The sequence below is a fragment of the Mammaliicoccus sp. D-M19 genome, from assembly GCF_022386695.1.
In the GTDB taxonomy this organism is placed as follows: Bacteria; Bacillota; Bacilli; order Staphylococcales; family Staphylococcaceae; genus Mammaliicoccus; species Mammaliicoccus sciuri.
Genome location: NZ_JAJNHW010000005.1, coordinates 57,672 through 115,342 on the forward strand (window position 1 = coordinate 57,672; position 57,671 = coordinate 115,342).

Genomic DNA, 57,671 nt, shown 5'->3' on the forward strand with positions numbered 1-57,671 from the left:
CAAACTTGTTCGTAACGGGGGCGTTATTTACAAAACTCTGCTGAACTGTTACTAAGGATACCCATAGTTACAAAAGTCGGTCGAAGTGTTACTATGGACTGCTTTAGTTACAAAACTCGGTCGAAATGTTACTAAGGATACCCATAGTATCAAAACTTGGCTGAAGTGTTACTAAGGATACCCATAGTATCAAAACTTGGCTGAAGTGTTACTAAGGATACCCATAGTTACAAAACTTGGACGAAGTGTTACTAAGGACCACTATAGTTACAAAACTTGGCTGAAGTGTTACTATGGATAGCCATATTTACAAAACTCAGCCGAAGTGTTACTAACACACTCGTTATTTGCACTTCTTATCAAAAATGCTAATAACGACTGAGATATTTCTATATATCCCAGTCGTCTTTTCTTTCTTTATTTAAAATATACAGGTGTCGTGATTGCATAGAGTGCTTCGTTAATAATACTTTGTTGATCTGCGCTTAAATCTGAGTTCTTTAATGTTCCTTCTCGCTCATATCCACATCTTTCAATAGTGTTAATGCTTCTTGTATTCTTAACATCTATGTATGCTTCTATTCTTACAAAGCCATGGTTTTCTATAACATGTTGTGTAATATATTGAATTGCTTCGGTTATATAACCTTTGCCTAAACCTGAATTGACTGCCCAATAGCCAATTTCACATGATGGTAATCTTAAATCGATATCTTGAAGGACAACTGATCCTACAAATTGCATCGTATCTTTTTCAAAGATAAAATATCTAAAATATTCTTTGTTATACTGTGGGTCAGTTGATTTATTAAGAAAATCAGTCACTTTATATTCATCGAATTGATAATTGAAGAATGCTACCCAATCTTTCAATGTATTTACTGAGTTCAGCATTTCGTCCTTTATTGTCTCTTTATATGAAAAAACTTGTTCTCCAGCTAGTAGTATTAAACGAGATGTGTCTAATTTTAATTCAAGTTGTATCTCTTTATTCATTATAAAACTCCTGACTTACGTGATATTCTATATGTATTATAACATGTACGAAATTGACTTTATTTATTTTTTTGATTATATTGTTGACTCTAACGTAACGTAAGACTTTATAGTAAGGTTATGAGGAGGTTAAGTAAATGGAAATGACTGTTAAAGAAATTGCTCAATTAGTCGGTATAAGTGTGCGCACGCTTCACCATTATGATGAAATTAATTTACTAAATCCGTCTAATGTATCATCATCTGGTTATCGATTGTATTCAGACGAGAATGTAGACAGATTACAGCAAATTTTATTTTTTAAAGAGCTTGATTTTCCTCTCAAAAAGATAAAAGAAATTCTTGATGATCCTTCGTTTGATAAAGAAGAAGCATTAAATATGCATAAAAAGATGCTCATCAATAAAAGAACAAGAATTGATCAAATGATTCAAACGATAGATCAAACGACTAAACATATGAAAGGAGAAATTAACATGACGAATGAAGATAAATTTATAGGATTTGAGTTTAATCAGAATGAATATGAAGCTGAGGCACGTGAAAAGTGGGGGAATAAAACTGTAGATAAAGCGAACAATCGTATTAATAGTTGGTCTAAAGAAGAAAAAGCTTCAAAAGAAGAAGAAATGAATGATATTTTTAGAGCATTTGCAGCAAAGAGAAATGAATCTCCAGACTCAGAAATTGCTCAATCAATTGTACAAAGATGGTACACATATTTAAATTCTAATATTGATTGCGAGTATAGTTTAGAAGCATTTGGTAGTATCGGTGATATGTATGTAAGTGATGAAAGATTTACTAAAAATATCAATAAATTTGGTGACGGTACCGCACAATTTGCTAGTAAAGCAATTGCAAGTTATGTCAAAATGAATCAATAGAATGAACTACTATAAATCGTATTTATTTCGATTTATAGTAGTTTTTATTTATAATGATGTATGATATGCTTTCCTAAAATCTATTTGGAGTGATTTAATGATTTATGTATTAAGACATTGCAAAGCTACTGGACAAGACTTTGATGCAGCTTTAACGATAGATGGTATTAAGGTAGCACAACAATTAGTACCTGTACTAGCTAAACTCAATATTGACCATATATATGTCAGTGAAATGAATCGTACATATGAATCAATTAAACCATATTTAACGAAATACCAAACACCATTAACTTATGATAGTCGATTAAATGAGCGCATTTTAAGTGACTTACCAATAGATAATTGGCTAACTGAGCTTAAAATGACTTTCAGTGACTTTAATTATCGGATACATAATGGCGAAACAAGTTTAGAAGCTCAACAGCGAATTTTAGAAGTATTTAAGTCGATACCAGTAAATGAACATGCATTAATCGTTACACATGGAAACATCATGTCATTATTACTAAATCATTTTGATAAACAATTTGGCTTTGATGAATGGAAAGCTTTAAAGAATCCAGATCTATATGCAATTGATGAATCGTCACAAATAAAACATGTAACAATAAATAGTTAGATATATATGTAGAATAGGCGTCCCCTAAGACAACATACTTAACTTCCTATAATATATATTATGTAAACTAATTAATCGAATAAATATGATATATGCCACTAACCCTATATTTAACACTAAAAAAGCTGAAAAATGAATTTCAGCTTTTTTTGATTACTTTTTAATTTTAGATCGTACTTTTTGAATTACATTGTGTAAGAAATATTTTTTCTTATTGATTGGTTTATAGAAATCTCCGATTAATTCTTCGATTTGAACGTTAAATCCTCGTTTAAATCGGTATACACCGTAATCTTCGCTATCTTCAGTGAAATCTCCTGATAATCCGTAGAAATTATATCTATCGAATCCATTTTCGAAACAATAGTTAATCATATGCCAGTGCATCATATATGGTCCCATAAAGTGATTATATTTTTCACTTGAGCCACCTGAGAAATAATTGATTTCATATGCATTTTCAAAGAATACACCTGAAGCTAAGTTTAAGATTTCACCATCTGTTTTGATGAGTTCGCTAGTTTCTAATAATTCTTTCTGTGCGTGGTCAATTAAACGATCTGTTTCAGCAATTTTCTTTAATTGTTTTTCAGATTTGTTTTCTTTTGCCATCATTTGGTCACGTTTTGTTTCTAAGTCATTTAAACTCTCTTGTGTTGATTGAATATATTCATTTAAATTGATATATGCTAATGGTACTAATGCTTTAGAACCATATGTATCAATAAAGTTTAAGAAATATTCATCTGTCTTAGAAATAAAGCCAGCTCTTTCTTCTGTTTCTCTATATAATTTAAAGAATATATCTAATTCATCGCGTTCTAAGAAACGTACTTTAACACCGTAATTATGCGCTTTATTGACGTTACGTTTTCTTTGGCTGTCGAATCCTTTTTTAACTTCTGCTAATGTTTTATCTTTTAAGTTCAAGACACCCATCCATCTTACTTGGCTTGATGGATCATATTTAGTCGTAAAGCCGTGATGGTCATAGCCTAGTGATTTAATTAGATCAACGATTTGGTCATTAGCGCCATCTTCTTTAATTTGTTTAATATCTTTGTCGTATATATTGTAAATCCAGTATGGGTCGACTTTAACATATAGACATTGATGTTGTTTTAAGTACTTTTCAAGTGCTTTGAAGTAATATGTCACTAAATCTAGATTGCTATAATCCATTACCGGACCACGATTTGAATAATACACATAACTACCTAATGTTGGTATTTTAGAGAATAGACTTGCTGCAACTACCTGATTATTCTCATCTTTAACACCTAATAATACAACTTGAAAACCATCATTTTCCCTCGTCTTGATGTTTTCTTTTACTTGAAAGTAGTGACTTTCGTATCGACTATCAGATACGAACTCATCATATTCAGTAACCGTTAATTCTGTAAATTTCATATTATCTAAATTCCTCTCTTACTGAAAATCATTTATTTTTTTAATACTTTTTTTAGTGTTGTATATGCTTTGTACGCTGGTTTATTAATTGGTTTAACGAAATCACCAATATATTCATAAACATCTGCATTGTAACCTTTTTTAAATTTAATAACGCCAACATCAGGTGCATCTTCTGAGAAGTCTCCGCTGATACCATAGAAGTTATAACGGTCAATATTGTGATCTAACGCGTATTTAATCATTTCCCACTGAATTGCATAACTACCTGCAAAGTGACGATATTCATTCGATGAACCACCTGCATAATATACAACTTCAAATGGATTAATAATAAAGAAACCAGCTGCTATTGGTAATGTATCACCATGTTCTTGTTGTAGTTGAAGTGCTTCTTCTAATTTAGCTTCATTTGCTTCTCTTTGTTGTTTTAAGTTGTCTATTTTATTAATCGTTTTTTGATTATCTGGTTTCTTTTCTAAATCTTTTTCAGCTTTTGCAATATCTTTGTTGTATTGTTCATGTTCTTTTTCTAATTGTGGAATGTAAGTTTCAAAGTCTATATATGCTAAAGGAATCTTTACATTTTCAAAGTATTTTAATCTATTGTAATAGAAGTCATCGCCACGATCGTTGAAATCTTTCTTCTCTGTAGTATCTTCCATAAATTGACGGAATATCGGCATTTCATCTTTAGATAGAAAACGAACTTTAACACCATTTTTTTGAACTTTTTTAGTATTTCTTTTTCTTAAACTGTCCATGTTCTTGATGAGCGTCTTTTCGTCCATACCTTCTAAATCAAGTACAGAATGCCATCTAATTTGATGTATTGGGTGGAAACCAGTTGTGAAGCCTTGGTGTTCATAACCTAATGATTCAAATTGTTTAATTAAACCATCACGGTTGAATGATTTTTTAATATTGCCATCATGATCTCTTAGTTGATATGGCAAGTAAGGATCGATTCTAAAGAATAATCCTTTATAACTTTTTAAATAGCTCACGATTTCTTTAAAGAAAAAGTCAACAAGTTCTTTGTTGTCATAATCCATTACTGGTCCTCTATTTGAGTAAAAGTAATTAAATTTCTTCATAACTGGTACACTTGTTAACAGACACGCAGCTAATACTTCACCTTGATTATCTTTGACCCCTACTAAATGTGTTGAAGTACCTTCAGATGTTTTTAATTCATAATTACCTACTGCTTGTGTAAAATGCGCGTACGGCATTTTATTTGTAAAAGCTTCAAATTCACCAGTTGTTAAATTTGTAAATTTCATTTATACAATACTCCCAATCTCATTTTTATGTATTTGTTACAATTATACAATATTTTGTCTTTATTCTAAAATAATACTCATTACTATACCATTATTTCATAAATAAAAACCTACCATATGGCAGGTTTTTATTTATATTGCTTAACTATTTTAATACATTCACAAATTTTTCGGCAACCTCTTCACTCGAATTTGGATTTTGTCCTGTGACAAATTTACCGTCTGCAACTGTATGCGATTCAAAATCAGCACCTTTAACGAATCGAGCACCTTGCTTTTCAAGTTGTGTTTGTAGTAAAAATGGTACATCATTTTCTAAATTCATTGCTTTTTCTTCACTATCTGTAAAAGCAGTTAATTTAACACCATCCACTAAATAGTTCCCATTAGGAAGCTTAGCGCCTACAAATGCACTTGGACCATGGCATACTGCACCAATCACCTTATCGTTATTTCTATAATATGCTAGCATATCTTCCAAGTCTTCATTATTTGGGAAGTCAAATACTGTTCCATGACCACCAGGTAAGAATATGCCATCATAACTCTCAAACACGATGTCTCTAATACTATATGTTTGTTGTAACTTTTCTAATACGTCATGATATTCTTTAGCTTCGTCATTTTGAGTTGAATTTGGATCTATCGGAACACTGCCACCTTTTACAGATGCAATATCCACTTCTAATCCATTTTTAATAAATACTTTATAAGGAATTGCTGCTTCTTCTAGCCATAACCCAGTTGGTTTACCATCTTTAAATTGAGATGCATTTGTAACAACTATGAGAACTTTTTTGCTCATTAGAAACACTCCTTTTCATTTGTTAATGTCGATTATACATGAAGTGTGTTTCTTTTTCTTCTATTAAGGGTTATGCATTTTTAATCTTCATCTAATGCTTTTCTAATACTTTGCAAATATGCTTGAGTTTGTTCTATTGAATCATTTTTTAATCTTTTAACAATTTCGCTACCAATCACAATGCCGTCACTAAATGACTTTATTTCTTTAGCGTGTTCTTCAGTTCTAATACCAAATCCACAAACGACAGGTACACTAGCGTGTTGTTGTATAAATTTAATTTTATCTTTTAAAGATTCATGGAAGCCTCTGCCATCACCAGTCGTCGCATTCATTGTCACTGTGTAAATAAAGCCTTCCGCATGTTCGGCTATTTGTTTAATTCTTTCATCACTAGAAGTCATCGCAATTAAAGAAATTAATTTAATGTTTTTAGGTTGTAAATGCTTTTTAAATCTTTGTCCAAGTTCAAATGGTAAATCTGGAATGATTAAACCGTAAACATTCGCTTCAGCAATTCGTTCTATAAAAGCGTCAACACCATAAGCATCAATTAAATTATAATAAGTCATAAATAAATATGGCGTATTGATTTCATCTTTATGTTCGATCAGTTGATCAATGATTTTATTAACAGACATACCTTGTTTAATCGCTTCTTGTCCAGCCGCCATAATCGTTGGGCCATCAGCTACAGGATCCGAGAAAGGTAAACCAATTTCTATATAATCTGCACCATTTTCGTCCATAAGCTTGACTGAATCTATAAAATCTTTGTTTCCCATGACATATGGTATAAATAATTTACGCATGATGATCCCCCTTCTCTTGCATATACTTTCTAATCGTTTCCATATCTTTATCTCCTCTACCAGAAACTGTCACAACAATAATTTCATCTTTATCCATTGTTGGTGCTAGTTTCTCAACGTAACTCAACGCGTGTGCACTTTCTATAGCTGGAATAATACCTTCTAATTGTGTAAATTTAATAAGCGCATCCATCGCTTCAGTATCACTTGCATTCGGATATTGAACACGACCAATATTGTTATAATAACTATGTTCCGGACCTACACCTGGATAATCTAATCCCGCTGAAATAGAGTGCGCAAGTTCGACTTGTCCATTTTCATCTTGAATTAAATACATTCTAGAACCATGTAATACACCTGGTTTCCCTTTTTCAATAGCTAAAGCATGTTTAGTAGTATCTATACCTTCACCAGCAGCTTCAACGCCGAATAATTTAACAGATTCATCATTTACAAACGGATAAAATGTACCAATTGCATTTGAACCGCCACCAATACATGCAACAACTGCATCTGGTAATCGAGATTCTTTCTCTAATATTTGTTTCTTAATTTCTTTACCAATCACACTTTGTAAATCTCTTACGATAGTTGGGAATGGATGAGGACCTAACGCCGATCCAAGTAAATAATGTGTATCTTCAACATGTGAAACCCAATATTGTAAAGCTTTATTTACTGCATCTGATAACGTACCTTGTCCGTCTGTTACAGGTACAACTTTAGCACCTAATAATTCCATTCTGAAAACATTTAATGCTTGTCTTTCAATATCTTCTTCACCCATAAATACAATAAGTTCCATATCAAACAACGCTGCAATTGTTGCACTCGCTACACCATGTTGACCAGCACCAGTTTCAGCAACGAGCTTTCTTTTACCCATTTTCTTTGCAATAAGCGCTTGTCCTAATGCGTTATTGATTTTGTGAGCGCCAGTATGATTTAAATCTTCTCTTTTTAAGTATATTTTTGCGCCGCCAAGTGCTTCTGTATAACGCTCAGCATATGTTAAAGGTGTTTCTCTACCTACATAATCCTTTAAATAATCATTTAATGTTTCATGAAATTCCGGATCATTTTTTAATTGTTGATACGTATCGTTTAATTCTTGTATAGCTGGCATTAATGTTTCTGGTACATATTGTCCACCAAATTCACCGAAAAATCCTAATTCATCTGCTTCTAATTGTATATTTTTATTCAATTCAATCATCCCTTTACATATGTTAGTAATGCTTTAATTTTCTCTTTATCTTTTTGACCATTCTTTTCAATTCCACTTGATATATCATAACCATTATGGTTAAAGTTTAATGATTCAATTTGTTTAATTTTATCTATATTAATACCACCAGCAATTAAATACGGAATATTGTTTAATGCATTTAATATAGACCAGTCATAAGATACTCCTGTACCACCATAATCTTTTGAAGGCGTATCAATTAAAAATAAATCTACTTCATTTTTAAAAGCTTCTATATTAGTAACTAATTGATCATTAGCGGGTAAAGCTTTATAAATCTTAATATGCGGATACTTTTCTTTCACCTCATGTATAAATGATACAGATTCATCACCATGAAATTGAAGTGTATTAATAGAAGTTTCTCGAATAAGTTCATCAATTTCTACCATCGTTAAATTCACAACAACAGCTACGATATCAATCGTTTGGGGAATATCTTTACTTAATGACTTTATATCTTTAACAGATACATATCGTTTACTTTTTGGATACGTGATAAATCCAATTGCATCGACATGATTTAAGACAGCTGTTTCGATAGCATCTTTATCTTGAAAGCCACAACATTTAATAAACATGTTGCTCACCTTGTTTTTCTAGTCGTAAACTTGGTAGAAATTCATCTAAGTGTGGATGTTTCATTAGCGACTCCCCAATTAATGCGCCATCAATACCACTGCCGATAATACTTTTTACATCATCTAAAGTACGAATACCACTTTCAGAAATGTATGTTACACCTGGTTTAATTTGTGTTAAGATTTCATTCGTATGTTTAACGTCTGTGACAAATCTTTTTAAGTCACGATTATTAACGCCAATTAATTGTGCACCAATTTCATGTGCAATATTGAGTTCTTCTTTATCATGCACTTCGACAAGTACTTCTAAACCTTTTTCTGTTGCATATGCGTATAAAGTTTTGAGTTCTTCTTTTGATAAAATATTCACGATTAATAATACGATAGAGGCACCAACATGATGTGCTAAATCAATTTGTCTTTTATCAATGATAAAATCTTTACATAAAACAGGTAATGTCGTCTTAGTTGTTAAATTTTGTAATCTCTCATAACTACCATCGAAATATTTTTCATCCGTTAATATAGATATAGCAGAAGCACCGTATTGTTCATATAATTTTATTTGAGTAGCCATATCTCGTTTCGGAATATCTGATACTGTAGGACTTTTTGCTTTTAATTCAGCAATGATATTCAACTTATTATCATGCTGTGTACGACTTAAGAAAGATGTTTTGTGTTGTACATCCACTTTCTCCAATGTGTTTAATTTTTGTTCATAATATTGATTATTTAGTAATGTTTTTTTATATTCTACAATTTCATCCAATATTGTCATAAACTTTGCCTCCTACAGCTTCTAATATATATAATGCATGTTTATTATCTATTAAAGACTCTGCTAAAGTAATACCCTCTTTTATAGAGTCTACTTTTTGACCGGCATATAACGCTAAAGCAGCATTTAATACAACGACATCTCTTTTAGGACCATGATCTTGTCCTGTTAATATGTCTAAAGTAATGACTTTATTTTCTTCAGGTGTTCCACCTTTTAATGATTCATTAGGTGCTGATTGTAATCCGTAGTCTTCAGCATTTACAGTATAATGTTTAATACCTTCTTCTTGAGATACTTCATATATAATGTTGTCACCAGATAAAGTAGCTTCGTCCATGCCACCTGCCCCATGCACGATAATGGCACGTTTTCTTCCTAATTTATAAATTGCTTCAGCAATAATTTTAAGTTTCGTTTCATCATAAACGCCCATCACTTGATAATCTAAATGATACGGATGAATCATTGGTCCAAGTAAATTAAATGTTGTTGGTGTTGGTATTGATTTACGAACAGGTTGAACAGTCTTCATAATCGGATACGTTTCAGTTGCACTTAAAAATGCTAAATTTGTTTCGTTTACTTTTTCTGTCGCATCTTTAATAGGTGTTGTTTGAATATTTAAAGCAGATAAGATATCAATGCTACCTGTTTTAGATGTAATACTTTTATTACCATGTTTCAAAACTTTCAAGCCAGCTGCCGCAACAACAAATGAAGCGGTTGTTGAAATATTAAAGCTGCCAGAATGGTCTCCACCCGTGCCACAAACACAAATACTATCTTCTAAATAAGGTCTTTCTTTATATGTTGTTTCGATTAAACTTTGACTTAAGTTCGATAATTCATCTGATGTTTCACCTTTCATACTTAATGCTACTAAATGTGCAACCTTCAATGATACATCTGCTTGTTCATCCATCATTAAATCTACAAATGATTTCATTTCTTGTTGCGATAAATCATGATACTGAATGAGTTGTTTTAACGTGTTCATAATTTGCACCTTCCCTTGTTATATCGATAAAAGCTTTTATAATTTCATTTCCATGATCTGAAGCAAATGATTCAGGATGAAATTGTATTCCGAAATGTGGTTCTAATTTATGTTCAAATGATTGTATGGAATCTCTCGTTCTTCCTGTAATTTTCAAAGTGCTTGGAAATGTTTTTTCATCACTAATTAATGAGTGATATCTCATAATATTAAAATGCTGTTCGCATTCTTGATACAATTTAGAAGTTTCAATAATATCAATTTGATCAACTTTACCGTGCTTAACTTCTTTCCCAACGACAACTTCTCCACCGTAATAAGTCGTTAATGCTTGAGCGCCTAAACAAATACCTAATATCGGTTTATCTTTATATGCTTCTATTAAATTTTTTAAGTCTTCTGTATCATCAGGATGACCAGGTCCTGGAGATATAACCAATCCATCAATATTTAAATTGAACGGTGCCTCATCCGGATGATAGATTAAGACGTCATCATGTTGCTTAATTAAATCTACTAAGTTATATGTGAATGAATCGTAATTATCAATTACTAATATCATGGTGTAACCTCCAATAAACTTTTTGCTTTGATCATCGTTTCTTTTAATTCTTTTTGTGGGTTTGAATCATATACAACACCACAGCCAGCTTCTACATTTACATATTCGTTATCAACAACCATCGTTCTAATTGTTAAAGCAAAATCTAAATCATGGTTGCAATTAATATAGCCAACACCACCAGCGTAAATACCGCGTTTTCTTTTTCTGCTTTCATAAATTCTTGTGATTGCTCTCGTCTTAGGTGCACCAGATACTGTTCCTGCTGGTAATAAAGCTGTAATCATTTGAAGCGGTGTAATTTCTGGTCTAATTTTACCTTCGACGATTGAGACGATATGCATAACATGTTCAAATCTTTCAACAGTCATTAACTTAGGCATATATACTGAACCTGTTTGAGCAATCATATTTAAATCATTTCTTCCAAGATCGACAAGCATACGGTGTTCAGCTAATTCTTTTTCATCTGTAATCAGTGCAACCTCATTTTGTTTATCTTCTTCTTCTGTTTGACCCCTCTTATTAGTACCTGCTATTGGGTTTGTTGTAATGATATCACCTTGTTTCTTAATGAAACTTTCTGGTGAAGATCCAATGATGCTTCTTTCTTCATCGTCAATGTAATACATATATGGACTTGGGTTTTGTCTTTTTAAATTTTTATAAATTTGAAGTTTCAAAGTATCTTTATTTTGTTCATTAAAGTAATGTTTATATTTATAAATTCTTGAAGGTACGACTTGGAACATATCACCTTGACTAATAAGCGATTTATAATATTCGACTTCTTTCATAAAATCTTCTTCACTAATATTAGTTTCAAGTTCACCTCTTGATGTATATTCAATTTTATTTTGAAATAGTGAAATATCTTTTAATGTTTCAACCATTTTATTGAGCTCATGCTCAACTTGTGCTTCCGTATTCTGACTAAATAAGTTAGATGCGATAACAAACAATTCTTCTTTAAAATGATCAAATACGTATACAGATTCAACAAGATTAAATGAAGCGTCTGGAATATCTGATTGCAATTCAATTTGCTTAAGTAATTTATTTTGATATCTAATTAAATCGAAGCTACAATACCCGATCATGCCAGATACAAATGGTAAATGTGTTAAAATATCTGGAACTTCGTCAACTTTTATATCATTGATGAAATCCTCTAGTGATTCATATGGACGTTCATTTACAAGTTGTTCTTCTTCATTTATGAATATTTGTAAATAATCATCATATAAATTCACTTTTCCAACAGCTTCGAACGCTACAATTGAAAATCTACCTTTCATTTGGTCTGTGCTTGCACTTTCTAAAATCATTTTCTTACGATTTATTTGTCCTAAAGTTTCTGGGGTAATATCAGCATTTAACTTTTTAAATTTAATAATCATCTTAATCCTCCTTAATAAAAAAACCGCGCATAAACATCCTAATCAAACAGGACGCTTATGCGCGGTACCACCTTCATTAATAAGTCTAGAACTTATTCACTCATTAAATATTTAATTATGTCTACATGGTCCCCATTTCTAAATTAAACTGTGTTAGTTTACATCAACCACTAACTTTCTGTTTGCTACAGGCTTTAATTTATACTTATGACCACTGATTTAGGTATACAAAAAGACACCACAGTATACGCTATCTGTAAGGACGCGTTACCGTGGTGCCACCTTAGTTAACATTGAATTTCATGTTCACTCTAAATTTCATTTAATTGATGATTTGAAAGCCCAATTCTCTCTTTGTGTGTAGTGCTAATTTACATCAACCATTAGCTTTCTATTGGCTACTATCAACACGAGATACTTATCTTTCAAATTCCGAATGATTTCTTCGGATTAATTAAATATCACTATACGAGAATAAATTTTAAATGTCAACCCTTAAATTCTGATTAGTTTTTAATTTCTGATAAACAATAAGCTCTTAATAACTTTTCACTTTCAAGAATAGAATCTTCATGTGTGCGTTCTAAAGCATGCGAAGATTCAATGCCTGCACCGAATAATCCATGTCTAATATCAGCACCAGCATGTATAGCAGCAGAAGCATCAGAACCATAATAAGGATATATATCTAATTTATATTGAATATCATTTTCTTTGCATAAATTGACTAAATGATTTCTTAAACCTACATGATATGGCCCTGAAGCATCTTTCACACAAATAGATACTGTGTATTCATCAGAAGCTTGTCCATCTCCTAATGCACCCATATCAAAAGCGATAAATTCTACAACTTTATCTGAAATACTTGAATTTGCACCATAACCAATTTCCTCATTGTTCGAAATATAAAATTGTGTCGTATGTGGTATTTCAACATTTTCTTCTTTAAGATATTTCAAAAATTGTAAAATCATCGCAACACTCGCTTTATCATCAAGGTGACGAGATTTAACAAATCCTGATTCTGTATGTACAAATCTTGGGTCGAAACTCACTGCATCTCCAATTTCAATGCCTAGTGCTCTTGTATCTTCTGAATTAAATGTTTTTTCATCTAATCTTACTTCCATATGTTCGGCATTTCGTGGAATTTCAGTATTATTTTTATATACATGAACACTTGTTTCATGTAAACAAATGGTACCTGTTATTTCTTTTCCACTTTGCGTAGTGATAGTACAATATTCCCCTTCAATTGCATTCCAACTAAATCCCCCAATTAAATCTAGTTGTAATCTGCCATCTTCTTTAATATCTTTAACAATTGCACCTAATGTATCTACATGTGCTGTAATCAGACGTTGTGCATCATCATTTTTTCCTGGAACGTTGATAAATAATCCGCCTTTGTGTGTTACACTCGTATCATAATTTAAAGACTCAGCAACTTTTCTACAATATTCAACTGCTGGATCAGCAAATCCAGACGGACTATTAATGTAAACAAGTTCTTTAATTGTATCGATTGTTTCTTTTACGTTAATTGTCATATTACCACTCCTTATACATTTATTATCATTCTATACTTTTAAAAAAATAAATCAATAACACTTGCTTTCTCACACTAACTTACTTTAAACTATTAAAGTATTGGAGGGATTTTATGCAACGCGTATTTATAGTTGGACTAGGATTAATTGGTGGGAGTTTAATACAAAATATTAAATTTTATCATCCCAATTTACATATAACAGGTTACGATTATTTTGAAAAACATTCAGAAATCGCATTATCTATGAAAATTATAGATGAAATTGCAACGGACTTTGATTCTAGTGCTCGTCAAGCAGATTTAATTATATTAGCCACACCCGTACAGCAATCTATTGAGTACGGTAAGCGATTATTAGAAATTGATACTAAACCAGGATTAATCGTTACCGATACAGGTAGTACGAAATTAGGATTAAGTTCACTAGAATCACAATTATTAGAACAAGATATTCATTTAATCGGTGGACATCCAATGGCAGGTAGCCATAAGTCAGGTGTCACGAATTCAAAAAAGCACTTATTCGAGAATGCTTATTATGTATTGATATATGATCAAGCAGACAATGAAGCGGCTTATAGTGAAGTTAAACATTTGTTAGAACCTACTAAAGCAAAATTCATCAAAATGTCGGCAAAAGAACATGACTATGTAACTGGCGTCGTCAGTCATTTTCCACATGTCATCGCATCAAGTTTAATTCATATGAATGAAGAAAACACACAAATATCTGAATATGTCAGAACACTAGCAGCAGGCGGTTTCCGTGACATCACACGTATCGCGAGTAGTAATGCTGATATGTGGCGTGACATCACATTAGAAAATAAAGAACATCTTGTCACACTTATGGAAAATTGGATCGAACAAATGACACATACGAAAGAAATGATAGAAGAAGGAAATCCTGCATTAATTCATGATTTTTATCAATCAGCCAAAACATATAGAGACCAGCTCCCTATTAAAGAGCAAGGTGCCCTAACTTCAACATTTGATTTATATGTCGATATCCCAGATAAACCAGGTATGATCAGTGAAGTAACAAGAATACTCGGACAAAATCACATCTCTATAACAAATATTCGAATATTAGAAGTTAGAGAAGATATTATGGGTGCATTAAGATTAAGCTTCAAATCAAGCACAGACAGAGATCGCGCAATAGAAGCCTTACAATCATTTGATACGTATACATTGTAATATCGAATATCGAGATTAGGAACAAAGCCAAGAGAATGAATGTCTCTTGGCTTTGTTTTGATTAGTGGAATAGATTGTGGATGATCTCTTGGATTAAATAGGTCGTTAAACCATGACTTGGGCGATCTCTTGGATTAAGTTAGACATTAAGCCATGACTTAGGCTTTCTCTTGGATTAAGTTAGACATTAAGCCATGACTTGGGCTTTCTCTTGGATTAAGTTAGACATTAAGCCATGACTTAGGTGATCTCTTGACTTAAATAGGTCGTTAAGCCATGACTTGGGCGATCTCTTGGCTTAAATAGGTCGTTAAGGCATGACTTGGGTGATCTCTTGGCTTAAGTTAGACATTAAGCCATGACTTGGGCTTTCTCTTGGCTTAAGTTAGACATTAAGCCATGACTTGGGCAATCTCTTGGTTTAAGTTGTTCGTTAAGCCATGACTTGGGCAATCTCTTGGTTTAAGTTGTTCGTTAAGCCATGACTTGGGTCATCTCTTGGCTTAAGTTAGACATTAAGCCATGACTTAGGCTATCTCTTGGCTTAAGTTAGACATTAAGCCATGACTTAAGTCATCTCTTGGCTTAAGTTAGGCGTTAAGCCATGACTTAGGTGATCTCTTGGATTAAGTTAGGCGTTAAGCCATGACTTGGGCGATCTCTTGGCTTAAGTTAGGCGTTAAGCCATGACTTGGGCTTTCTCTTGGCTTAAATAGGTCGTTAAGCTAAGACTTGGGTCACTTCAATTGTACATCCTCATTCATTCAAACAAAAAACTGCCCATAAAAGGCAGTTTTTTATATTGTTTCTGATACTTTTTTAGAGTAATACATTGTGTTGACTAAATATAAAATAATCAATAATGACACACTAAAGAATTGATTATTGTTTGATGAGATTGAGAATATTGATGATAATGCTATACATCCGATTATTAATTGTTGGTTCAGTGTATAAGTTTTTTGTAGTGCAATTAATGTAATATATTGTTCTCCACTATCCATCATATCTATTATTTTTTCATTTAATTTTTTATCTCCTGCTTTAGGATAGTTTCGCTCTGGGTATAATTTTCTCAATTTAGATAAATGCATATATGATATTGGTGCTGTTGCTATTAATGAAATCATCGCAATTAATAAAGACAGCATACTTGGTTCTTTTGTTAAGTTAATGACGATATTTAGTATTGTTAAAGCTATTGTCATAATGATACCAAGCAATATGGGTGGATAAATTAATGTTTTTTCTAACTGTATTTCTATTTCATCTTCATTTTCAGGATTTGTTTCAAATTTTCTATATTTTTCAGCTTTTTTATAAACGTTCAATAAAATGATAACTAAAATAACTAATACAATTGCTAGAATAATGGCTGTAATATCAGTTTGCACTGTCGTAAGTTCAATTTCTAAAAAGTCATGTCCTTTTTTAAAAATACTTGTAAGTAAGCCACCTACTAAACCACCGATCAGCATATATAATATTAAGTTACCAATTAACATAATTTTATTCTTTTTCATAATTCATCCTCCTCGAATATGAAAACATCTTCAACATTTTCTTTGAGTATTCTTGCTATTCTAACAGCAGTCAATACTGATGGCATAAAGTTATTCCGCTCTATCAAAGAAACTGTTTGTCTTGAAATTCCTGCTCTTTTAGCCAATTCAGTTTGATTAAATCCTTCCCGAGCTCTTAACTCTTTTACCCTATTTCTCATTTGACCACCACCTACATTTATCAATATACACGATTTTAGTCATATTGACAAATATAGTTGTCAATTTGTTATATATAATTGTCACTGTTCTATGTATAAGAATGCATATCATTGTTAATTTATTAAAATCATATTTACTTATTTATAATTATATGTGAAGATTAAATAATTACATATTTCAGAATATTTTGAAGGGGGTATTTTTATGGATCATTTTGGCTTTTGGTCGATTATTCCTCCAATTATAGCCATTATTATGGTATTACTTACGAGAAGTGTTATTGTTTCATTATTTTTAGGATTATTTTCAGGCATACTCTTGTTAACAAGCTTTCATCCAATATCTTCTTTAAAAAAATTACTTGGAGATTATTTGTACAGCACGGTTGCTGATGAATATAATGCGGGCATACTTATCTTATTAGTGTTTATCGGAGGATTTGTGGCGTTGCTTGAGAACTCAGGTGGTGCAAAAGCATTTGCGAATCGATTTATATCAGGTGCAAAAAGTCGTATCAAAATCCAACTTGCTGCTTGGTTTAGTGGTATTATAATATTCTTTTCTGAAATGGGCACACCTTTAATTGTTGGTCCAATTTATGAAAGTTTATTTGATAAAGCGAAGATATCACGAGAAAAATTAGCTTGGATTATTGATTCAACAGCATCGCCAGTTTCTGTAATGGTACCGTTTATAGGTTGGGGCGTTTATATTATGGGTTTAATTGATACAGAATTTAAACGATTAAGTATAGATATGTCCTCATGGGATGCCTTTATGGTTTCATTACCCTACTTTATTTATCCAGTCCTTGCGGTATTAATCGTCCCTCTTATTATTTTATTAAAATTAGATTTCGGACCTATGAAAGCAGCTGAGGATCGTATAATGAATACTGGTCAAATTTATTGGGACAATGCGAAGCCATTAAGAGAAAGTGTAGAAGTTGATAAAGATGTAGAAAATAAAAGTAAACCCATTCTAATTTGGTTACCTATCGTCATTTTAATTGTTTCATTGTTTACTTTATTAGCACCTAAAGGATTCCCGTTCCAAAGTGTAGAGGGTAAAGATTTCAGAATAGCTTTAAGTTTATCTTATTTCTTTGCTGCTATTTCTATTATCCTATTAATGTTATTTTATAAAGTTAAGACAATTAGCCAATCATTAAATATTTATACTACCGGTATGAAAAATATGACAGATATTTTAGTTATTTTAGTATTAGCATGGTCTTTAGGAAGTGTATTGGACAAATTAGGAACGGCTAACTATATCGTTCAAGTTATCGATGGCACGATACCACCTGCTATAGTACCTGCTTTAATTTTCCTTGTTGGTGCATGTATGTCCTTCGCAAACGGAACTTCTTGGGGAACATTTGCTATTATGTTACCTCTCGCAATTCCATTAGGATATCATTTAGACATTTCGTTAGCAGTTTGTATAGGAGCCGTTATTTCTGGAGGTATCTTTGGGGATCATAGTTCTCCAATATCAGATACAACCATATTATCATCAACAGGTGCTGGTGCTGATCATAAAGATCACAACAAGACCCAAGTACCGATTGCAATATTTAACGGTATTGTAACAACGATTGCTTTACTTATTACAAGTATAATTGATTTTAAATTCACACTTATTTTAGCTATCTTATCCATGATATGTGGTGTCTTTATTATAAATCAAGTTCAGAAATATCGGTATAATCATTAAAAAGAGATGGGATAATTTCCCACCTCTTTTTATTATTTCAATTTAAGCGCTCTAAAAATTTGTTCAGTTTGTTGTTCAATGAGTTTATCACCATTATTCATAGCATCTTCTAAAGTCATTGGACCATTTGCAATACTAAATGCTGCAGTTAAGCCTTGTTCGTGAAGTGCTGATAATGGCATCTCTACCGTACCACCAATTGCGATAACAGGTATGTCATAAGATTTTGCAATTTGTGCAATTCCTGATATGACTTTTCCACCTGAAGTTTGACCATCAATTTTACCTTCACCAGTGATAATTAGGTCTATTTCATTTTCTTTAATAATATCTTTAAAATTCACAAAATCCACTACTAGTTCTATACCTCTTTTTAACTCTGCATTTAAGAACGCTAACATGCCACCTGCTGTTCCACCCGCAGCGCCAGCACCTTCTATATTGCTTATTTCTTGATCTTTAAATGACTTAATAACATCTGCAAAATGAATAAATGATTGATCTAGCCTCTCTACGATTTCTGGAGTTGCTCCCTTTTGTGGCCCAAATATATAACTTGCACCTTGTTTACCAACGAATGGATTCGTCACATCGCATGCAATTTCAAATTTCACATCATGTATTTGTGGCATCACATCTGATTGATCTATCGCTTCAATATTATGAATATGTTCTGCACCTAATGGTATTTCTACTCCATTTTTATCTAGAAATTGATAGCCTAATGCTTGTAATAAACCAATTCCTGCATCATTTGTAGCACTTCCACCTAAGCATACAATAAAATGTTTAATGCCTTTTTCAATGGCATCTTTAATAAGTAAGCCTGTTCCATAAGTGGTCGTATGTAATGGATTAAGTTCCTCTTGTTTAAGTAAATCAATCCCTGAACTTGTAGCTAGTTCTATAATAGCTGTCTTTCCATCACCAGTTATACCATAACTTGATTGAATTGGTCTTGATAACGGATCAATACTCTTAACTCCCATTACTGTTCCTTTAGTTGCTTGCACTAAATTAATCATCGTACCCTCTCCACCATCTGCCATTGGAAGAATAAACGTTTTAGATTCAGGATCTACTGTTAAAATGCCACGTTCTATCGCTTGTGCAGCACTGAGTGCATCAATACTACCTTTAAAGGAATCTGGTGCAATTAAAACTTTCATGAATAACGCCACCTTCTTATGATTTCGTTCTAATTATATGTTACAGAAAAAATATAAAATTAACAGATTTAATTAATAAAATGGGAAGAATATTGGTAACAGAATCATTGAAACAATGATAGATAAAATAATAAGTGGAATACCCGCAATAGCATAGTCTTTAAATTTAAATCCTCCAAGACCGTAAACCATTGTATTAGCAGGCATTCCAATTGGTGTCGCAAATGCTAATGATCCACCGATTACAGTCGCCATTAATACAGCGCTAGGATCTGCCCCCATACCATTTGCAATAGAAATACTAATTGGAACTAATAATGCAGTTGTTGCCGTATTAGACATAAAATTCGTCATCGTAGCAGATAACACGAGTATAACAAATAATAATACATACGGAGATGGATCTTTACCTAATGTACTCATTAACGAACTGGCAATTAGCTTACCTGCACCAGATACTTGAATAGCATTTGCTAAAGCAAGTGACCCTACAAATAATAATATTGTATTCATATCAATTGATCTCATCGCTTTTTTCTCTGGAATAACTCTTGTTGCCATTAACACTAAAGCACCAATCCATGCAGAAACATGTAACGCAATACCTATTTGCTGTTCAAAAATCATTGCGATAACGGTTAAAATCAATACGCCTAAAGACATAACTTGTTTCCATTTTGGAACCTTTGAATAATCAACTTCTTGAGCATATATTGAATCTTCTTCAAGATCGACTTCTTCTCTTTTTGGTAATAATTTATGTCCAATTAAAGTGAAATATAATATACCGATAATAAGAATTGGTAACCCTACTTTTGCATATTCAAAAAATCCAAATCCATCACCTATTTGTTTAAGCGCTGACTGTGCAATCATGTTACCAGGTGCGCCAATTAAACTTAAGTTACCACCCATTGCAGCTGCAAAAACTAATGGTAATAGTAAAGTAGATCTTGAAAAACCGGATTTTGCTGCGATACCAATTACAACTGGTATTAAAACTGCTGCAGTACCTGTATTAGAAAGTACCCCTGACATTAAACCAGTTATTAACATAACAGAAATAATTAATTGTCTTTCAGTTTTAGCAAATTTTGTGACGATTCCCCCTATTTTTTGAGCCATTCCTGTCTCGAAAAACGCGCCACCAACAATAAACATAGCCATAAATAATAGTACGTTACTATCAACGAATCCTGCAAAAGCTTCTTCAGGTTTAAGTACGCCTGTAATGACTAATCCAATTGCGACGATCATCGCAGTTACTGCTAACGGTATTTTTTCCCAAGCGAACATAACTATTGCAAATACTAAAAATATTAAAGTAATTATTGAACTATCCATACTAAACACCCCTTATTCCAAAATTTGATAGCGTTTTCATTTCAATCATCGTACATTAACGTATACATTAAGTCAATAATTTAGTGAAATATTTTTCTTATTAAGTTATATATTGACATTAACGTATACATTATTTAATAATGGATGTATCACAAAGAAACAGGAGGTTATTTATCATGTCAGAAGAAAAAACATTTAAAATTGCTGTCATTCCAGGTGATGGTATTGGTAAAGAAGTTGTTAACGAAGGGGTTCGTGTATTAAATCATTTAGCAGAGCAATCCAATCATCAATTTTCATTTGATTTTGATTACTTCCCTTGGGGATGTGAGTACTATTTAGAAAATGGTCGTATGATGGCAGAAGATGGATTAGATACTTTAAAAGACTATGATGCTATATACTTTGGTGCTGTAGGGTTCCCAAATGTTCCCGACCATATTAGCTTATGGGGATTGAGAATCGCAATATGTCAAGGATTTGACCAATGGGCAAATATTCGTCCAGTTGAATTTTTACCAGGTGTTGAAAGTAAATTAAATCATCCTGATGTTGAATCTTTAAATTGGGTACTCATTCGTGAAAATTCTGAAGGTGAATATTCTGGCGTTGGTGGTCGTAACTTTACTGGTAGAGGTGAAGGAAATGAAGTAGCCGTACAATCATCTTTATTTACAGAAAAAGGCTGTGAACGTGTTATTAGATATGCTTTTGAAACTGCAAGAAAGCGTAAACGTAAAAAAGTAACAAGTGTTACTAAAAGTAATGCGCAACAATATGGGATGGTATTATGGGATGATGTATTTAAACGTGTGAGCAAAGAATATCCTGATGTTGAAACAGATCAATGGTTAGTTGATGCTATGGCGGCACACTTTGTGTTACATCCAGAAGATTTAGAAGTCGTAGTTGCATCTAACTTATTAGCAGATATTTTATCTGACTTAGGTAGTGCATTAGCAGGTAGTTTAGGTATTGCAGCAAGTGCAAACTTAAATCCAGATCGTCGTTATCCAAGCATGTTTGAATCAGTTCATGGTTCTGCACCAGATATTGCTGGTAAAGGTATCGCAAACCCTATTGGAGCTATTGGTAGTGCAGCATTAATGTTAGATCATTTAGGATTAAAAGAAGAAGCAAATCAAGTCAATGAAGCTATTAAGAAAGCGACAGGTTCTGGCGCACTTACAATAGACATCGGTGGTAATACAACAACTAAAAAAATGGCAGATTCAATTATTGAGAACTTACATTCAAATGTGAAGCAATAATTTTATTCGTAATCATTTTATATAACCGCACGTCTTTCTGTTATAATGAGAGAAACTCATTTTAAGAAAGACGTGTATTTTTTATTATTTGAATGAGGAGGATACGACATGTCAGAAGAGCATCAAATTGAATATGATTCTTTAAAAGGAAAACTTCTAGACATCGCTAAACAGTTAGATGAACAGCGATTACCTATTCGTGCTTATCATATATTACGTATTGCGATTAAAAATTTAATATTAGAGCCGGGGCAAACAATTTTAGAAAGAGAAATTGCTGAAGCTTTAGAAATGAGTCGTACGCCTGTTAGAGAAGCATTAGTAAGATTACAAACTGAAGGATTACTGACTTTAATTCCAAGGCGTGGTTTTAATATCAATCCGATAAAAAAGCATGATTTAAAGGAAATCTATGAAATCACTGAAACATTAGATGGTTTGGCAGTAGAATTAGCGACAACAAAAGTGACAGAAGAAAATATAGCACATTTAAAGCATTTAATAGAATTACAACAAGAACAACTTGAACAGAATAATTTATACGAATGGTCTATATTAGATGATCAATTCCATGCAGATTTAATTAGTTTTGCAAATAATACACGCTTAAGTAGCGTAATTAATATACATGCAGACCAATTATTTAGAGCTAGACTATTTACGATAAATGACCGACCTGCTCCATATCAATCTATCATTGAACATAAAGCGATTATTGCATGTATAGAAGCTAAAGATAAGCATGCCGCACGATTAGCTATGCAATCTCACAGAAAAAGATCGTGGGGAGAAATTGTTAATTCATTAAATGACTAGATTAAAAAACCATAAACTTTACTCAAAAATTGTTTATGGTTTTTCTTTATACTTTATTTTATTGATGAGTATAAGTTAAATCCCAACCTATACCAAATTGATCGATTACTTTCGCATATGTCTGACCCCAGAAAGTTTGTCCAAGTTCCATTTGAACTTGTCCACCTTCTTTAAAAATATTATAAACTTCATTAATTTGTTCTTCTGTTTCAAATTCTAAAACAATATATATATTGTGATTCTTATGAAGTGAATCATCATCATTTGGGGTATCAGAAAACATAAATAAATGACCATTAACTTCTAATTGTGCATGTATAATTCTATTTGGATCTTCGGAGGCATCTACACCTGCATCACCATAAGTTTGTGATTCTCTTACACTTCCATCTAATGCTTCACTATAAAATGCTAATGCTTCCTCGCAAGTTCCGTTAAAGTAAAGATAAGGTGTAACTTGTTTAATCACCATGCACCACTCCCCATATTTGATTGTTAATCAAAATAAGTATATAAATGTGCAAAGAGTTTGTCAAATGTTAATAAAATTTACATTTTCAACACATAGTGATTATTTTCTGTATTTCATCTATGATCGACTAGATTCTGTCTACTTTCATCTTGTCTTCTATACGTGTTATTGTCACTTTGTTCATTTGCAAGCAATGCTAATGCTTCATCACGTTCTCGCTCAAATGTATCTATAAATAAATTCAGTTCACGAGCTCGTTCTGGCACGAGTTGCGTAAGTGAAATATTTAATGCTGAATACTGCTCATGTTTATCACATAACTGTTCTGTAAAACTCCAGATTACTCTAAATATATCCATCGTAATATTCGTGCCGTCTTTTAAAGTATAAGATTTAGAGATTGTATTGGCATTACTTTTCAGTGAAAAAGCAATTGTCTTAACTAATAAATTTCTAGATCTTAATTGTTTCGTTAAACGTTCCACTTGTTGAAGTATAATTTCTTTCATTTCATAATATTGATATTGTTTTTCAAACGCTACTTCACATTTAATGTCCGGATTATAAATACTATGAGTTTCCCTAAAGATATTAGTATCTATACCATTGCTGATTAGATTCAATTCCTTACCCATAGTGCCATATAATTGTGTTAATTTATTAACTGGATAACGTGCTAAATCTCCAACAGTATATAAACCAAGCTCATTTAATTCCTTTTCTAATCGATTATTTATGCCCCATACTTTATGCAACGGATGTATCGGCCACACTTTATCCATTATATCGCTATAATTTAATAATCCAATTGATTGATCATGTTGATAAGATTCTGTATCTAAAGCCAACTTGCTCAGCAACATGTTCGGTCCAATACCTATATGGCAATTCAATTGCGTTTCTTGTTCAATTTCGGCTCGAATTCTAGCAGCAAATTCACTTGGTTTATCACAATATTGTTTATAATAATCTGTCACATCAATGAAAATTTCATTTACACGATGTTGTTGGATATCATCTGCGTGTACATAATTAAGCAATACTTTATAAATAGTATTTGCATAGTTTATATATTGTTTCATATTTGGATTGATGATAAAGATATCATTTCTATGTGGTATTTCAAATAGTCTTGAACCAGTCTTGATTCCTAATTCTTGCAATGGCTCAGTAGCAGAAATAACAATGGCGCCTTGCCTTTTCGTATCGGAAATAACAGCTAATTTATTTTCATTTGGGTTAATACCTTTAGAAACACATGACACATTCGCAAAAAAGTTATGAAGACTTAAACATAAAATATATCTCTCTTGGAAATCACTGTAATTGTACATCACATCACCTCCTAGAACATTTGTTTGTATCATCATTATATACGAACATACGTTCTATTTCAAGAGATTTATTTGTCTAAATAAAAAAGCCCTACAAAGCATTAACCTCTTATAGGTCAGCTTTGTAAGACTTGATTATTAATTATCGTACTATACTTAATTTTTCTTCATCATCAGCGCCAATTGACTGATCGATATGAACATGTGTCTTTAAATATATTTCATCTGGTTCACCTTTGAATTCAATTTGTTCTAATTTAAATTCAAATTCATATTCTTGATGGTCTTTCTTCTTAATCAAGAAGGATTGATTAACTTTATGCTTATGCAATTCATAATCAAATTCCGAAAAATCACTATCCTCATTTTGATTATTGACACGTTCAATAAGGGACAATTCGATATATTTAACTTCTAAATCACATGACCCACCTTTAAATATTACTTTACCTTTAATGGGTTCTTCTTCATTAAAAGTCATCTTTTCTAAACGCGTATCGATTGTTAGATTACCGACACCTATAGAGGTAAGTAATTTTTCAAACATAATACAAATCCCCCTTAATCTTCATTAAAGATAGTTTAACCCGATTAAACTAAAATTTAAAGTGATTAAAGAGAATTTTTTAATTATAGTAGATAATTTTTTAACAATCGTCAATATTCAACTAAATCTTACTTATATAAACCTAATGCTTTCGAAGTTGATGAATTAATTTCATTAAATAAATCAGGATTATCAGATAAGTTTGTTCTAAATGAAGGTATCATTTGTTTAATCTTATCTTCCCAGTTTACAAATTCATTAGGGAAACAGTTTTCAAGTAACTGCAACATAACATGTACAGCAGTAGAAGCACCTGGAGAGGCACCTAATAACGCAGAAATAGAGCCATCTTCACTTGTTACAAGTTCAGTACCAAATTGTAATGTACCCTTTCCGCCTTCTTGAGTATCTTTAATGACTTGTACACGTTGACCAGCGATTACGATATCCCAATCTTCTAACTTCGCAGTCGGTATAAATTCTTTTAGTTCTTCTAAACGCTTTTCATCTGACAATAAGACTTGTTCTACTAAATATTTCGTTAATCCCATTTCTTTTAAACCAGCTGATAACATCGTAAAGATATTATTCGGTTTCACTGAACCAAATAAATCTAAGTTAGAGCCAGTCTTCAAGAATTTAGGCGAGAATCCAGCAAATGGTCCAAATAATAATGAACGTTTACCTTCAATGTATCTAGTATCTAAATGTGGTACTGACATTGGCGGCGCTCCGACTTTTGCTTTACCGTATACTTTAGCGTCATGTTTAGCAATAATTTCTTCATTATTACATACCATAAATAAACCACTAACTGGGAAACCTCCAATATTAGAAGCTTCTTTAATACCTGTCTTTTGTAAAAGTGGCAAACTACCGCCACCAGCACCGATAAATACAAATTGAGTATTATGGTATTCAGCCTTTTTAGTTTCGGCATTATAAATCTTTAATTGCCATGAATTGTCTTCATTTCTTCGAATATTCTGAACAGAATGATTATAATTTAACTCAACACCTTGGTCTTTTAAGTCACTTAATAATGAGCGCGTTAAATTCCCAAAGTTTACATCCGTACCAGATTCAATTTTAGTTGCGGCAATTCTTTCATCTTGAGAACGCCCTTCCATCATAAGCGGCATCCAATGCTTTAACGTTTCAAAATTATCTGTAAACGTCATACCAGTGAATAATGGATTTTTTGATAATGCATCACATCTATTTTTCAAAAATTGTACATTTTTGTCTCCATACACAAAACTCATATGTGGTACAGGACGAATAAATGATTGTGGATCTGTTAAACTACCTTTATTTACTAAATATGTCCAAAATTGCTTTGATAATTGAAATTGTTCATTTATTTGAATTGCTTTATCAATATTAACTGAACCATCCGCCTCTTCTTTAGTATAATTCAATTCACATAATGCTGAATGACCAGTTCCCGCGTTATTCCATTCGTTAGAACTTTCTTCAGCAGGTTTTGATAATTTTTCAAATAATTTAATTTCTAAGTTTGGTGATAATTCTTTAAGCATTGTACCTAAAGTAGCACTCATAATGCCTCCACCAATTAATATTACATCTGTTTTCTTATGTAAAGCATTCATAATTAACTACAGAGCCCCTTTCAATATTAACCATTTCGACTATATATATGTCCATAAAAAATATACAAATGAATAATTTGTATGAATTAATCTATGTATTACTACTATTATAAACCTTATACTTTCATTTAAAAAGTGACAACAAGTGCACAATGTGTAATAAGTTAACTTTATTATTAAGTTACATTAAAATAGTCGAGTATTAGTATAACTTAATTAATATATCTATATAAATAGTATAACACATTCCCTAAATGATGGTTTAAAAAATTTCAATTGACCTTTATAGTTTACATAATATTATTATGATATTTACATAAAAATACTTATATTATAATAAAATTGGGTATTATAGTGGTATAATCAAAACAAAAATATTTTAAAGGAGTTTTTTATGAAAGCTTTCATTAATTTACTTAAAAAAGGAAGCAAGTCTTCGCTTTCTGCTGCAGTTGTTAACTTTATTTTAGGTTGTTTAAAGTTATTCGCTTTTATCTTTACAGGAAACATCGCTATGTTTGCTGAAATGATGCACTCTTTTGGTGATGCAGCAAACCAACTTTTTGTATTTTTAGGATCAGCATTTTCTAAAAGAAGTCCGAATGAAAAATTCCCTCTTGGATATGGAAGATTAATTAACCTCGTTTGTTTAATAGCTGTTATTATTGTAGGTATTTTATCTTATGAGACAGTTAAAGAAGGTTTCCACCATATTGTCCATCCAAATGAAACTGGTGGACCAATATTATTTTTCTGGATTAATATTGCTGTTTTAGCTATCGGTATTATTTTAGAAGGTAGTGTTTTAAGAAAAGCTGGTAAAGAAATCTTAGAGGAAGCTGGTGAAAGCAGTAAAGGATTACTGACACCATTTACTAAAAGTTATTTACTGATTGGTAAAGCTAAACCTGCAACAAAATTAGTATTCATGGAAGATACTGTCGCAACTGGCGGTGGTATTATTGCCGTTCTCTCAATCATTATTGCAAGATTAACAGGTTTAGGTATGTTAGAAGGTATTGCTTCAGTCATCATTGGTGTGATGATGTTTATAGTTGTGGGTATTATCTTTATTGAAAATGCACAAGGCGTTCTTGGTATTGCAGATCATGAATCTGAAATACATGCTTCACGTGTCATATTAGACGACAAAGCAATTAGTGATATTAAAAGACTTGCTGTTATTAAAGAAGGAGAAGCACTTCATATAGAATGTTTATTAGAAGTTAATCACAATTATACACTTAAAGAGTTGTCAGATATCAGAAAACGGATTATATTAAAATTGTTAGACTTATCTCATGTTGAAGATGTGAACATAGAATTCATAGAAGATGACGGTCAAACAGACTGGAATGGAGATAGTGGTCCTTCAGCAAATATTCAATATAATAAGGAGCGTTTATAATGCCAATCGTAAACATTAAATTAATTGAAGGTAGATCAGATGAACAATTGAAAGGTCTTGTAAAAGATGTTACAGAAGCTGTTCATCAAAATGCAAAAGCACCAAAAGAAAATATTCATGTCATTATTGAAGAAATGAAACCTGAACACTACGGTGTTGCTGGTACACGTAAATCTGATTCATAAGAACTATATAATTATATAAAAAGCAATAAATGGTCAAAGTGACCATTTATTGCTTTTTTAGTTTCCTTAATGATTAATCGTTAAGAAATTTCTTAATTGCTTCTTTATTTTTTTCTTTGTCGATTTTTAATACTGCCCCATTTTCAATATCATTCTCATTTGTATAAGAACCTTTAACAGGGACTGTTAACGTCTTAATATCTTTATCGCCTCTAGCTAAGAAGCTAGCTCCCGTTTTGTAAATTGTTTGATCATCTAAATTGGTATTAACATAACCTCTAGCAATACCAGCTAATTTCGGTGCTTTAACAACTGAATCTACACTCATCATTTCTGATTTTAGTGCAGTCATGACTTGTTGTTGTCTTCTAACACGACCAAAGTCACCTTCTTCATCGTGTCTAAAGCGCGCATAACCTAATAATTCTTTCCCGTTTAAATTATGTTGCCCTTGTTTTAAAGAAACACCAATTTTGGCAGACATATCTTTTTCAACATCGATTGGAACACCTTTAGGTGCAATTTCATCGACCATTTCTTCAAATCCATCAAAATCGATAATTGCATAGTATTCCGGATCAATATCAAGGTTCTTCTTCAATGTCTTACGTAATAATTCAGGTCCGCCTAATGAATATGCAGTATTAATCTTATAATTACGATAGCCACCTGGGATTTCTGAATAAATATCTCTCATGACAGATACAATTTTGAGATCTTTTTTCAAGTAATCGTATTGAACAATCATAATTGAGTCTGTTCTAGGTTGTGAATTATCTACTTTGCGGTCCTCACCTAATACGAGCACATTTACTTTACCATCATTCCGCGTTGTACTATTGAATTTATGTAATTGCTGCTTTTTACCATTATCTGATGAAACTTTCAAACCAGATTTATAAGAAGCATTAATGTAAAATCCAAGTCCAATTAAAAGTAAGATGATACCTAAGAAAATAAAAGGTCTTTTTTTAATTCTACGCTTTTTTCTTCTTGTAGGTATATTCGTTTGACGATTATCTTCAGTTTCTGATTGATTATGCGAAGTCATTGTTACCAACCTTTTATCTTCAAAATTGAGTCTAATTATATTATAATGAGACTCATACATTAAGTTAACCAATTTATATACTAAAAATCAAGAAAAATTGCAAAGCTAACTTAAAAATAAGACTTGAGACTGAATAAAGGATGGTAAAAATATCATGAATATGAATAAAGCGTATTTTGCAGGAGGATGCTTTTGGTGTATGGTTAAGCCATTTGACCAATATGAAGGAATAGATAAAGTGACTTCAGGTTATATGGGTGGAACTACTGAAAATCCAACATACGAAGAAGTAAAAAAGGGTGATACCGGACATTATGAAGTTGTCGAAATCCAATATGATGTAGCTTTATTCTCATATAATAGACTGCTAGAAATATATTTTGCAATTATTGATCCTACTGATGCTCATGGACAATTCCAAGACAGAGGTACACAATATGAAACAGCTATTTTCTATACAAATGATGATCAGAAGAAACTTGCTGAACAGTATATCGAACAATTAAATAAAGAATTACCAGAAGGAAAATCAGTCGTTACAAAATTATTACCATATAAACCTTTTTACAAAGCTGAAGATTATCATCAAGATTTCTATAAGAAGAATCCTGAAAGATATCAAGAAGAACAAACAATTAGACAAAGTTTAAAATAAACAAGTATAGCATAACAGTATCGTATACAATTATGCTATACTGTTATTTTTATATAACATCTATCAGTATTTAAGATATAAAAGGAGAACATTATGGAACAATGGATTACTGATTTTATGACGCATTATGGATATATCGGTGTCTTCATACTCGTATTTTTAGAATATGTAATACACCCCTTCCCTTCTGAAATCATATTAACATTTGCAGGCTTTATGACTTCACAGTCAGAGTTGAATATCATAATTGTATGTTTACTTACAATTTTAGGCGCCGTACTCGGAGCACTTGTATTATATAGCATTGGTGCTCTTATAGGAGAAGAACGTTTATATAAATTTATACATAAACGTGGCAAATATATAGGTATCAAAACACAAGACTTAGATAAGACCATTCAATGGTTAGATAAATATGGACATTGGGCTATCTTTTTAGGACGCTTTATCCCAATTGTCAGAACTCTCATTTCATTACCAGCCGGTATAACTAAAATGAACTTACCCGTATTTATACTTTTAACAGCAATCGGTACAGGTATGTGGAATATATTTCTTATCATGCTCGGTAAAATGCTAGGCAATCATTGGCATCAAATTCTCATATATGTAGGTATGTATTCTAAAGTGTTTATTGTAATCATCGCGATAGCAGTACTATACGTCCTATACTTATGGTATAAACGCATTAAAGAAACACGTGTTAATTAAATAATAAATAAAACTTTCATAACCCCTTTTTCCAAGGATTGTTATGAAAGTTTTTTTGTATTAAATAAATTTATGTTTTAGTTTTTATAATTTGATATTTCTATTAAATTATTATCTGGATCTCTAATATAAATAGAATTAATATCACCGAGTGCACCAACTTTATCAATTGGTCCTAACTCAATTTTAACGTTATGTTTATTTAAATGAGATACAACTTCTTCGATACTAGTTTTAGTTATTAAACAAATATCAGCTGAACCTGCCATTGGGTTATTAGCTCTTGGTTTAATGATATTATGTTGTCTATGCAGATTGATTTTTTGATTCCCAAATTTTAATGCTTTTCTATTTTCACCAAATTCAATAATTTCCATACCTAATATGTTGCTATAAAAATCCAATGTCGCTTCAATATTAGAAACAGTCAAAACTATATGATCAATTCCTTCTATTTTCATTTTTTTATCTCCTCCTTTTTCTTATTTCTTCCCATATATAATTTCGATTCTTGAATAAATAAATCAATGAGATTGTTATTCCAATTTTTCTTCTTTGTTAAAGCAAATGAATAAAAAGTAGGAAATTGCTCATTTCCCTCTATGATTTTCAGCTTATTTGAATATATTTCTTTCTCTACAGTTCGATATGGCAAAACACTAAAGCCCATTTCATCTATCAAAAATGTCTTAATTGCATCTATACTCCATAATTCTGTTGTTTTAGAAACTCCCATTAAGTTACTACTTAAAAAGTCTTCAAACATTGTGCGATAAGTGCTATCTTTTTCATTTATTACAAAATGATTATATCGTTTACTTCTTAACAACTCATCTAATGTATCTGGAGCAGAATGATGTGCCACAATAACAATTTCATCATCACTTAATTTATGTTTTTGTATTGCATTATTTTGGATTCCAGTATTGATCACAAAAGCTATATCTACTTCACCATTCATAAGTAATGCTTGATTTTTGCTACAAGTATTATTAAGTAAATCAAATTCTGTATTTGGAAATTTTTCTAAAAATATTTTTATAACTTCACTTAATCCTGTTGTAACTAGTGATTCGGGTGCTGCTATTTTTAATTTATTAGTCATGTCCTCGTTCGATAATTTAATAATTTGATCGTGTGTCGAAATATAGTCATTAACTAAAGGCAATATTTTTAAAAGAAACTCACTTTCAATCAATTTTTTATTTGAGTATATAAATAATTCATTTTTCAATTCTGCTTCCAACTGATTAATTTGTTGAGATACATTTGATTGCGTATAGTTTAGTATTTCTGCTGTTCTTGTATAACTCTTCGTTTCTATAAGTGTCTTTAAAATTTTTAACTGCTTTATATTCATTCAATCACCTATTAATTTTATTAATGTATTAATAATAACATTAATTTCACTTATAACCAAAAAGACATTAAAATTTATATAGAGGTGAAGAACATGTCTGCGTTTTTAATTTATGTTTTTGTAACATCTATTACGCCAGGTCCAAGTAATATTTTTATTATGAATTCTACAAAGAAACATGGTTTATTAGGTGCAAAAAAATTTATACTTGGTATATTAGCAGGTTTTTTATTTTTAGCTATTTTAGCTTCTATTTGTTTATACTTATTTGAAGAATATATTGAAGCAGTTGAACAAACACTGAAAATATTTGGATTTGTATATTTATTGTATCTATCCTATAAAACGTTTACTGCTAGTAAAAACGATGAAATTGGTGATGTATATTCTACTTTTAAATCTGGATTTTTATTACAAATTTTAAATATGAAAACATTATTATTTTACATCACATTACTAGGTGTCTTTATTATCCCTAATTCCAATAACAAACCATATATATATGCTACTAACTATTATTATTGGGTGGGCTTGCCTTATTGCATGGGGCGTATTAGGACACTACTTAAAAAGATATCTCAATAAATATCATTATATTTTTAATGCTGTTATGTCATTATTGATCCTATATTCCGCATTAAGTATATTCTATTAATGAATAAAAGTGATATTTAACTAAAAACACCAAAACCACTTTTTTACAAGTGGTTTTGGGTTTTTATTTATGATTAATTGTTAAAGATACTCTTATTAAATTCCATAATAGTGAACTATATTTACGATATACTAAATATCTTGGTTCCCATTCTGGATAAAATTTTTGTTTATAATTTCGTAATCCTTGGAAGCTATATAGTCCATTCATATTTTCGAATACTTTTGCTGCAAATTTTTCTCTTAAATATGCGTATTGATTATGTCCTACATTGGATAACGTAGCCATTCCCATATTAAATTGTTTGTAGCCTTGTTCTTGTGCCCATAACAACATATGGATATATAAAGCGTCCATCATTGGTAGTTCTACTTCTTTGTTCCATCTAATTAGATCTACGGATATGGAATCATTATAATTTGTATACATTAATGAACAGAAACCTACTATTTCATTGCTATCATTTCTTATAACTGCGATTGGTGCTTTATTTAAATAATTTTCATCAAATGACCCAACTGAAAAGCTCATTTCTCTCTTGTCACCTAACCAGCCGTCACTAATAGATTTCAACATGTTGATATCATCTTGTGCAAATGGCGCTTCTATTATTTCAAATTGATAGCCTTCTGATGCTATTTTATTATGAGTTGCACGCATACCACGTTTTTTCTTACCAGATAAACTGAATGTTTCGAGATCTATGAGTGCTTCTTCTCCTAATTTGAAAAAGACATTTCCATAATCATGATATAAAGAAAGTAATTTACTTTGTACTTGATAGAAAATAATATCATGACCTAAAAAATGCATTTGATCATAAAATTCTTTTAATACTTCATGATATTTATCAGAGTTACCGACTGGATCACCTAACACGATAACTGCATTCATCTTATGTCGATACATAATAAAGACATCTTCATCTTTATTAACATAAAATGATTTATCTCCTGTAAATGCTAAGTGACTCACATATGAACCTTGATTTTGGTCGATAATAGACTGTATCGTTTCATATGTAGCATTTGTATATAAACTTTTTTGGAATCTTTTTGAGAGTATATATGTTATGCACATACCGATTAAACATAAGATCGCAAGTGCAATTAAGAACATTGTAAACACAGCATATTTATCAAATTTAGTGACTTCATGTGGATATAAATTCAAATAATTTTTAGTGACAATTCTATTGAAAATAAACATTGTTAAAATTAATATACCACTTAAAACTATTTTCATAGGTGTAACAATCTTTTTGACAACGAGCGCATTTTTGTAGCCGATAAATAATAATACTAATAGTATCGCTAACCATAAAAATGCAATGATTGTACTATTCGTTAATATAGATACGACTAACATCACGATGACAGAAATTATGCTCATGAGAATAGATCGCATCGTACCAGACATAACGCCTTTAGCACAAATAAGTAACATAAGTGTAGAAGCTGTATGAAGTGCTAATAAGATTGAATAAAAAGTATAATGATGTGAGTAAATAGCATCATATAAGATTAAAATGTGATTAAAATAAAGTACAAATCCTGTAATACCTGATAACAAACCTAGCGCCAATGTTGGTACTTTGGTCATAAAATCACTCTGTACAGACTTTATGAATGATGTTGTATCAACTGCTGGTGTATAGAATTTACTTTCTTCGATGTATTTTTTAGCGATACTACCAAATTCAAATGTAGATAAACCAAGTGCTATAATAAATGGGAAGAAGTAATAAGCAACTCTATAGAGTAACAACGCTAATAATACTTTTTCTTCAGGTACACCAAGCGACTTAATACCTAATAAGATCACTAAATCAAATGCACCAAATCCCCCGGGTATCATACTAATTAATCCTGATAAGGCTGCAACAACAAATATCCCAACTAAGTGAGCAAAGTCTACATGAATATGTAATGCTTTCAAAATGACAAATAATAAGTAGCTCGCCGCAATCCATTCGAGTGCAGATACAATTGTAAATTTAAATCCAAGCAGTCTGTCTCGACTTATAGAAGGTTTCAAATACGACACAACTATAAATAAAGGAAGAAACAAACTGCCAATATATATGACAATTTTAGCCCATGAAATATCAGCTAGTAATGCATCCGCATTAAAAACACGAAATACAATAAGTACACATAATAAACTTAAACCGCTTAACATGGATAACAATAACAATGAAACACTTTTAACTAAATCTTTCTTATCTTCAACGTCATTTCTATAAGAATAAATTCTTAAACCAGCACCTATTAATCCACCAAATCCTAAAATACTGTTAAACGTGTTAATGATATAGCTAATGGATAAAACTTTATGTATTGGTAAACTAATTTTTAAAGACTGTTTTAGCATCATGTCGTATAGAGATAAAACAGAAACGGAAAGTACACCTAATATAATGATGCCTACAAAATAAAATGTATTCATTTCTCTAAAAAGCACGATTGTCTTTTTAAAGTCGATTTTTCCTAATTCATTATGCAATACAAAGACAACGATGCATAATATGATACATATAAATAAAACTTTTAATATTGGCAAAATTTTCTTTCGATTTAATAGTCTCATATTCCAACCTTCTTTTATTTTGTAATACTCCCAAATAATACCATATAAATATACAAATTAAAATGTTTAAAAAAGACTGCCATTAAGCTTCAAAAAGTTAAAGGCAGTCTATAGTTATAGTTTATTCTTTTTCATGTACAACTTCTTCATCTTTAAACTCGTATGGACCTGAGTCATCTTGATAATACTTATTATAACGACGTTTAAATAATGTGAAGAGATGTGTCACTGCTACTTTAATAATAGCATATGCTGGAATACCTAAAATAACCCCTAGTATACCTGCTAAATTACCTGCACATAACAATACAAAGATAATTGTTAAAGGATGAATTTGCATTGTTTTACCCATTATATTTGGTGAAATAAAATGTCCTTCTAAAAATTGAACTGCAGCCCAAACAATTGCAAGTTTCAATAACATGAACGGTGAATCAATTGCAGCTAAAATAATTGCTGGTGAAATAGCGATAATTGGACCTAAATACGGTACAACACTAGTCACAGCAGCAATACTTGCTAATGTTAAAGCATAGTCTAATCCAATGATTGAATAACCGATAAATAGTAATACACCAATACAGAAAGCAACAATCATTTGACCTTGAATATAAGAACCAACTTGAACATTCATCTTATCAATTAAATCATGTGTATCTTTTCTGAATTTTGGTGGCATTAATCTAATAAAGTAATTTCTGAATTTCGCGCCATCTTTAAGTAAAAAGAATAATACAAATGGGAATGTAATAATGATCACAACAACATGTGTAATTGTAGATACAAATGTTTGGAACTTATTACTAAAATCTCCTACTGAATTAGATATTTTCTTAGGAATATCGCTAAAGTTCTGTTGGAACCAATTTTGAGCTTGTGTATAGTAATCCGCTACAAATGAATTTTGAGAAAGCTCTTTTAATTTATCACTAAATTCATCGAAATATGTAGGTAAATTTTTAGATAAACTCTCAACTTGATGTTGCACAACAGGTATTAATAACGTCACAATTAGTGTAAATGCTGCGATAATCACACATAATAATATGATGATTCCCCATAATCTAGAAATGTTAAACCTTTCCATAAAATTAATTATAGGATTAAACAAATAGAATGCAACAAACGCAACAATAATTGGGCCAATTAAAGTTGTCGTAATTGTAACGATAGGTTCAAAAACAAATGAAACATGTTGGAAAATAAATATTGTTAACCCTATCAAAATCAATAATCCTAAAATAAAATAAATATCACGTCCACCGAAAAACTGCATAAAACGTGTTGTTTTATTAAAAGTATTATTGGAATACTTTTCTTTTTCCAAAATAAGCCCTCCTCTTAAAGATTTATAATCTATTATACCCTAATCGAATCACTTTAAAAACAAAAATTTACATTTATAGTTTACATAATAATATTATAATTGTTTAATTTAGAATATAAAAAGAAGATACACCATGAAGATGTATCTTCTCATCCATAAAAGTCTTATTTAACGACTAATATTTTATCACCTTGTTCAACTGTACCTGTTGTTAATACTTCTAATGAAGCATCACCAAGATTAGTCACTACAATTGGCGTTATAGTACTATCAGCATTTTCTTTAATGCAGTCTAAATCAACTTTCATTAATGGTTGACCTTTAACAATATCTGTATCAGCTTCCGTTAAAATTTCAAATCCATTACCTTCTAATTTAACTGTTTCTAAACCGAAGTGGATTAATAATTCAACACCGTCATTAGATTCTAAACCAATCGCATGTTTTGTAGGGAATGTCATTTTCAATTTACCATCAAATGGTGCAACAACTTCACCAGTTTCAGGAATAATTGCAACGCCGTCACCCATCATTTTTTCAGAGAATACTTTATCTGGTACTTCAGAGATGTTAACAACTTCACCTTTAATTGGTGCATAAATTGTTGCGCCACCTTCAGCTAAAATAGCAGCACTTTCTTGATCGCCTTCTTCAGTAACAGTTGTTTCATCAGGTTTCGTAATTTCACCTGAAATGATACGTGCCATATCGTGTTTAATTTGATCTGATTTAGGTCCAAAAATAGCTTGGATATTGTTACCGACTTCAAGTACACCTGATGCTCCTAAACTTTTCAGTTCATCTTTGTTTACTTCAGATTTATTTAATACTTCAACACGTAAACGCGTAATACATGCATCTAAATGTTTGATGTTTTCTTTACCACCCATTGCATCTAATACATCGAATGGAAGTTCTGCTACTGAACTATTGCGTGATTCAGATTCTTTATCTTCACGACCAGGAGTTTTTAAGTTAAACTTCTTAATCGCAAATGTAAATAAGAAGTAATAAACTAACGCATAAATAATACCTACTGGAATAACAAGTAGTGCATTTGTACGATCCCAGTTTAATAAACCGTATAATACGTAATCGATAAATCCACCAGAGAATGTCATACCGATTTGAATATGTAGTAGATGCATCACTAAGAATGATGTACCTGCTAAAATAACATGAATACCGTATAATACTGGTGCTACGAATAAGAATGAGAACTCTAAAGGTTCAGTAATACCTGTTAAGAATGATGTTAAACCTGCAGATAACATTAAACCGCCGACAACTTTTTTACGCTCTGGACGAGCTTGACGATAGATTGCATATGCTGCAGCTGGTAAACCAAACATCATAAATGGATATTTACCAGTTGTGAATGCACCCGCTGTAAATGGTACACCGTCTTTAACTTGTGCCATAAATATTCTTTGGTCACCACGAACTAATTCACCTGCAGAATTTACATAGTTACCAAATTCAAACCAGAATGGTGAGTAGAAAATGTGATGTAATCCAAATGGAATTAAAGCACGTTCGATAATACCAAATATAAATGTTGTTAAAGCTAAGTTCTTATCTAATAAGAATGTAGATAAGTTATTTAAGCCATCTTGAATTGGTGGCCATGCAAATGAAAGAATAATACCTGCAATAATTGCTATTACAGATGTTGCGATAGGTACAAATCTTTTACCTGCAAAGAATCCTAAAAATGGTGGTAAGTTGATATTATAATATTTGTTGTAACACCATGCTGCAAGAGCACCCATTATAATACCACCAAACACCCCCGTTTGAAGTGTTGGAATACCAAGAACTAATGCGTTTGCTGGATCTTTAGCAGTTTGCCCTAAAGTTTTAGCGCCTTCAGCATAGCTATAAATGTCATCAATTGAAATACCTTTAACAACTCCCATTGTTGTATTCATAATAAGGTAACCAACTAATGCTGCTAATGCTGCAACACCATCTCCTCCAGCTAAACCTAATGCTGTCCCGAGTGCGAATAGTAATGGTAAATTATCAAAGATAATTTGACCAGATGATTCCATTACTGAAGCTATCATGACAATAACATCAGATTTTAACCAAGGTGCAATTTCAACGAATTGATCGTTCTGCATTGCATTACCAAACGCAAGTAAAATACCCGCTGCTGGTAAAATCGCAACTGGTAACATTAATGCTTTACCAATACGTTGCAATTGTCCAAAGAACTTTTTAAACATAATTAATACCCTCCTAATTGTTTAACTTCGTAAATCACGGCATGAAAAAAGGCATGAGCAAAGAAACTTACCATTACGGTAAAGTCTATTTGCTCATGCCTGATCGTATCAGTAACACGCAATTTATAAGTTATTATTAAAGTGCTGGATGTGCATTGTTAAATATGCCAACTCAGATTGATATACTGGCTTCTTCAATTGTGTTTGCATCATCTTCACTATCTTTACGGATATATTATAGCACAATGGATATTGCGCTTTCAATAGTGTTTCGATATTAGTTGCATCTGGAATTCGTTCATCTGCCAATACTCTTTGAATCGCATAGTGAAGGTGCCGAACAAAACGACTATAATTAATACTATTTTTATTAATATCAACTTCTAGGCCTTCTTCTATTATAATGATTGCTTTTTGAATAATCGCTTTTATATTGTGTATATCATGAATTGAATGATTCACTTCTGCAGAGTGAATATGTAAAGCAATAAATCCTGCTTCTGATTCAATAAACTGTAGATTTAATTTTTCGTTTAATGCTTTAACAGCTTTTTCTGCTATTTGATATTCCCTCGGATAAAGCAGTTCTGTCTCTTTTAAAAAAGGATTATGAACATGTATACCTTCTTTAATACGCTTGATCGCAAATAACATATGGTCTGTTAAAGATATTAATGTCTTTTCACTAACACTTCCACCCAACTGTTTATCGATACCATTCACAACTTCTAAAACGATACTAAACACTTCATCATTTGTACCATCTAATAATTGCTTATATTTATTTTTATCATTTTCAGATTCTAATAAATATACCTTTTCGATTAAATCTGTATTAATTTCTTCACCTTGTTTTTTTCCGAAACCAATTCCCTTACCAACTAATATAACTTCTTTATCATAATAATTAGCAACTAACACATTATTGTTTAATGCCTTTTCGATAATGTATTTTCCCATATCTTAAACCTCATTCTGAAGACCTATTACATATTATACATTTGATGATAATATAATGATAGATATATTTTATATCAATAAATTTGAGGATGTGCAAACATATGAAAAAAACAAAACTATATATAATAAGTGTTCTTTCTGTTTTATTATTATCTACTATTCTATATCCGAAACATCAAGCCCATGCGGTAACTGAAGAGGCTTGGGATAATGCCGTTACTGTTTACGGTGCAGCATTACAAAATAATACAAGTGCTAAAGATACAACTTCAAACTTATTAGGTACTAAAAACAGTGACAAGACAACTTACGTTACTGCTGATGATTTAAATAAATACTTAAATATGCAATCATCAAATGATGTCTTAAAATCAAGTATTCGTATTACAAAGACTTCTAAAGGCAGTGGTCTTAACTTAACGATTAATCAAGACCAAGGTCAAATTACAAAAGTAACAAAAGACACATATAAAAATGCATTAATGACAGCTGGTATTAAAGATGCTGATGTAACAATTGCTTCAAGTGAAGATGTTACAGGTGAAAGTGCATTAGCTGGTGTATACAAAGCATTTGAAGAGCAAGGTGAAGAAGTAGATTCAAATAGAACACAAGTCGCTCAAGAAGAGTTATCTACAATTAACCAAATAACTGAAGAAAATAAAGGTCAAGAAGGATTTTCTCAATCACAATTAAACAAAACGATTGCAGAATCTAAACAAGCAGTAGCTGAAAAGTCAGGTAATGTAACAATCAATGAAATTACAAATATCGTTAACCAAAAAATCGAAGACAATGGTTTAACAAACGTTATTAATGATAACCAAATTAATATGATTGTTAATGTTATTGATAAAGCACAAAAAGACGGTGTTTTTAGCGGTGAAAATGCAAAAGATTTTATAAATAACTCGAAAGATTATGTTAATGATTTAGTTAAATCTGATGAATTTAAAGATGCAAAGAAAAAAGCTGAAGATTTAGGTAATGATATTAAAGACAAACTTCAAGACGAAGGTTTCTGGGATAAACTTGTAAATGCCATTAAAGATATCTTCAATTCAATTGCAAACTTATTTAAATAAAATGAAAACGCCATGGACACGTGTCCATGGCGTTTTCATTTTATTTATCTTCGTCTTTAACATCATCTTTAATATTTTCAAATGTATCTTCTTTAGGTTCATCATACTTTGTTTTTACTTCAGATGATTGTTCTGTTGTTTCTTTTTTATTTATTGTTGCATAAGGGTTTTCACCCCATGCTTCGATATTATTAAAGTTAACTTTTAAGTTTTCAATTTTAAATACTGGATTTAACTTACGCTTTCTTTGTGCACGATAATCTTTAGCAACTTCAAATACGACAGTTGCAAGACCAAATAATGCTACGATATTGATAATCGCCATTAATCCCATAAATAGATCTGCTGTATCCCATACTATTTGAACTTGTACTACTGAGCCAACAAAGACCATTGCTACAACTAAAAGTCTGAAGACAAACATAACAAATTTATTTTTAGTTAAATATTCAATATTTGATTGACCGTAGTAATAGTTACCAATTATTGAAGAGAATGCAAACATAAATACGGCTAGCGTTAAGAATATACCACCAAATTCACCTACATGTGTTATCAGTGCTTGTTGTGTTACGGCCACACCTTGTGGCGCATCAGCTCCAAATTGTAAATCTGTGTAAAGCAACAACATAATTGCCGTTGCTGAACAAATAATCATTGTATCAAAGAATACACCTAATGATTGTATTAAACCTTGCTTAACTGGGTGGCTAACTGCTGCAGTTGCTGCTGCGTTTGCTGCAGAACCCATACCTGCTTCGTTTGAGAACAATCCACGTTTAATACCTTGCATAATTGCAAATCCCATTGCCCCACCAAATGCAGGATGGAAACCAAATGCACTTCTTACGATATTTTGAATCATTGGCCAAATTTGATCAACATTCATAAATAGGATATAACCAACTAAACCAATATATCCAACTGCCATAATTGGAACGATAAATGAAGATACTGTTGCAATACTCCTTACCCCACCAAAGATAACTAATGCTGTAATAATAGCCAAGATAATGCCTGTTATCACATTTGAAAATTCATATTGTTCATTTAAAGAAGCAGCAATCGTATTAGATTGAACTGTGTTAAATACAAATGCAAACGTTACTGTTATGAGAATTGCAAACACAACACCAAGCCATTTCTGACCTAAACCACGTTCTATGTAATATGCTGGTCCTCCACGGAACCCACCTTCTTTATCTTTTACTTTATATACTTGTGCTAATGTTGCTTCAAAGAATGCGCTTGCTGCACCAATGAATGCAATAACCCACATCCAAAATACTGCACCTGGGCCACCTAATACAATCGCAGTTGCAACACCTGCGATATTACCAGTACCAACACGAGAAGCAGCACTTATTGCAAATGCTTGGAAAGAAGATATACCTTTTCTTCCATCCTCTAATGTTTCAGGCTTTTCAAAAATGACTCTAAACATTTCTGGTAACCATCTAAGTTGTACTACTCTAGAACTTATTGTAAAAAATACGCCAGCTAGTAGTAATAGGAAAATTAAGTTTTGAGTCCAAATTAAATCATTACCCCATTGAACAAAGTTATGAAACCAACCTGGGATATAACTATCAAAATCCTTCAAAGAAATCCCTCAATTCTAATAATATAGTCATAATAAATCGCTATCATGATTTTACCATGTGCCATTCATTATGACTATAATTTTTTAATCTATTGCTTTTTCTTCAAAATATGCATTAATTATGTGACCGAAGTCATTTTCGTCAATAACAAATCGACCATTTGTATATCGTTCACTAAAGTTAAAGTCTTTAGTATTAACTTTGACTTGATTTTTTTCTGAAATCATCACACATGTTTCATCTTCTGCTATTGTTCTAGCAAATACGATTCTATGTGCTTTAGATTTTAGTTCTTTTAAAATCATTAAGCCACGTTGAGATCTTTTAGCAGGTACAAATTGTTCTGCTTTCATTCTTTTAACTGAACCACGATTCGTCACAATAAAAACAGATTGATTATTTGGTAATTTATCTGTCATTACAACTTTATCATTGTCTTTTAAGTTGATAGATTTAACACCTGCTGCTTTCAAACCAATGTCGGATAATTCATCTGTATCATAAGTTAAGCTCATACCTTTTTCAGTAATCACTGTTATAAGTTCATCGTTTACTATTTTCAGTACGGAAACAACTTCATCGTCACCTTTAAGTTTAATGGCAACGAGTGGTTTTGTAATTCTGCTCGCTTTAAATTTATCATTTGTAGACTTTTTGATCATGCCGTTTTTCGTCGCGATAATATAATTAGACGATGGCTTGAAATCTGTTTCTTTATTAACAGAAATGACACGTTCGTCATCATCAATTGGAATCATTTGTGAAATATGTTTACCAAGATCTTTCCACTTTAAGTCCACAATTTCATGTACGGGTATAAATAAGTAATTACCTTTATTTGTGAATACAATTAACGTATCTTGTGTATTCATTTTTTCGTGCATTAATAAGTAATCACCGTCTTTGAGTCCTACCTCATCTACACCGCTTGCGATATAACTTCTATTAGAAGTACGTTTAATGTATCCATCATGCGTGACAGAAACGATTGTTTCTTCACTCGGAACTAAAATTTCTTTTTCAATTTTAATTTCTTCGATTTTTTCTTCGATTTCAGTTAACCGTTCATCAGCAAATTCTTTTCGAACAGCTCTAAGTTCGTTCTTAATGACTTTAAATAATGATTTTTCATTTTCTAAAATATCTTTTAAGCGTTCGATAGTTTGTTTGAGTTTATCAAATTCATTTTCTAAAGAAACAATATCTGTATTTGTTAATCTATAAAGTTGTAACATCACGATTGCTTCAGCTTGTTCTTCAGTAAATTCATATTTCGCAATTAAATTCTCTTTCGCATCACGTTTGTTTTTAGAAGCTCTAATTGTTTCAATAACTTCATCTAAAATAGACAATGCTTTAATTAAACCTTCGACGATGTGCATGCGTTTTTGTGCTTGAGATAATTCATATTGAGAACGTCTTGTTACGACTTCTTTTTGGTGTTCAATATAGCTTTCTAGAATTTGTTTAAGTCCTAATAATTCAGGTCTTCTATTATTGATTGCAACCATATTAAAATGATATAGCACTTGTAAGTCTGTGTTCTTGTATAGATAATTTAGAACACCTTCGCTATTAATATCTTTCTTAAGTTCAATTGCAATTCGTAAACCTTCTCTATCCGTTTCATCACGAACTTCTACGATTCCTTCTATTTTCTTATCAGCTCTGAGTTCATCAATTTTCTTAACTAATGTACCTTTGTTTACTTCAAATGGTACTTCAGTTACGACGATTTGTTCTCTTCCGCCTCTAATTTTTTCTATTTCTACTTTACTTCTAACAACTATTTTACCTTTACCTGTTTTATAGGCTTTCTTAATACCATCTAACCCTTGAATAATACCGCCAGTTGGGAAATCTGGTCCTTTGATATGTTCAATTAATTCATCTACAGTTGTACTTGGTTTATCGATAAGCTTTAATGTCGCATCGATGACTTCTCCTAGATTATGCGGTGGAATATCAGTTGCATAACCTGCTGAAATACCTGTAGATCCATTGACTAATAAGTTAGGATACCTAGCTGGTAATACCATCGGCTCCATCGCTGTATCATCAAAGTTTTGTACATGTTCAACTGTTTCTTTATCTATATCTTGTAATAACACTTCGGCTAGTTTACTTAATTTAGCCTCAGTATAACGCATTGCTGCAGGAGGGTCATTATCAATACTACCGTTATTACCGTGCATTTCTATTAGTACATGTCTCAATTTCCAATCTTGACTCATACGTACCATTGCATCGTAAACAGAAGAATCACCATGTGGATGATAATTACCGATTACGTTACCAACAGTTTTAGCGCTTTTTCTAAAGTTTCTATCATACGTATTACCGTCTTTATACATCGCAAATAATATTCTACGTTGTACTGGTTTCAATCCATCTCGTACATCAGGAAGCGCACGGTCTTGAATGATATATTTACTATATCTACCAAATCTATCTCCAATTACATCTTCTAAAGGAAGGTTTTGAATTTGTTCAACCATTATTTAACTTCCTCCTCTAATGATTCTACTTCATCATCAAGTACTTGAATGTCATCACTTTCAAGTATACTTTGATCTTCTTGCATACCGAATTGAACGTGTCTTTCAATCCATTCTCTACGTGGTTCAACTTTGTCACCCATTAATGTTGTCACTCTTCGTTGTGAACGTACTTCATCATCAATACTTACTCTAATTAATGTTCTTGTTTCAGGATCCATTGTTGTTTCCCATAATTGATCGGCATTCATTTCACCTAAACCTTTATAACGTTGAAGTGTGAAGCCTTTACCAATTTTCTTCATTAATACTTCTAAATCTTCATCCGTCCATGCATATTCAACTTGTTTTGACTTACCTTTACCTTTTTCTAATTTATATAAAGGTGGTAATGCAATATATACTCTACCTGCTTCTAATAGCGGTCTCATATACTTGAAGAAGAAAGTTAATAATAATACTTGAATATGCGCACCATCAGTATCGGCATCTGTCATAATAATCACTTTGTTGTAGTTACTATCTTCAATATTAAAGTCTGCACCTACACCAGCACCTATTGTATGAATAATCGTATTGATTTCTTCATTTTTAAAGATATCTTCAAGTTTAGCTTTTTCTGTATTAATAACTTTACCTCTTAACGGTAATATTGCTTGGAATTTACGATCGCGCCCTAATTTAGCTGATCCTCCGGCAGAATCCCCTTCGACTAAATAAAGTTCGTTTTTCTCTGTATTTTTACTTTGTGCTGGCGTTAATTTACCAGATAATAAAGTTTCTTTACGTTTGTTTTTCTTACCATTTCTAGCTTCTTCACGCGCTTTTCTTGCTGCTTCACGTGCTTGAGATGCTTTTATCGCTTTTTTAAGTAATGATTTTGATAATTGACCTTTCTCTTCTAAGTAGAAAGGAAGTTGATCTGACATTACAGAATCAACAGCTGCACGTGCTTCTGTTGTACCTAATTTAGACTTAGTTTGTCCTTCAAACTGTAATAAATCTTCTGGAATTCTTACAGAAATAATAGCTGTAAGACCTTCACGAATATCGCTTCCATCAAGGTTTTTATCTTTTTGTTTAAGTTCACCGATTTTACGAGCATATTCATTAAACACACGTGTAAATGCTGTCTTTAAGGCTGTTTCATGTGTTCCACCGTCTTTAGTACGAACATTATTAACGAAACTTAGAATTGTTTCAGAATATTGGTCATTAAATTGAAAACTAATATCTACTTCAATTCCATTTGATTCGCCACTAAACATAGCAACGTCATGCAACACGTCTTTGCCTTCGTTTAAATAATTAACAAATTCTTTAATACCGTCTTCATAGTGATAAAATACTTCTCTAGGTTCTTCTCCCCTTAAATCAGTTACTTTTATTTTAAGTGCTCTCAGTAAAAATGCTGATTCTTGAAGTCTTTCGCATAACGTTTCAAAGTTAAAATGTGTTGAAGCTTTAAATATTTTAGAGTCTGGTTTGAAATGGACCGTCGTACCTGTTTTACGTGTTTTCCCCTTTTTCTCTAATGTTGTTACAGGTACACCACCGTTTTTGAATTTTTGTTTATAAATATGTCCTTCTCTATAAATCGTTACTTCTAACCATTCACTCAAAGCATTAACGACCGAAGCACCTACGCCGTGTAGTCCACCAGATGTTTTATAGCCGCCTTGACCGAATTTACCACCGGCATGAAGGACAGTAAATATAACTTCAGGTGTTGGTTTACCAGTCTTATGTAATCCTGTAGGCATCCCCCTACCGTTATCACAAACAGAAATACTATTATCTTTATGAATGGTCACTTCGATTTCCGTACCGAAGCCATTTAAAATTTCATCAACAGAGTTATCTACTATTTCATATACTAAATGGTGAAGTCCGCGGACATCTGTTGAACCAATGTACATACCAGGTCTTTTTCTTACTGCTTCTAAACCTTCGAGTACTTGTATTGAATCTTCACCATATTGAACTTTTGCTTGTTTATTCAATATTTCTCCTCCTACAAACGTACGTTCGTTTCTTTTACTTTACAATAGTTATTTTGTTATAAATCCCTAGAAAATGCAAGTCCTATCCCTAATTGTGGTACAATTTCCCTTTACATTGTAATGACAATATCATATTTTTAAATAGTAACCGATATACAGTTATGGTAAACTATTAGTACCTGCTATCAAAGGAGTGTTTCAATAATGACATTTGTTGTTATTATACTTAGCTACTTAGTTGGATGTTTCCCAAGTGGCCTTGTGTTAGGTAAGTTATTTTATAAAAAAGATATTCGACAATTTGGAAGTGGCAACCTGGGTGCTACAAATACATTTAGAGTATTAGGAAAAAAAGCTGGATTTATCGTGATGTTTTTAGACATCTTCAAAGGTTTTATTGTAGTTTTCTTCCCAATATGGTTTAATGTAGATATTCCTAGCATATTTGTAGGTATTTGTGCGGTAGTCGGACATGTATTTCCAATATTTTTAAAATTCAAAGGTGGAAAAGCCGTTGCAACAAGTGCAGGTGCAGTTCTAGGTGTACATCCGATACTATTAATTATACTAGCTATTATATTCTTTGTAATTCTATATTTAACTAAATATGTATCATTATCTAGTATTGTAGCGGGTATAAGTTGTTTTATAGGTGCTATTATCATTGGTGATATACCATTCCTAATCGTATCTATTGCAATATTGGTTATACTACTCGTCAGACACCAATCAAATATTATAAGAATATTCAAAGGACAAGAACCAAAAATCAAATGGATGTAAAGGAGAATGCACTATGAATTTAGAAATTACTGAAAAAGCTATCGAATGGTTTAAAGACGAATTAGAATTCAATGATGATCAAGCCTTACGATTTTTCGTTCGTTACGGCGGTGAATTTCAGTTAAAACAAGGCTTCTCACCCGCATTTACTGTAGAAGACTTAAGTTCTTCTGAAGTTGGTTTTAAAGACGTGAAAAACGATATTCCATTTTTTATTGATGAAAAAGATTTATGGTACTTCGATGATAATGACTTAGTAATTGATTTAAATGACAATGGAGAAATTAAATATGAAGTCAAAGCTTCAAGATAAACTATAAAAGCAGATGTATTTCGTGTATTTAGCGAAACACATCTGCTTATTTATTATAGTTTACGGTCTACACCTTGTTCAGTTTCTTCGTGAATTTTTAAATATGCATTATGCCATTCAGGGAAACTTTTATCTAGTCTAATTGGTCTGTTTGAACCTTTTTTCAAGCATACATGTGTTGTAGATCCTGTTGACACAACTTCTCTTTGTTCATTTAATATCTCGTAAGAATAAATTGATCTTATTGGTGAATAATAAGAAATCCACGTTTTAATGATAACTTTTTCTGGATATGTTATAGACTTTTTATAAGTAATATTCAAATCAACAACAGGAGAAATAATACCTGCATTTTCCATATCTGCGTAACTAAATCCTGCTTTATAAATGTAGTCTGTTCTTGCTACTTCAAACCAAATGGCATAATTTGCATGATAAACAACGCCCATTTTATCCGTCTCTGCATATCTAACATCTATTGGTGTTTCACTATAAATCATGATTCAATCCCTCTTTCTAAATTCCTTAACCTAATCATAACATAAATATAATTACGCCTGTGATTATATTCTTTTATATACATATATTTAATGTTTATATAAAAAGCAGTAGACATTCAATTTACAAAGAATATCTACTGCTCTTATATAAATTAGCTTTATATTATTGTGCTAATTTATTTCTTAATACCATTTGTAGTATACCACCGTGTCTGTAGTAGTCAATTTCAACTTCAGAGTCGAATCTTGCTAAAGCTTCAAATTCAGTAACTTTACCATCTTCGCTTGTAGCTGTTACTTTAAGAATATCACGTGGTTTAACACCTTCATGAATATCTACTGAAATTGCTTCTCTACCTGTTAAGCCTAAGCTATCTGCTGAGTCACCTTTTTTAAATTGTAAAGGTAATACACCCATCATAACAAGGTTAGAACGGTGAATACGTTCATAACTTTGAGCAATAACTGTTTTAACACCTAAAAGATTTGTACCTTTAGCTGCCCAGTCACGAGAAGAACCCATACCGTAGTCATTACCAGCAAGCACACATAAACCAATACCATTTTCTTGATATTTCATTGAAGCATCAAAGATAGGCATTACTTCTTCTGTTGGCCAATAAGTTGTGAATCCACCTTCAGTTCCAGGTGCTAATTGGTTCTTAATACGAATGTTAGCAAAAGTACCTCTCATCATAACTTCATGGTTACCACGACGAGAACCGTATGAGTTAAAGTCTCTAATTGCTACATCATGGTCTTGCAAGTATTTACCAGCTGGTGTATCTTTACCGATTGCACCTGCAGGAGAAATATGGTCAGTTGTAACTGAGTCACCAAATTTACCCATTACTCTTAAATCACTTAAAGGTTGAATATCTTTTGGTTCTTTAGATAAACCTTGGAAGAATGTAGGGTTTTGGATATATGTTGAACTTGGATCAAAGTCATATAATGGTTGATCTGTCGTTTCAATTTGATTCCAAACTTCATTAGATTCAAATACTGTTTTGTATTCTTCTCTAAATAATTCAGGTGTAACAACTGATAATACAGTGTCTCTAACTTCTTCAATTGATGGCCAGATGTCTTTTAAGTATACATCTTCACCATTAGATCCTTTACCGATTGGATCGTTTTGTAAATCGATATCAACAGTACCAGCTAAGGCATAAGCAACAACTAATTGTGGTGATGCTAAGTAGTTAGCTTTAACTAATGGATGAATACGACCTTCGAAGTTACGGTTACCAGATAATACTGAAGTAACAAGTAAATCTTCTTCAGCAATCGCTTTTTCAATTTCAGGTAATAATGGACCTGAGTTACCGATACAAGTTGTACAACCATAACCAACTAAGTTGAATCCAAGATCATCTAAATACTCTTGTAATCCAGCATCTCGTAAATAACCTGTAACAACTTTTGAACCAGGTGCCAATGAAGTCTTAACGTAATCTGGTACTTTTAAGCCTTTTTCGATTGCTTTTTTCGCAACTAAACCTGCACCTAACATTACATATGGGTTAGAAGTGTTTGTACAAGAAGTAATGGCTGCTATTGCAATGTCACCAGTCTTCATTGCAGTCTTCGTACCATCTTGTAATTCAATATCTACAGATTTATCAAATTCTGATTTATCGAAACCATGACCTTGGTTACCTGCAGGTGCAGTCACTGAATCAACAAATGATTTTTTCATGTCGCTTAATTTGATTAAATCTTGTGGACGTTTAGGACCAGATAATGATGCTTCAACTGTTGATAAATCTAGATCTACAACATCTGTATATGTTGGTTCTACATTTTCAGCATTGAAGAACATATTGTTTTCTTTTAAGTATTTCTCTACGACATTAACTTGTTCTTCAGAACGTCCAGTTAAACGTAAGTAACTTAATGATTCATCATCTACTGGGAAGAAACCACATGTAGCACCATATTCAGGCGCCATGTTAGCAATTGTTGCTCTGTCTGCTAATGGTAATTTTTCTACACCAGGACCAAAGAATTCAACAAATTTACCTACAACACCTTTTTTACGTAACTCTTCAGTTACACGTAAAGCTAAGTCAGTAGCTGTTGTACCTTGTGGTAATTCGTTTGTTAATTTAACACCGATAACTTCAGGAACTGGGAAGTATGAAGGTTGTCCAAGCATACCTGCTTCGGCTTCAATACCACCTACACCCCAACCTAATACACCAATACCGTTGATCATTGTTGTATGTGAGTCAGTACCTACTAAAGTATCTGGGTAAGTTACTAATTCATTTTCTTCTTCTCTAATGTGTACAACGCTTGCTAAGTATTCCAAGTTAACTTGGTGAACAATACCAGTAGCTGGTGGTACAGCACGATAGTTATCAAATGATTTTGTTGCCCAGTTTAAGAATTGGTAACGCTCGATATTACGTTCAAATTCTAATTTCATATTCATTTCTAATGAATTTGGTAATGCATAGCTATCTACTTGTACAGAGTGGTCAATAACTAAATCAACAGGTACTTCAGGGTTGATTTTAGATACATCTCCACCAACATCATCCATAGCTTTACGTAAAGAAGCTAAGTCTACAACTGCAGGTACACCTGTGAAGTCTTGTAGAATAACACGTGATGGTTTAAATGGTACTTCTGCATTAGCATCGTTAGATTTACCCCATTTTGCTAAATTCATAATATGTTCTTCTTTAATGACACGTCCATCAAACTGTCTTAATACTGATTCTAATAATACACGAATAGAATAAGGTAGTTTATCAACATTAGATAAACCTAATTCGTCTAATGTTTTTAAGCTATAAAACGTGTATGTTTTGCCGTTCAATTCAAAAGATTTTTTAGATTGTTCTTTTAAACTTGAGCTCATTATTAGTTCCCCCTTTAAAATTGTGCAAGTTAATGCTTCATATACAATTGTATAATCAATACTTTAGTAAAACAATACATTGCGCTTAAAAATGAATATATTTATCATTCAAGTTTATAATAGGATGCTATAAGTTTTACTTATGTATTTTCAAATATACATAATTTTTAGTTATTAATTGATAATGATTATCAACTATAAATAAAAAAGGCTGAGACATCAATTTGTCTCAGCCCATCACTTATTAATCTTCCATTTCTCTTGCTAAACGACGTTGTTCTTTTAATTCTTGTTCATATTCTCGTTTAGATTTTTCTACATATTCTTTCATACGATGCTTATTCGGTGTAATCGATAATCCAAGATATTTTCTTTCTTGGTTTGCATCTTTGTAGAATGCAATTATCATCAAGATGATAATAAAACTAAATGGGAATGCTGAAATAATTGCTGCTGATTGTAGTGCATTTAATCCAGTATCTCCACCTGATAATAACAATACAAACGCGATTAATGATTGCGCGATACCCCAAATTACTTTTACCATACCTGATGGATTTAATGATCCATGAGTTGTTTGCATACCAAGTACGAAAGTAGCTGAGTCAGCTGAAGTTACAAAGAATATACATACTAACGCTAAAGCTAATATAGATAATGCGATACCCATTGGCATTTCATTAAACACACCAAACAATTGCGTTTCAGTAGACATTTTGAATACTTCTGGTGCTTTCTTACCTACTTCAATACCTGTTACGCCAAATACACTGAACCAAATAAAGCTAATGATTGTTGGTACAAGCATAACACCTAGAATAAATTCACGAATAGAACGACCTCTAGAAACGCGGGCAATAAATATACCTACGAATGGACTCCAACTCATCCACCAACCCCAGTAATAAAGTGTCCAAGAATTTAACCAAGTATTTTTTTGTTCACTTAATGGCGCTACATCGAAACTGTTGAATAAAAAGCTATCGAATAATGCACCTGTTGAAGATGTAAACATGTTTAAAATTAAAATTGTAGGTCCTAGGATTAAAGTAACAATTAATAATAATGAAGCTAAAACTAAATTTGTATTACTTAAATATTGAATACCTTTACTTAAGCCACTCCATGCACTTGCAAGGAATAATATTGTTACGATAATGATGATAATACCTTGAACAACAATGTTATTTGGAACACCAAATAAATATTCTAATCCACCATTGATCTGTAAAGCACCCATACCTAATGAAACGGCAACCCCTACAACAGTTGCGAATACTGATAACACGTCAATAATTGTACCAATAGGACCATCCACTTTATCACCTAATAAAGGTCTTAAAGTTTTAGATAATAATCCTGGTTCACCTTTTCTAAATTGTGCATAAGCAAGTGCTAAAGCTACTACACCATAAATGCCCCATGCATGGAAGCCCCAATGTAAGAATGTTGAACGCATAGATTCAGTCATTGCTGCTTTTGTTTCTGGACTTGCTGTTGGTGGTGATAAGTAGTGTGACATTGGCTCAGCAGCACCGTAGAATACTAAACCGATACCCATACCAGCACTAAATAGCATTGCAAACCATGATACAGTGTTAAACTCTGGTTTATCCTGTGGTCTACCCAATTTCAGTTTACCAATTGGACTAAATATAATGAACACACAGAAGAACACCATACCTATTGTGATAATCATGTAGTACCAACCAAAGTATGTAGAAATCCAACTACTGATATCACTTGTAACATCACCAAATTTTGTAGGGAAAATCGCACCTATTGCTACGATAATACCAATTACAATTGCTGATGCTGTAAAAACATTTGATAATTTTCTGCCGTTAGGTTGAATTGGCGAATTTGACATTTGCATACTCCTTTCAAAATAACAAACTTTTAATTATGTATTCCCGTTTTAACTAATTTTATTCGTGATATTTTCAAATAAATGCTATATGAAAACAGCAACATTCAACACTTTAACAAATATTACACTTAAAATCAAATTGACTATTTCTTTTTATGCTATATTCATGTATGATAAAATTCGATAAGGAGGTGTTTAATATGTCATTATTAAAAGAATTTAAAGACTTTGCTTTGCAAGGTAACGTTTTAGATTTAGCAATCGCCGTTGTTATTGGTGCTGCCTTTAACAAAATTGTTACATCTTTAGTTGAGAACGTCATAATGCCACTTATTGGATTAATTTTTGGAGAAGTAGACTTCGCTGAAAAATGGTCATTAATGGGTATCAAGTACGGTCTATTCATCCAATCTATCATTGACTTCTTAATCGTCGCATTCGCACTATTTGTATTCATTAAAATTGCAAATACTATTATGAAAAAAGGCGAAGAAGAAGAAGAAGTTGACGAACAAACTGTATTACTTACAGAAATCCGCGACGCTTTACGCGAAAAGTAAGTTTTACATATTTAAAAAACCATCGATTATTGATTGTTCAATAATCGATGGTTTTTTAAATGTTTATTAATCTTCTACTGGACCTTCTTCTACTAATGTTTTAACATCAGCTACAATTTCAGATTTAGGGAACTTCTTATCCCCAGCATCCTGTCCGCTATATGATTTAATAATTTTTCCATTCTGATCTATTAAATAGAAACTTGTACCATGTGTGACTTGAGTACTACCTTTAGGTGGTGGCGCCACGATTGATTTAAAGTTATCTTGTGCGTATTGTTTAATAAATTTGAAATCGTAGTTCGTCAATAGCGTCCATTTATTATCTGGTACATTATATTGTTTAACGTAATCTTTAAGTTTTTTCGGTGTATCATTTGCTGGATCCACACTAAAACTTAATACCCCATAATTTTTAACGCCATCTTTTTCAAGTTGATCAATAACAGTACTCATATTGTATGTCATTGGTGGGCATACTGTTTCACAATTCGTAAAGATAAAGTCAGCTATATACACTTTCCCTTTCATATCTTTTTGCGAAAATTTATGACCATCTTGATCAGTTACATTGAATGACTGCATTTTATTGCCAAATTGACTGTCTGGTTCAATCGCGTTATTACTACATGCACTCATTATCATCATACTTGCAACCAATATTAGAAATATTCCCTTTTTCATCCTAACACTCCCATAACTCTATTAGTTAAAATATATCAAATAAAAATCTCAACTTAAATACGTAATTTAATCTATTTATGTCTTTGATGTGTCATTCAATTATTCGAAAATACCGTTGTACTTAAAAATCCATTCTTGTTTACATTTAATATGGTTGGAATTCTTGTCTTTAATTCAGATACGTGAGAAATAATACCGACTAAACGACCGGACATTTGGATATTAACGAGTGTATCGAGCGCAGTTTCTAAAGTTTCAGCATCTAATGTACCAAAGCCTTCATCAATAAACATCGATTCTAGATGGATGGCACCCGCTTCTTGCTGCACAACATTCGACAATCCTATCGCTAGCGACAACGAAGCTTGGAATGTTTCCCCACCTGATAATGATGTAATATGTCTCGTTCTATTTGAAAATCTATCAAACACTTCTATTTCCAAACCACTTAACCCTTGTGATTTTTCCTTTCTACGCACGAGTTGATAGCGATTATTCGTCATTTTAAGAAAATGTCTATTTGCATTATCTAATATATGATTTAAATAATAAATCAGCACATAATTCTCCAATGATAATTTCTGGCTATTCTTCCCATTCAAAATTCTCGATAAATCAATCATTTCTTCTTGTTCTTTAAGGTCTTGATTAATCTTATCTATCACGTTAAGAATCGCTTTAGATTTTTGGTCATTTTGTTCAACCTTTAATTGCAGTTGATTCAATTGTTTCGTTAAATTGTTTAGAGAATCTTTAGCACTTACTAATTGTTCTTCCGTATTAGTGATATCAGGCATTTCTTGATCTCTTACTTTTTTGCTAAGTTCTTTAACGACCGCTTCAACTTCTATATACTTTTTGTCATATTGCTGAACACTTTCTTCTAATCGATCAATATCCTCTACTTGTAATAACAACTCATCTAACTGAGCATATGAAGAAATGTCATGTTTGTTCATTTCAGCACTTAAATAGTCTTTTGTAGATTTAATTTGTTCTTCAATCATAGATAAACGTTCTTTAACCGTAACATGTTGCATTTGTAATGTTTGCTTATCATTTTGATATTGTTCTTGTTGTTCATTTAATTTTTTCATACTTTGATCAAACTTAGATAATGTTTGTTCTAACGTATTAACTCGTTCAACAAATGATGATACTTCAGTATACCCCGTCTCTTTATTAAAGTACGCTAAATCATTTTCATATGTAGATATTTTATGGTTTAAATCATTTAATTGTAATGTGTGTTCTGTTATCTGTTTATCTACAGCATTTATTTCTTTTTGTAGACGTTGAATATGCTGACGATTCTCTTGATAAGTTTTTAATTTACTTACAATTTGTTCAACACTTTCGTTTAATGATGCTATATCTTCTTGTACATCATATACATTACTTAACTTGTTTAATTGTTCATTCGTCAAATTAATTCTTTCTTTATAAGTCGTAATGTGTTGATTTACTTCTTGTAACTGCTGTTCAACTTCTAATTGTTTCGCTTTTTCTTGTTTTAAGCTTTCAAAATCAACATCTCCATTGATTGTTTCTATGATTGATCCACATATAGGACAATCTTCACCTTTATGAACATGCTTTTGAAGTTTCAATATTTCATCTTCCACATTCAATATATCAAACGTCTTTTCGGCATCAATACGTTGTTCGAGTGACGTTTTTTCATTTTCATATTCTACTAGTTTATGATTGTATACTTGTACTTTCTCTTCCAACACTTGTTTATCTGCATACAGTTTTTGTGTTGTTTCTAGACCTTGTAATGTTAACTTCATTGTTTCTTGTTCTTTTAATTGATTTTGCTCATCTTGTTCGTCATAAGTAATGTGTCCAAGTTTACTATTTAATTGCTCTGTTTCCTTCTTGTCTTCTTCAATTGCATTATTTAGTGCTTTTTGTTTCTCCTTATGTTTTACCAGGTTTTGTTCTGCTTCTATATATTTATCTATATTTACTTTTATATGTTTAGTATTTTGAACAAATGCTCTATATTCTTCGATTTGTTTATGTTCTTTATGCAGAGCATTTATTTGTTGTACAATTGATTCTAATTGTTGTGCATTATCACTTATTTGTTTTTGAAGTACTTCATCATTTTTTAATTCGTTTGTATGGTTAGTTTCTTTATCTTTAAGTTGATGATATTGATATGTTAAAGACTGTACACTTTTTAAGTATTTAACTTGTTTCTTTAAATCATTGATTTCTTTCTCTTCACTTTTCAACTGATTTAATTCTGCTTCTTTAACTTGTAACGTTTCAAAGTTTCCTTTTAATGCTTTCTCCTGTTCAAAGACATTTTCAATTTCACTAACTTGTTGCTGCTGTTTAGCTTTCAAATCTGTTAGTTCTTTTAACTTTTCTTGTCCTACCGCTTCATATGACGTTAATGCATCTTGAATCACTTCATAACGATAGCCTTCAACTTGTTTATGTTCTTGTAACGCTTCGTCATCAAAATCATGCATGTCATTTAAATATTGTGTAATTTTTTGATAGTGACTTTCGATTAATGCGATTTCTTTCTTCATTTCTAGTTCTAATTGTTCTTGTAACGACTCAAAACGATTACTATCGAATAG

The 57,671-nt window shown here is 31.7% G+C and carries 50 protein-coding genes (1 of these 50 only partly in view); 15 read left to right on the forward strand and 35 right to left on the reverse strand.

Annotated elements, in window-relative coordinates; translation table 11 throughout:
- Positions 1–417: 417 nt before the first annotated feature.
- A complete protein-coding gene (locus tag LQ675_RS10675; RefSeq protein ID WP_048543058.1) occupies positions 418–996 on the reverse strand; it encodes a GNAT family N-acetyltransferase in 579 nt (192 codons plus the stop codon).
- 137 nt (positions 997–1,133) lie between these two features.
- Here LQ675_RS10675 and LQ675_RS10680 point away from each other — a divergent pair, with 137 nt between their 5' ends.
- Positions 1,134–1,883: a MerR family transcriptional regulator gene (locus LQ675_RS10680; protein ID WP_048543060.1), complete on the forward strand. Its 750-nt coding sequence runs from the start codon at positions 1,134–1,136 to the stop codon at positions 1,881–1,883.
- Between the two features lie 97 nt (positions 1,884–1,980).
- Positions 1,981–2,505 carry a histidine phosphatase family protein gene (locus LQ675_RS10685; protein ID WP_152291635.1) on the forward strand — a complete coding sequence of 175 codons (525 nt, stop codon included), beginning with the start codon at positions 1,981–1,983 and terminating at the stop codon, positions 2,503–2,505.
- A 153-nt stretch (positions 2,506–2,658) separates the two neighbouring features.
- Here LQ675_RS10685 and LQ675_RS10690 read toward each other — a convergent pair whose 3' ends face one another.
- The 11 genes from LQ675_RS10690 to LQ675_RS10740 all read right to left on the reverse strand — a co-directional run bounded on the left by LQ675_RS10690 (position 2,659) and on the right by LQ675_RS10740 (position 13,953).
- Complete coding sequence (locus tag LQ675_RS10690) at positions 2,659–3,918, reverse strand: aminoacyltransferase (RefSeq protein WP_239727957.1); 1,260 nt, start codon at positions 3,916–3,918, stop codon at positions 2,659–2,661.
- Between the two features lie 32 nt (positions 3,919–3,950).
- A complete protein-coding gene (locus tag LQ675_RS10695) occupies positions 3,951–5,204 on the reverse strand; it encodes an aminoacyltransferase (RefSeq protein ID WP_048543064.1) in 1,254 nt (417 codons plus the stop codon).
- 145 nt (positions 5,205–5,349) lie between these two features.
- Positions 5,350–6,009 carry a type 1 glutamine amidotransferase domain-containing protein gene (locus LQ675_RS10700; RefSeq protein WP_037587994.1) on the reverse strand — a complete coding sequence of 220 codons (660 nt, stop codon included), beginning with the start codon at positions 6,007–6,009 and terminating at the stop codon, positions 5,350–5,352.
- An 80-nt stretch (positions 6,010–6,089) separates the two neighbouring features.
- Positions 6,090–6,821, reverse strand: coding sequence for a tryptophan synthase subunit alpha (trpA, locus tag LQ675_RS10705; protein WP_048543068.1), 732 nt, complete (start codon positions 6,819–6,821; stop codon positions 6,090–6,092).
- Positions 6,814–8,031 carry a tryptophan synthase subunit beta gene (trpB, locus tag LQ675_RS10710; RefSeq protein ID WP_088592736.1) on the reverse strand — a complete coding sequence of 406 codons (1,218 nt, stop codon included), beginning with the start codon at positions 8,029–8,031 and terminating at the stop codon, positions 6,814–6,816. Before trpB ends, trpA begins: the two co-directional genes overlap by 8 nt.
- A 5-nt stretch (positions 8,032–8,036) precedes the next feature.
- Positions 8,037–8,654, reverse strand: coding sequence for a phosphoribosylanthranilate isomerase (locus tag LQ675_RS10715; protein WP_048543072.1), 618 nt, complete (start codon positions 8,652–8,654; stop codon positions 8,037–8,039).
- The gene (gene trpC / locus LQ675_RS10720) at positions 8,644–9,438 is read right to left on the reverse strand and encodes an indole-3-glycerol phosphate synthase TrpC (protein ID WP_107601874.1); all 795 of its coding nucleotides are present in this window, start codon (positions 9,436–9,438) and stop codon (positions 8,644–8,646) included. Before trpC ends, LQ675_RS10715 begins: the two co-directional genes overlap by 11 nt.
- Positions 9,422–10,438, reverse strand: coding sequence for an anthranilate phosphoribosyltransferase (gene trpD / locus LQ675_RS10725; RefSeq protein ID WP_107601875.1), 1,017 nt, complete (start codon positions 10,436–10,438; stop codon positions 9,422–9,424). Before trpD ends, trpC begins: the two co-directional genes overlap by 17 nt.
- Positions 10,404–11,000 (reverse strand): anthranilate synthase component II, encoded by a 597-nt coding sequence (locus LQ675_RS10730; RefSeq protein WP_075577936.1) that lies wholly within the window; start codon positions 10,998–11,000, stop codon positions 10,404–10,406. The genes trpD and LQ675_RS10730 overlap by 35 nt, the downstream gene beginning before the upstream one ends.
- Positions 10,997–12,400, reverse strand: coding sequence for an anthranilate synthase component I (locus LQ675_RS10735; protein ID WP_239727960.1), 1,404 nt, complete (start codon positions 12,398–12,400; stop codon positions 10,997–10,999). The genes LQ675_RS10730 and LQ675_RS10735 overlap by 4 nt, the downstream gene beginning before the upstream one ends.
- A 506-nt stretch (positions 12,401–12,906) precedes the next feature.
- Positions 12,907–13,953 carry a M42 family metallopeptidase gene (locus tag LQ675_RS10740; RefSeq protein WP_239727964.1) on the reverse strand — a complete coding sequence of 349 codons (1,047 nt, stop codon included), beginning with the start codon at positions 13,951–13,953 and terminating at the stop codon, positions 12,907–12,909.
- Positions 13,954–14,066: 113 nt separating this feature from the next.
- Between LQ675_RS10740 and LQ675_RS10745 the strand changes: the two genes are divergently transcribed.
- Complete coding sequence (locus LQ675_RS10745) at positions 14,067–15,158, forward strand: prephenate dehydrogenase (protein WP_048543084.1); 1,092 nt, start codon at positions 14,067–14,069, stop codon at positions 15,156–15,158.
- A 797-nt stretch (positions 15,159–15,955) separates the two neighbouring features.
- On the opposite strand, the gene LQ675_RS10750 is transcribed toward LQ675_RS10745, so the two are convergent.
- Both LQ675_RS10750 and LQ675_RS10755 read right to left on the reverse strand, forming a co-directional pair.
- Positions 15,956–16,681 (reverse strand): DUF3169 family protein, encoded by a 726-nt coding sequence (locus tag LQ675_RS10750; protein WP_048543086.1) that lies wholly within the window; start codon positions 16,679–16,681, stop codon positions 15,956–15,958.
- Positions 16,678–16,881 (reverse strand): helix-turn-helix transcriptional regulator, encoded by a 204-nt coding sequence (locus tag LQ675_RS10755; RefSeq protein WP_025905978.1) that lies wholly within the window; start codon positions 16,879–16,881, stop codon positions 16,678–16,680. Before LQ675_RS10755 ends, LQ675_RS10750 begins: the two co-directional genes overlap by 4 nt.
- A gap of 205 nt (positions 16,882–17,086) precedes the next feature.
- Between LQ675_RS10755 and LQ675_RS10760 the strand changes: the two genes are divergently transcribed.
- A complete protein-coding gene (locus tag LQ675_RS10760; RefSeq protein WP_048543088.1) occupies positions 17,087–18,601 on the forward strand; it encodes a Na+/H+ antiporter NhaC family protein in 1,515 nt (504 codons plus the stop codon).
- A gap of 32 nt (positions 18,602–18,633) precedes the next feature.
- On the opposite strand, the gene LQ675_RS10765 is transcribed toward LQ675_RS10760, so the two are convergent.
- Positions 18,634–19,770 (reverse strand): glycerate kinase family protein, encoded by a 1,137-nt coding sequence (locus LQ675_RS10765; protein ID WP_048543090.1) that lies wholly within the window; start codon positions 19,768–19,770, stop codon positions 18,634–18,636.
- Positions 19,771–19,842: 72 nt separating this feature from the next.
- Complete coding sequence (locus LQ675_RS10770; RefSeq protein WP_048543092.1) at positions 19,843–21,114, reverse strand: SLC13 family permease; 1,272 nt, start codon at positions 21,112–21,114, stop codon at positions 19,843–19,845.
- Between the two features lie 176 nt (positions 21,115–21,290).
- On the opposite strand from LQ675_RS10770, the gene LQ675_RS10775 reads away from it, so the two are divergent.
- Positions 21,291–22,385, forward strand: a complete 1,095-nt coding sequence (locus tag LQ675_RS10775) for a tartrate dehydrogenase (RefSeq protein WP_048543094.1) — start codon at positions 21,291–21,293, stop codon at positions 22,383–22,385.
- Positions 22,386–22,493: 108 nt separating this feature from the next.
- The gene (locus LQ675_RS10780) at positions 22,494–23,201 is read left to right on the forward strand and encodes a GntR family transcriptional regulator (RefSeq protein ID WP_119649011.1); all 708 of its coding nucleotides are present in this window, start codon (positions 22,494–22,496) and stop codon (positions 23,199–23,201) included.
- 58 nt (positions 23,202–23,259) lie between these two features.
- Here LQ675_RS10780 and LQ675_RS10785 read toward each other — a convergent pair whose 3' ends face one another.
- The 4 genes from LQ675_RS10785 to mqo all read right to left on the reverse strand — a co-directional run bounded on the left by LQ675_RS10785 (position 23,260) and on the right by mqo (position 27,167).
- A complete protein-coding gene (locus LQ675_RS10785) occupies positions 23,260–23,673 on the reverse strand; it encodes a VOC family protein (RefSeq protein WP_172965064.1) in 414 nt (137 codons plus the stop codon).
- Positions 23,674–23,786: 113 nt separating this feature from the next.
- Complete coding sequence (locus LQ675_RS10790) at positions 23,787–25,007, reverse strand: Y-family DNA polymerase (protein WP_239727967.1); 1,221 nt, start codon at positions 25,005–25,007, stop codon at positions 23,787–23,789.
- A 142-nt stretch (positions 25,008–25,149) separates the two neighbouring features.
- Positions 25,150–25,554 (reverse strand): sporulation protein, encoded by a 405-nt coding sequence (locus LQ675_RS10795; RefSeq protein ID WP_048543099.1) that lies wholly within the window; start codon positions 25,552–25,554, stop codon positions 25,150–25,152.
- Positions 25,555–25,682: 128 nt separating this feature from the next.
- Positions 25,683–27,167: a malate dehydrogenase (quinone) gene (gene mqo / locus LQ675_RS10800; RefSeq protein WP_119649007.1), complete on the reverse strand. Its 1,485-nt coding sequence runs from the start codon at positions 27,165–27,167 to the stop codon at positions 25,683–25,685.
- A 394-nt stretch (positions 27,168–27,561) separates the two neighbouring features.
- On the opposite strand from mqo, the gene LQ675_RS10805 reads away from it, so the two are divergent.
- Together LQ675_RS10805 and LQ675_RS10810 are read left to right on the forward strand one after the other, a co-directional pair.
- Positions 27,562–28,575, forward strand: coding sequence for a cation diffusion facilitator family transporter (locus LQ675_RS10805; protein ID WP_048543103.1), 1,014 nt, complete (start codon positions 27,562–27,564; stop codon positions 28,573–28,575).
- Positions 28,575–28,760 carry a 2-hydroxymuconate tautomerase gene (locus LQ675_RS10810; RefSeq protein ID WP_037560206.1) on the forward strand — a complete coding sequence of 62 codons (186 nt, stop codon included), beginning with the start codon at positions 28,575–28,577 and terminating at the stop codon, positions 28,758–28,760. Before LQ675_RS10805 ends, LQ675_RS10810 begins: the two co-directional genes overlap by 1 nt.
- 73 nt (positions 28,761–28,833) lie before the next feature.
- Here the strand turns inward: LQ675_RS10810 and LQ675_RS10815 are convergent, their stop codons facing one another.
- Complete coding sequence (locus LQ675_RS10815) at positions 28,834–29,811, reverse strand: LCP family protein (protein WP_048543105.1); 978 nt, start codon at positions 29,809–29,811, stop codon at positions 28,834–28,836.
- A gap of 154 nt (positions 29,812–29,965) precedes the next feature.
- On the opposite strand from LQ675_RS10815, the gene msrA reads away from it, so the two are divergent.
- On the forward strand, positions 29,966–30,466 hold the full coding sequence (gene msrA / locus LQ675_RS10820; protein WP_037587960.1) for a peptide-methionine (S)-S-oxide reductase MsrA: 501 nt from the start codon (positions 29,966–29,968) through the stop codon (positions 30,464–30,466).
- A 93-nt stretch (positions 30,467–30,559) separates the two neighbouring features.
- A complete protein-coding gene (locus tag LQ675_RS10825) occupies positions 30,560–31,177 on the forward strand; it encodes a DedA family protein (protein ID WP_048543107.1) in 618 nt (205 codons plus the stop codon).
- A 77-nt stretch (positions 31,178–31,254) separates the two neighbouring features.
- On the opposite strand, the gene LQ675_RS10830 is transcribed toward LQ675_RS10825, so the two are convergent.
- Together LQ675_RS10830 and LQ675_RS10835 are read right to left on the reverse strand one after the other, a co-directional pair.
- The gene (locus LQ675_RS10830; RefSeq protein WP_107601879.1) at positions 31,255–31,638 is read right to left on the reverse strand and encodes a VOC family protein; all 384 of its coding nucleotides are present in this window, start codon (positions 31,636–31,638) and stop codon (positions 31,255–31,257) included.
- Complete coding sequence (locus LQ675_RS10835) at positions 31,635–32,537, reverse strand: LysR family transcriptional regulator (RefSeq protein WP_107601880.1); 903 nt, start codon at positions 32,535–32,537, stop codon at positions 31,635–31,637. Before LQ675_RS10835 ends, LQ675_RS10830 begins: the two co-directional genes overlap by 4 nt.
- Positions 32,538–32,630: 93 nt before the next feature.
- Between LQ675_RS10835 and LQ675_RS10840 the strand changes: the two genes are divergently transcribed.
- On the forward strand, positions 32,631–33,122 hold the full coding sequence (locus tag LQ675_RS10840; protein WP_239727969.1) for a LysE family translocator: 492 nt from the start codon (positions 32,631–32,633) through the stop codon (positions 33,120–33,122).
- 133 nt (positions 33,123–33,255) lie between these two features.
- Here LQ675_RS10840 and mprF read toward each other — a convergent pair whose 3' ends face one another.
- The 4 genes from mprF to glcT form a co-directional block, all read right to left on the reverse strand.
- Complete coding sequence (gene mprF, locus LQ675_RS10845) at positions 33,256–35,781, reverse strand: bifunctional lysylphosphatidylglycerol flippase/synthetase MprF (protein ID WP_107610306.1); 2,526 nt, start codon at positions 35,779–35,781, stop codon at positions 33,256–33,258.
- Between the two features lie 121 nt (positions 35,782–35,902).
- Positions 35,903–37,057, reverse strand: coding sequence for an AI-2E family transporter (locus LQ675_RS10850; RefSeq protein WP_217994727.1), 1,155 nt, complete (start codon positions 37,055–37,057; stop codon positions 35,903–35,905).
- Positions 37,058–37,272: 215 nt separating this feature from the next.
- Complete coding sequence (gene ptsG, locus LQ675_RS10855; RefSeq protein ID WP_107601883.1) at positions 37,273–39,339, reverse strand: glucose-specific PTS transporter subunit IIBC; 2,067 nt, start codon at positions 39,337–39,339, stop codon at positions 37,273–37,275.
- Between the two features lie 123 nt (positions 39,340–39,462).
- Positions 39,463–40,299, reverse strand: coding sequence for a glucose PTS transporter transcription antiterminator GlcT (gene glcT, locus LQ675_RS10860; protein WP_239727971.1), 837 nt, complete (start codon positions 40,297–40,299; stop codon positions 39,463–39,465).
- A 101-nt stretch (positions 40,300–40,400) separates the two neighbouring features.
- Here glcT and LQ675_RS10865 point away from each other — a divergent pair, with 101 nt between their 5' ends.
- Positions 40,401–41,384: a DUF1002 domain-containing protein gene (locus LQ675_RS10865; protein WP_048543115.1), complete on the forward strand. Its 984-nt coding sequence runs from the start codon at positions 40,401–40,403 to the stop codon at positions 41,382–41,384.
- Positions 41,385–41,424: 40 nt separating this feature from the next.
- Here LQ675_RS10865 and alsT read toward each other — a convergent pair whose 3' ends face one another.
- The 3 genes from alsT to parE all read right to left on the reverse strand — a co-directional run bounded on the left by alsT (position 41,425) and on the right by parE (position 47,489).
- A complete protein-coding gene (alsT, locus tag LQ675_RS10870) occupies positions 41,425–42,987 on the reverse strand; it encodes a glutamine transporter AlsT (RefSeq protein WP_239727972.1) in 1,563 nt (520 codons plus the stop codon).
- A gap of 84 nt (positions 42,988–43,071) precedes the next feature.
- On the reverse strand, positions 43,072–45,486 hold the full coding sequence (parC, locus tag LQ675_RS10875) for a DNA topoisomerase IV subunit A (RefSeq protein WP_075577927.1): 2,415 nt from the start codon (positions 45,484–45,486) through the stop codon (positions 43,072–43,074).
- Positions 45,486–47,489, reverse strand: a complete 2,004-nt coding sequence (gene parE, locus LQ675_RS10880; protein WP_239727973.1) for a DNA topoisomerase IV subunit B — start codon at positions 47,487–47,489, stop codon at positions 45,486–45,488. The genes parC and parE overlap by 1 nt, the downstream gene beginning before the upstream one ends.
- 201 nt (positions 47,490–47,690) lie before the next feature.
- Between parE and plsY the strand changes: the two genes are divergently transcribed.
- Both plsY and LQ675_RS10890 read left to right on the forward strand, forming a co-directional pair.
- Positions 47,691–48,272 (forward strand): glycerol-3-phosphate 1-O-acyltransferase PlsY, encoded by a 582-nt coding sequence (plsY, locus tag LQ675_RS10885; RefSeq protein WP_048543123.1) that lies wholly within the window; start codon positions 47,691–47,693, stop codon positions 48,270–48,272.
- 13 nt (positions 48,273–48,285) lie between these two features.
- On the forward strand, positions 48,286–48,585 hold the full coding sequence (locus LQ675_RS10890) for a HesB/YadR/YfhF family protein (RefSeq protein WP_239727974.1): 300 nt from the start codon (positions 48,286–48,288) through the stop codon (positions 48,583–48,585).
- Positions 48,586–48,638: 53 nt separating this feature from the next.
- Here the strand turns inward: LQ675_RS10890 and menI are convergent, their stop codons facing one another.
- The 3 genes from menI to LQ675_RS10905 all read right to left on the reverse strand — a co-directional run bounded on the left by menI (position 48,639) and on the right by LQ675_RS10905 (position 53,827).
- Positions 48,639–49,085: a 1,4-dihydroxy-2-naphthoyl-CoA hydrolase MenI gene (gene menI, locus LQ675_RS10895; RefSeq protein ID WP_075577926.1), complete on the reverse strand. Its 447-nt coding sequence runs from the start codon at positions 49,083–49,085 to the stop codon at positions 48,639–48,641.
- Positions 49,086–49,248: 163 nt separating this feature from the next.
- Entirely contained in the window at positions 49,249–51,957 is a 2,709-nt protein-coding gene (gene acnA / locus LQ675_RS10900) for an aconitate hydratase AcnA (protein ID WP_075577925.1), read from the reverse strand.
- Positions 51,958–52,201: 244 nt separating this feature from the next.
- Positions 52,202–53,827 carry a glycine betaine uptake BCCT transporter gene (locus LQ675_RS10905; RefSeq protein WP_048543133.1) on the reverse strand — a complete coding sequence of 542 codons (1,626 nt, stop codon included), beginning with the start codon at positions 53,825–53,827 and terminating at the stop codon, positions 52,202–52,204.
- Positions 53,828–54,027: 200 nt separating this feature from the next.
- Here LQ675_RS10905 and mscL point away from each other — a divergent pair, with 200 nt between their 5' ends.
- The gene (gene mscL / locus LQ675_RS10910) at positions 54,028–54,387 is read left to right on the forward strand and encodes a large conductance mechanosensitive channel protein MscL (protein WP_048543134.1); all 360 of its coding nucleotides are present in this window, start codon (positions 54,028–54,030) and stop codon (positions 54,385–54,387) included.
- Between the two features lie 66 nt (positions 54,388–54,453).
- Here the strand turns inward: mscL and LQ675_RS10915 are convergent, their stop codons facing one another.
- Both LQ675_RS10915 and sbcC read right to left on the reverse strand, forming a co-directional pair.
- The gene (locus LQ675_RS10915; protein ID WP_048543136.1) at positions 54,454–55,071 is read right to left on the reverse strand and encodes an SCO family protein; all 618 of its coding nucleotides are present in this window, start codon (positions 55,069–55,071) and stop codon (positions 54,454–54,456) included.
- Positions 55,072–55,166: 95 nt separating this feature from the next.
- Positions 55,167–57,671, reverse strand: the 3' portion of a protein-coding gene (sbcC, locus tag LQ675_RS10920) for an exonuclease subunit SbcC (RefSeq protein ID WP_239727975.1). The gene runs 519 nt beyond the window's last position; only the last 2,505 of its 3,024 coding nucleotides appear in the window; its start codon lies beyond the right edge, outside the window; it ends in the stop codon at positions 55,167–55,169.

Coding starts and splice junctions, on each gene's coding strand:
- LQ675_RS10690 (WP_239727957.1), bottom strand. CDS start 3,918: ATGAAATTTACAGAATTAACGGTTACTGAATATGATGAGTTCGTATCT.
- LQ675_RS10675 (WP_048543058.1), bottom strand. CDS start 996: ATGAATAAAGAGATACAACTTGAATTAAAATTAGACACATCTCGTTTA.
- LQ675_RS10825 (WP_048543107.1), top strand. CDS start 30,560: ATGGAACAATGGATTACTGATTTTATGACGCATTATGGATATATCGGT.
- LQ675_RS10695 (WP_048543064.1), bottom strand. CDS start 5,204: ATGAAATTTACAAATTTAACAACTGGTGAATTTGAAGCTTTTACAAAT.
- LQ675_RS10765 (WP_048543090.1), bottom strand. CDS start 19,770: ATGAAAGTTTTAATTGCACCAGATTCCTTTAAAGGTAGTATTGATGCA.
- LQ675_RS10815 (WP_048543105.1), bottom strand. CDS start 29,811: ATGACTTCGCATAATCAATCAGAAACTGAAGATAATCGTCAAACGAAT.
- LQ675_RS10835 (WP_107601880.1), bottom strand. CDS start 32,537: ATGAATATAAAGCAGTTAAAAATTTTAAAGACACTTATAGAAACGAAG.
- LQ675_RS10735 (WP_239727960.1), bottom strand. CDS start 12,400: ATGATTATTAAATTTAAAAAGTTAAATGCTGATATTACCCCAGAAACT.
- LQ675_RS10830 (WP_107601879.1), bottom strand. CDS start 31,638: ATGAAAATAGAAGGAATTGATCATATAGTTTTGACTGTTTCTAATATT.
- LQ675_RS10795 (WP_048543099.1), bottom strand. CDS start 25,554: ATGTTTGAAAAATTACTTACCTCTATAGGTGTCGGTAATCTAACAATC.
- mqo (WP_119649007.1), bottom strand. CDS start 27,167: ATGAATGCTTTACATAAGAAAACAGATGTAATATTAATTGGTGGAGGC.
- glcT (WP_239727971.1), bottom strand. CDS start 40,299: ATGGGAAAATACATTATCGAAAAGGCATTAAACAATAATGTGTTAGTT.
- parC (WP_075577927.1), bottom strand. CDS start 45,486: ATGGTTGAACAAATTCAAAACCTTCCTTTAGAAGATGTAATTGGAGAT.
- LQ675_RS10790 (WP_239727967.1), bottom strand. CDS start 25,007: ATGTACAATTACAGTGATTTCCAAGAGAGATATATTTTATGTTTAAGT.
- LQ675_RS10740 (WP_239727964.1), bottom strand. CDS start 13,953: ATGACAATTAACGTAAAAGAAACAATCGATACAATTAAAGAACTTGTT.
- acnA (WP_075577925.1), bottom strand. CDS start 51,957: ATGAGCTCAAGTTTAAAAGAACAATCTAAAAAATCTTTTGAATTGAAC.
- LQ675_RS10760 (WP_048543088.1), top strand. CDS start 17,087: ATGGATCATTTTGGCTTTTGGTCGATTATTCCTCCAATTATAGCCATT.
- LQ675_RS10775 (WP_048543094.1), top strand. CDS start 21,291: ATGTCAGAAGAAAAAACATTTAAAATTGCTGTCATTCCAGGTGATGGT.
- LQ675_RS10810 (WP_037560206.1), top strand. CDS start 28,575: ATGCCAATCGTAAACATTAAATTAATTGAAGGTAGATCAGATGAACAA.
- mprF (WP_107610306.1), bottom strand. CDS start 35,781: ATGAGACTATTAAATCGAAAGAAAATTTTGCCAATATTAAAAGTTTTA.
- LQ675_RS10890 (WP_239727974.1), top strand. CDS start 48,286: ATGAATTTAGAAATTACTGAAAAAGCTATCGAATGGTTTAAAGACGAA.
- LQ675_RS10805 (WP_048543103.1), top strand. CDS start 27,562: ATGAAAGCTTTCATTAATTTACTTAAAAAAGGAAGCAAGTCTTCGCTT.
- LQ675_RS10700 (WP_037587994.1), bottom strand. CDS start 6,009: ATGAGCAAAAAAGTTCTCATAGTTGTTACAAATGCATCTCAATTTAAA.
- LQ675_RS10850 (WP_217994727.1), bottom strand. CDS start 37,057: ATGCAGTTTTTCGGTGGACGTGATATTTATTTTATTTTAGGATTATTG.
- LQ675_RS10750 (WP_048543086.1), bottom strand. CDS start 16,681: ATGAAAAAGAATAAAATTATGTTAATTGGTAACTTAATATTATATATG.
- LQ675_RS10715 (WP_048543072.1), bottom strand. CDS start 8,654: ATGTTTATTAAATGTTGTGGCTTTCAAGATAAAGATGCTATCGAAACA.
- LQ675_RS10780 (WP_119649011.1), top strand. CDS start 22,494: ATGTCAGAAGAGCATCAAATTGAATATGATTCTTTAAAAGGAAAACTT.
- LQ675_RS10680 (WP_048543060.1), top strand. CDS start 1,134: ATGGAAATGACTGTTAAAGAAATTGCTCAATTAGTCGGTATAAGTGTG.
- LQ675_RS10730 (WP_075577936.1), bottom strand. CDS start 11,000: ATGATATTAGTAATTGATAATTACGATTCATTCACATATAACTTAGTA.
- LQ675_RS10905 (WP_048543133.1), bottom strand. CDS start 53,827: ATGTCAAATTCGCCAATTCAACCTAACGGCAGAAAATTATCAAATGTT.
- LQ675_RS10770 (WP_048543092.1), bottom strand. CDS start 21,114: ATGGATAGTTCAATAATTACTTTAATATTTTTAGTATTTGCAATAGTT.
- LQ675_RS10915 (WP_048543136.1), bottom strand. CDS start 55,071: ATGAAAAAGGGAATATTTCTAATATTGGTTGCAAGTATGATGATAATG.
- LQ675_RS10745 (WP_048543084.1), top strand. CDS start 14,067: ATGCAACGCGTATTTATAGTTGGACTAGGATTAATTGGTGGGAGTTTA.
- LQ675_RS10785 (WP_172965064.1), bottom strand. CDS start 23,673: ATGGTGATTAAACAAGTTACACCTTATCTTTACTTTAACGGAACTTGC.
- trpC (WP_107601874.1), bottom strand. CDS start 9,438: ATGACAATATTGGATGAAATTGTAGAATATAAAAAAACATTACTAAAT.
- trpA (WP_048543068.1), bottom strand. CDS start 6,821: ATGCGTAAATTATTTATACCATATGTCATGGGAAACAAAGATTTTATA.
- msrA (WP_037587960.1), top strand. CDS start 29,966: ATGAATATGAATAAAGCGTATTTTGCAGGAGGATGCTTTTGGTGTATG.
- ptsG (WP_107601883.1), bottom strand. CDS start 39,339: ATGTTTAAAAAGTTCTTTGGACAATTGCAACGTATTGGTAAAGCATTA.
- LQ675_RS10685 (WP_152291635.1), top strand. CDS start 1,981: ATGATTTATGTATTAAGACATTGCAAAGCTACTGGACAAGACTTTGAT.
- LQ675_RS10840 (WP_239727969.1), top strand. CDS start 32,631: ATGTCTGCGTTTTTAATTTATGTTTTTGTAACATCTATTACGCCAGGT.
- LQ675_RS10865 (WP_048543115.1), top strand. CDS start 40,401: ATGAAAAAAACAAAACTATATATAATAAGTGTTCTTTCTGTTTTATTA.
- menI (WP_075577926.1), bottom strand. CDS start 49,085: ATGATTTATAGTGAAACACCAATAGATGTTAGATATGCAGAGACGGAT.
- mscL (WP_048543134.1), top strand. CDS start 54,028: ATGTCATTATTAAAAGAATTTAAAGACTTTGCTTTGCAAGGTAACGTT.
- trpD (WP_107601875.1), bottom strand. CDS start 10,438: ATGAACACGTTAAAACAACTCATTCAGTATCATGATTTATCGCAACAA.
- LQ675_RS10755 (WP_025905978.1), bottom strand. CDS start 16,881: ATGAGAAATAGGGTAAAAGAGTTAAGAGCTCGGGAAGGATTTAATCAA.